This window comes from Anaerocolumna aminovalerica (assembly GCF_900115365.1).
Lineage (GTDB): Bacteria > Bacillota > Clostridia > Lachnospirales > Lachnospiraceae > Anaerocolumna > Anaerocolumna aminovalerica.
In genome coordinates, this window is the sequence record NZ_FOWD01000013.1 from 57,672 (window position 1) to 109,442 (window position 51,771).

General features: G+C 34.0%; 39 protein-coding genes, 1 tRNA gene and 1 riboswitch (1 of these 41 cut by a window edge). Of the genes, 8 read left to right on the forward strand and 32 right to left on the reverse strand.

What is annotated here, in order from left to right; translation table 11 throughout:
• Both bcp and BM183_RS09120 read right to left on the reverse strand, forming a co-directional pair.
• Positions 1-26: the 5' end (the start) of a thioredoxin-dependent thiol peroxidase gene (bcp, locus tag BM183_RS09115; RefSeq protein WP_091686299.1), read on the reverse strand. The gene continues 433 nt to the left of window position 1, outside the view; 26 of the gene's 459 nt are visible here — the first part of the coding sequence; its start codon is at positions 24-26; its stop codon lies off the left edge, out of view.
• Positions 27-65: 39 nt separating this feature from the next.
• Positions 66-1,067 carry an asparaginase gene (locus BM183_RS09120; protein ID WP_091686301.1) on the reverse strand — a complete coding sequence of 334 codons (1,002 nt, stop codon included), beginning with the start codon at positions 1,065-1,067 and terminating at the stop codon, positions 66-68.
• A gap of 245 nt (positions 1,068-1,312) precedes the next feature.
• Here BM183_RS09120 and BM183_RS09125 point away from each other — a divergent pair, with 245 nt between their 5' ends.
• Positions 1,313-2,839 (forward strand): putative polysaccharide biosynthesis protein, encoded by a 1,527-nt coding sequence (locus BM183_RS09125; RefSeq protein ID WP_170847942.1) that lies wholly within the window; start codon positions 1,313-1,315, stop codon positions 2,837-2,839.
• A gap of 170 nt (positions 2,840-3,009) precedes the next feature.
• On the opposite strand, the gene BM183_RS09130 is transcribed toward BM183_RS09125, so the two are convergent.
• From BM183_RS09130 to BM183_RS09140, 3 genes are all read right to left on the reverse strand, one after another.
• Positions 3,010-4,521, reverse strand: a complete 1,512-nt coding sequence (locus BM183_RS09130; RefSeq protein ID WP_170847943.1) for a sensor domain-containing diguanylate cyclase — start codon at positions 4,519-4,521, stop codon at positions 3,010-3,012.
• 441 nt (positions 4,522-4,962) lie between these two features.
• Entirely contained in the window at positions 4,963-6,288 is a 1,326-nt protein-coding gene (aspS, locus tag BM183_RS09135) for an aspartate--tRNA(Asn) ligase (RefSeq protein WP_091686307.1), read from the reverse strand.
• A gap of 727 nt (positions 6,289-7,015) precedes the next feature.
• Entirely contained in the window at positions 7,016-8,458 is a 1,443-nt protein-coding gene (locus BM183_RS09140; protein WP_091686308.1) for an aspartate ammonia-lyase, read from the reverse strand.
• 151 nt (positions 8,459-8,609) lie between these two features.
• Here BM183_RS09140 and BM183_RS09145 point away from each other — a divergent pair, with 151 nt between their 5' ends.
• The gene (locus BM183_RS09145) at positions 8,610-9,542 is read left to right on the forward strand and encodes a LysR family transcriptional regulator (protein WP_091686309.1); all 933 of its coding nucleotides are present in this window, start codon (positions 8,610-8,612) and stop codon (positions 9,540-9,542) included.
• Positions 9,543-9,601: 59 nt separating this feature from the next.
• Here BM183_RS09145 and cobT read toward each other — a convergent pair whose 3' ends face one another.
• The 10 genes from cobT to BM183_RS09195 form a co-directional block, all read right to left on the reverse strand.
• Positions 9,602-10,654, reverse strand: coding sequence for a nicotinate-nucleotide--dimethylbenzimidazole phosphoribosyltransferase (gene cobT, locus BM183_RS09150; RefSeq protein ID WP_091686311.1), 1,053 nt, complete (start codon positions 10,652-10,654; stop codon positions 9,602-9,604).
• 133 nt (positions 10,655-10,787) lie between these two features.
• Positions 10,788-11,606: an ABC transporter ATP-binding protein gene (locus BM183_RS09155; RefSeq protein ID WP_242960951.1), complete on the reverse strand. Its 819-nt coding sequence runs from the start codon at positions 11,604-11,606 to the stop codon at positions 10,788-10,790.
• Positions 11,603-12,691 carry a FecCD family ABC transporter permease gene (locus BM183_RS09160; RefSeq protein ID WP_091686312.1) on the reverse strand — a complete coding sequence of 363 codons (1,089 nt, stop codon included), beginning with the start codon at positions 12,689-12,691 and terminating at the stop codon, positions 11,603-11,605. Before BM183_RS09160 ends, BM183_RS09155 begins: the two co-directional genes overlap by 4 nt.
• A 98-nt stretch (positions 12,692-12,789) precedes the next feature.
• Complete coding sequence (locus tag BM183_RS09165) at positions 12,790-13,797, reverse strand: ABC transporter substrate-binding protein (RefSeq protein WP_091686314.1); 1,008 nt, start codon at positions 13,795-13,797, stop codon at positions 12,790-12,792.
• Between the two features lie 39 nt (positions 13,798-13,836).
• A riboswitch (cobalamin riboswitch) is annotated at positions 13,837-14,078 on the reverse strand.
• A gap of 430 nt (positions 14,079-14,508) precedes the next feature.
• Positions 14,509-15,366 carry an AAA family ATPase gene (locus tag BM183_RS09170; protein ID WP_091686316.1) on the reverse strand — a complete coding sequence of 286 codons (858 nt, stop codon included), beginning with the start codon at positions 15,364-15,366 and terminating at the stop codon, positions 14,509-14,511.
• Positions 15,367-15,400: 34 nt separating this feature from the next.
• Complete coding sequence (metA, locus tag BM183_RS09175; protein ID WP_091686318.1) at positions 15,401-16,306, reverse strand: homoserine O-acetyltransferase MetA; 906 nt, start codon at positions 16,304-16,306, stop codon at positions 15,401-15,403.
• 251 nt (positions 16,307-16,557) lie between these two features.
• A complete protein-coding gene (locus BM183_RS09180) occupies positions 16,558-17,862 on the reverse strand; it encodes a L,D-transpeptidase (RefSeq protein ID WP_170847944.1) in 1,305 nt (434 codons plus the stop codon).
• 752 nt (positions 17,863-18,614) lie between these two features.
• Complete coding sequence (ligA, locus tag BM183_RS09185) at positions 18,615-20,573, reverse strand: NAD-dependent DNA ligase LigA (protein WP_091686322.1); 1,959 nt, start codon at positions 20,571-20,573, stop codon at positions 18,615-18,617.
• An 87-nt stretch (positions 20,574-20,660) separates the two neighbouring features.
• Positions 20,661-22,001, reverse strand: a complete 1,341-nt coding sequence (gene rluF, locus BM183_RS09190; protein WP_091686324.1) for a 23S rRNA pseudouridine(2604) synthase RluF — start codon at positions 21,999-22,001, stop codon at positions 20,661-20,663.
• Positions 22,002-22,207: 206 nt separating this feature from the next.
• Positions 22,208-22,978: a hypothetical protein gene (locus tag BM183_RS09195; protein WP_091686326.1), complete on the reverse strand. Its 771-nt coding sequence runs from the start codon at positions 22,976-22,978 to the stop codon at positions 22,208-22,210.
• Between the two features lie 339 nt (positions 22,979-23,317).
• Between BM183_RS09195 and BM183_RS09200 the strand changes: the two genes are divergently transcribed.
• Positions 23,318-23,390 (forward strand) — tRNA-Arg (locus BM183_RS09200).
• A 184-nt stretch (positions 23,391-23,574) separates the two neighbouring features.
• Here the strand turns inward: BM183_RS09200 and BM183_RS09205 are convergent.
• The 9 genes from BM183_RS09205 to BM183_RS09245 form a co-directional block, all read right to left on the reverse strand.
• Positions 23,575-24,282: a DUF421 domain-containing protein gene (locus tag BM183_RS09205; RefSeq protein WP_091686327.1), complete on the reverse strand. Its 708-nt coding sequence runs from the start codon at positions 24,280-24,282 to the stop codon at positions 23,575-23,577.
• Positions 24,283-24,377: 95 nt separating this feature from the next.
• The gene (locus BM183_RS09210) at positions 24,378-25,349 is read right to left on the reverse strand and encodes a DUF5688 family protein (RefSeq protein WP_091686329.1); all 972 of its coding nucleotides are present in this window, start codon (positions 25,347-25,349) and stop codon (positions 24,378-24,380) included.
• Between the two features lie 667 nt (positions 25,350-26,016).
• Positions 26,017-26,781 (reverse strand): lysoplasmalogenase family protein, encoded by a 765-nt coding sequence (locus tag BM183_RS09215; protein ID WP_091686330.1) that lies wholly within the window; start codon positions 26,779-26,781, stop codon positions 26,017-26,019.
• Between the two features lie 84 nt (positions 26,782-26,865).
• The gene (locus BM183_RS09220) at positions 26,866-28,503 is read right to left on the reverse strand and encodes a putative bifunctional diguanylate cyclase/phosphodiesterase (RefSeq protein ID WP_091686332.1); all 1,638 of its coding nucleotides are present in this window, start codon (positions 28,501-28,503) and stop codon (positions 26,866-26,868) included.
• A 126-nt stretch (positions 28,504-28,629) separates the two neighbouring features.
• Positions 28,630-30,015: an NADPH-dependent glutamate synthase gene (gene gltA, locus BM183_RS09225; RefSeq protein ID WP_170847945.1), complete on the reverse strand. Its 1,386-nt coding sequence runs from the start codon at positions 30,013-30,015 to the stop codon at positions 28,630-28,632.
• A gap of 154 nt (positions 30,016-30,169) precedes the next feature.
• Positions 30,170-31,057 carry a sulfide/dihydroorotate dehydrogenase-like FAD/NAD-binding protein gene (locus BM183_RS09230; protein ID WP_091686335.1) on the reverse strand — a complete coding sequence of 296 codons (888 nt, stop codon included), beginning with the start codon at positions 31,055-31,057 and terminating at the stop codon, positions 30,170-30,172.
• A gap of 205 nt (positions 31,058-31,262) precedes the next feature.
• Positions 31,263-31,751, reverse strand: a complete 489-nt coding sequence (locus tag BM183_RS09235; protein WP_091686337.1) for a CYTH domain-containing protein — start codon at positions 31,749-31,751, stop codon at positions 31,263-31,265.
• A 30-nt stretch (positions 31,752-31,781) separates the two neighbouring features.
• On the reverse strand, positions 31,782-34,928 hold the full coding sequence (locus BM183_RS09240) for an AAA family ATPase (RefSeq protein ID WP_091686339.1): 3,147 nt from the start codon (positions 34,926-34,928) through the stop codon (positions 31,782-31,784).
• The gene (locus tag BM183_RS09245) at positions 34,925-36,076 is read right to left on the reverse strand and encodes an exonuclease SbcCD subunit D (protein WP_091686341.1); all 1,152 of its coding nucleotides are present in this window, start codon (positions 36,074-36,076) and stop codon (positions 34,925-34,927) included. Before BM183_RS09245 ends, BM183_RS09240 begins: the two co-directional genes overlap by 4 nt.
• A gap of 390 nt (positions 36,077-36,466) precedes the next feature.
• On the opposite strand from BM183_RS09245, the gene BM183_RS09250 reads away from it, so the two are divergent.
• Positions 36,467-37,372 (forward strand): ABC transporter ATP-binding protein, encoded by a 906-nt coding sequence (locus BM183_RS09250; protein WP_091686342.1) that lies wholly within the window; start codon positions 36,467-36,469, stop codon positions 37,370-37,372.
• On the forward strand, positions 37,372-38,583 hold the full coding sequence (locus tag BM183_RS09255; protein ID WP_091686344.1) for an ABC transporter permease subunit: 1,212 nt from the start codon (positions 37,372-37,374) through the stop codon (positions 38,581-38,583). Before BM183_RS09250 ends, BM183_RS09255 begins: the two co-directional genes overlap by 1 nt.
• A gap of 389 nt (positions 38,584-38,972) precedes the next feature.
• Here BM183_RS09255 and BM183_RS09260 read toward each other — a convergent pair whose 3' ends face one another.
• The 3 genes from BM183_RS09260 to msrA all read right to left on the reverse strand — a co-directional run bounded on the left by BM183_RS09260 (position 38,973) and on the right by msrA (position 41,158).
• Positions 38,973-39,731, reverse strand: coding sequence for a tRNA threonylcarbamoyladenosine dehydratase (locus tag BM183_RS09260; RefSeq protein ID WP_091686345.1), 759 nt, complete (start codon positions 39,729-39,731; stop codon positions 38,973-38,975).
• Positions 39,732-39,928: 197 nt separating this feature from the next.
• The gene (locus BM183_RS09265) at positions 39,929-40,516 is read right to left on the reverse strand and encodes a DUF3793 family protein (protein ID WP_091686347.1); all 588 of its coding nucleotides are present in this window, start codon (positions 40,514-40,516) and stop codon (positions 39,929-39,931) included.
• A 111-nt stretch (positions 40,517-40,627) separates the two neighbouring features.
• On the reverse strand, positions 40,628-41,158 hold the full coding sequence (msrA, locus tag BM183_RS09270) for a peptide-methionine (S)-S-oxide reductase MsrA (protein ID WP_091686349.1): 531 nt from the start codon (positions 41,156-41,158) through the stop codon (positions 40,628-40,630).
• Between the two features lie 293 nt (positions 41,159-41,451).
• Here msrA and BM183_RS09275 point away from each other — a divergent pair, with 293 nt between their 5' ends.
• The 3 genes from BM183_RS09275 to BM183_RS09285 are packed head-to-tail and all read left to right on the forward strand — an operon-like array spanning position 41,452 to position 44,008.
• Complete coding sequence (locus tag BM183_RS09275; RefSeq protein WP_091686351.1) at positions 41,452-41,931, forward strand: NADH-quinone oxidoreductase subunit NuoE family protein; 480 nt, start codon at positions 41,452-41,454, stop codon at positions 41,929-41,931.
• Between the two features lie 17 nt (positions 41,932-41,948).
• Positions 41,949-42,668 carry a sigma factor gene (locus tag BM183_RS09280; protein ID WP_091686353.1) on the forward strand — a complete coding sequence of 240 codons (720 nt, stop codon included), beginning with the start codon at positions 41,949-41,951 and terminating at the stop codon, positions 42,666-42,668.
• Positions 42,665-44,008, forward strand: a complete 1,344-nt coding sequence (locus BM183_RS09285) for an anti-sigma-I factor RsgI family protein (protein WP_091686354.1) — start codon at positions 42,665-42,667, stop codon at positions 44,006-44,008. Before BM183_RS09280 ends, BM183_RS09285 begins: the two co-directional genes overlap by 4 nt.
• 430 nt (positions 44,009-44,438) lie before the next feature.
• Here BM183_RS09285 and BM183_RS09290 read toward each other — a convergent pair whose 3' ends face one another.
• From BM183_RS09290 to BM183_RS09310, 5 genes are all read right to left on the reverse strand, one after another.
• Entirely contained in the window at positions 44,439-45,113 is a 675-nt protein-coding gene (locus BM183_RS09290; RefSeq protein WP_091686356.1) for a GntR family transcriptional regulator, read from the reverse strand.
• Between the two features lie 93 nt (positions 45,114-45,206).
• Positions 45,207-46,814, reverse strand: a complete 1,608-nt coding sequence (locus BM183_RS09295) for a mannitol dehydrogenase family protein (protein WP_091686359.1) — start codon at positions 46,812-46,814, stop codon at positions 45,207-45,209.
• Positions 46,815-46,976: 162 nt separating this feature from the next.
• Positions 46,977-48,050: a mannonate dehydratase gene (gene uxuA / locus BM183_RS09300; RefSeq protein ID WP_091686363.1), complete on the reverse strand. Its 1,074-nt coding sequence runs from the start codon at positions 48,048-48,050 to the stop codon at positions 46,977-46,979.
• Between the two features lie 56 nt (positions 48,051-48,106).
• Positions 48,107-49,507, reverse strand: coding sequence for a glucuronate isomerase (gene uxaC / locus BM183_RS09305; RefSeq protein ID WP_091686366.1), 1,401 nt, complete (start codon positions 49,505-49,507; stop codon positions 48,107-48,109).
• Positions 49,508-49,887: 380 nt separating this feature from the next.
• Positions 49,888-51,483 carry a hypothetical protein gene (locus BM183_RS09310; protein ID WP_091686369.1) on the reverse strand — a complete coding sequence of 532 codons (1,596 nt, stop codon included), beginning with the start codon at positions 51,481-51,483 and terminating at the stop codon, positions 49,888-49,890.
• Between the last annotated feature and the right edge of the window lie 288 nt (positions 51,484-51,771).

Consider the following 51,771-nt stretch of genomic DNA (forward strand, 5'->3'; position numbering starts at 1 on the left):
GGTGCTTTTGTATTTACTTCTAACATCTCTACTCTCCTTTTTAGACCTGATTGTTTTAGGTACTCTCAATAATAATTGTACAGAATATCATTGCTTACGGTTTTATAAAATAATTTCTTTATTTCTTCCTGTTCATTAGTTTGACCTAATATCCACATTAATTTACAAACCACAGCTTCTATAATCATATCATAGGACTCTAATAAACTTACCCTATTTTTTAATTCCTTTCCCACTTTATAGATTGTCATATCACTGCCCTCGTTTGGTACCTGAGTAGTCATAACAACGGTTTTTCCTTTTACAATCCACTCATGTATCAAGTCTAAGAAATGATGTTCCGGAAGATTGGGTATACCACCTACTCCATAGCTTTCAATGATAATAGCATCATACTTTTCAAACATAAAACCAAGAACATCTTCACTGGCACCGGGTGTTAGTTTAAAAAGTCCTACCTTTGAATTTAATTCATGGTAGAATACCGGTTTTTTATATTTTTCCTGCTTTATATATGGAATAATACGTCCGTCCTGTATCAAAGCAAGGTATGGATAATTAATGCTGGAAAAGGATTGCAGACTTTTAGAGTGGGTCTTTCTTGCTCTGGTTCCCAGTATTACTTTACCATTAAATACAATCTGAACTCCAGAGGCATCATCCGAAGCAGCATATAAAAAACTATCGTATAGATTGGTCTTGGAATCCGTTATTTCCATGGTTATAGGTTTTTGAGCACCAGTTAAAACAATAGGTTTTGGTGAGTTCTGTACCATATAGGAAACAGCTGCCGCAGTATATGCCATGGTGTCGGTACCATGACAAATAACAAATCCATCATATTTTTCATAATTTTCTTCAATGGTCTTAACTAATTTAATCCATATTTCAGGAGAAATATTAGTACTGTCAATATTACATATTTGAATAGTCTCCACCTGACAAATAGAAGAAATATCTGGAATGTACTTAATAATTTCATCAGAATTTAATTGAGGTACTAATCCATGGGAGGAAGGTCCTGATGCAATAGTTCCTCCTGTACCAATCATAAGAATTTTCTTCATAATCTTTACCCTCATTCCGTTATTTTGTAAAAACAAAGGATATATTGTTTTATTAGTATATCAAAGTTTACCGACAGCCTCAAGATTTTTATAAAATTATAGTGTATACAAAATCAATTAGTTTCATTCTTCTGTAATTGTTTCCTATTCTTCGAATATATTTAAATAAGTTCTTATTAGATTTATGGTGAAGGTTGAAAGAATTTTATTCTTTCAAAGATTTTGAAAGGAGCATGGTTATATATATGAGCAAAAGTAACTTAATAAAAGGTACTGCCATTTTGACCATAGCCGGTTTACTGACCCGATTAATCGGGTTCTTTTATCGCATCTATCTGTCCAATGCAATGGGTGCTGAATTAATTGGTGTTTATCAATTGGTATTTCCTGTGTATGGTATTTGTTTTACAATATATGCTTCCGGTATCCAAACTGCCATATCCACTATGGTTGCTACAGAACTTGGCAAGAAACACTACAAGAATATACCTAAGATTCTTAAAATAGGCATGGTTTTATCTGTTGGGATTGCCCTTCTATTATCTGTCCTGATTTATTTTAATTCAGAAACTATAGCTTCCAATATACTGATGGAACCCAGCAGTGCTTCTTCCTTAAAAATATTGGCATATGTGTTCCCTTTCTGCGGAATGACTGCTTGTATTAATGGTTATTATTATGGTTTAAAGAAAGCAGGTGTGCCTGCCACAACACAGCTATTGGAACAGACAGTACGTGTTATAACAGTCTATGTACTTGCAGGAGCTCTAGGTGGCGGAAATCCAAAGGTAACCTGTGAATTGGCTGTCCTTGGTATTGTAATAGGCGAAATTTTCTCTGATTTATATAATATTATCTCTCTATTTTGTACTTCTGCTTCCAGAGAAGTAAATAAGCTTTCAAAAATAAGTGGTTTTGTAGAAATTCGAAATAGAAGTTTGGCAAATGTTTTGGTTAAATTAGCCCTCCCCCTGACCGGCAACCGTTTACTGATCAGTATTTTACATAGTGTAGAAGCAATAATTATCCCAAGTATGCTAAAAAAACATGGCTTAAGTAATTCCGAAGCTCTTAGCGTATATGGTACATTGACCGGCATGTCCATACCTTTTATTATGTTTCCCTCTGCCATAACCAATTCCTTATCCGTTCTGTTATTACCAACTATATCAGAAGCACAGGCTTCCAGAAACTATGACACCATTCGAAAAACCTCTGCTCTGTCTATAAAGTACAGTATACTAATCGGTATATTAAGTATGGGAGTATTTTTAACCTTTGGTAAGGAATTAGGAAATGTAATTTTTAATAATGAACTTGCCGGAGATCTGCTGATGACTTTGGCCTGGATGTGTCCTTTTTTGTATATCACTACTACCTTAAGCAGTATTATAAACGGTTTGGGAAAGGCTCACTTAACCTTTGCCAACTCCATCGTTGGTCATGCAACCGGAATTCTCCTTATATTATGGCTGGTTCCCCGGGATGGTATAAGAGGCTACCTGATAAGCCTTTTAATAAGCCAGTTGGTTATAACCTCTTTTGACGGCTTTATCGTTATAAAGAATATAAAACCTTCTTTTCATTCCGTCAACTTGATTCTAAAACCTGGTATTATTATTGCCGGAAGCAGTTATCTCATATATCGGATCTATGAATATATAGCTCCCACCGGTATCTTAATGCTGCTGGCCTTTTGCGCATTGCTCTGTATGTTATATGTCATACTCCTGGGTATTACCAAAGCAATTTCCATAAAGGATTTTAAATAATATGGCCTGGTTAAAATAATAAAATATCATTCAATAGTATAAATTCAGATTCAGAAAAGCCGGATTTTAAGGGAAACATCTATTTTTTAGACTCTTCCCCTATAATCCGGCTATCTGAATATACATCCTGAATGACAGTTTTTTAACAATCCAATGCATTTTATCATTCATTAAGCAAATAACTTATACCCATCCTTGCCACCCTCTTTTACATCATATAGGGCATGATCTGCCCGCTCAAATAATTCCTCATAATTTTGTCCGTCCTTTGGATACGTTGATATTCCGATACTTCCAGAAAGTGAAATATCAAATCCATTATCATGATAAACTGTTTGTAACGCTTTATGTAAAATATCTGCTTTTGAAAAAATCATTTCCTCGTCGGTGGTATCTCCAATAAAAACAACAAATTCATCACCGCCAATTCGGCCTATAATTTCATCGGATGAAAAAATTAATTTTACTTGATTAATTGCAAAGGATAATACTTTATCACCTCTTTGATGCCCATATTGGTCATTAATATTCTTAAAGTCGTCAATATCAACAACCATAAAGGTATGCTGCTGCTCTTTATTCTTCTCAATATATTCATTAATTAAGTCCTCCACCACATTTCTGTTGTATACACCTGTAAGTGGATCTCTTTTAGCTTTATATTCAAGAACTTCAAAATCTTTTTTATACAAATCAATGTTAACTAATTTACCGATTACTTTAATTGGCTGCATTTTTTCATCATAAATAGTTTTCCCGCAAAGATGACACCAAACATAGTTATTATTTTTATCAAGCAATCGAAATTCAGCTTCAATCAGCGCTTTTCCACTGCCCAGAGACTTACAGTATTCTATAAATAAGCCAATATCCTCCGGATGGATAATCTTCTCGAAAAATTCATATTGACCCGTAAAGTCAGGAATACTTGGATCCATATTATATAAATCTCTATAACGCTCTGCATATTTCATGTAATCCTTTTTGATATCATATTCAAATAGAATATCGTTGGAGATTTCGGTAGCCACACGATAGCGCTGTTCTTCCACTAATAACCGCTCATGCATTTGCCTTGATTCCGTAACATCAACTAGAACTGCGGAAATAGTATGCCCGTCTTTTCCTTCTGAGTAATTACCGTTAAATAATATCCACCTTATCTCCTGACTTTTCGTCCGAATTCTGAATTCCTTTTGAATATAATCACCGATCCGAAACCCGTGTATAGGGAATTGAAACTTTTCTATATCTTCCTCATAAATAAATTTTAAAATACTGTTATTGTTTTTTTCTACTTCTTCTTTGCTGTAACCAATAATATCGTAAAATCCGTCACTGGCATAAGTGATTCCGTAATTCTTTTCCAGCAAAAAGTTAACCACTCCGGCATGAATGCTGTTGGTTATGTGTTTTAGTTCTAATGTGGCTACCAGTACTTTTTTATCGTTCACAGCTCTTATGTACTGACCAATAATCATAGAAATAATAAATATTATAATAAAAGCCACAGCAAACCCGAGAAAATGAGCTGTTTTTACATAGTCTTCATTTTCTGAAATCACTCCCATTGAAACTTCTAAAATAGAAAATGTTAAAATCGGAATAGAACTTAATAAAATTACAACTAAAATCATTTTTGGATTGAATCGATTTTGCATATCTTGATTTCCCTTTACCATAACTGTACCCTCATTGAATTTTATAAATCTTTCTATAATAAAAAAGACCATCGCAAAATAAACAGTCTGTCTTTTGTAAGCATCTAGCCTCTAAAAACACTAATTTTTATTTTGCAATAGCCTCAAAATGGATACGGCTTAAATTGCAGCATTTACCTATATAAGTTTAGTTTATGTTTAGTAAATTAATATATTTAGTTATAAATCCTTCGCTACCCTCATATAGGGCTATTGTACTATATTAGCAAGCATATGGCAACATTATTTCTAAAAAAATCTAAACTTTGTAAAGTGAAGATATTATTAAAAAGAATCTTGTTTTGACACTTTTCTAATCCCTATCATTCTATACATAAATTACATTATACTATTATACTATATACTCATATAAATTTCTACCAATAATTAACTTAAAAATTCATTAATTACATATTCTATCCCTTATGGTGTAACTCTATGAATATCTCTGGGAAACAAGGTTGCCAGTCTAACATTATCCTGATTCAACAATTTGATTGTAAACCTTTCTAAACCTAAGCCCAAACCTCCATGTGGCGGCATTCCATACTTATGCATCATTAGGTAACTTTCAAAGAGCTCTACTGTCATTTGGCGTTTTTTCATTTTCTCTACCTGTTCATTGTAATCATGAATTCTTTGTCCTCCCGTGGTTATTTCAAGTCCTCTGAATAACAGGTCAAAACTAAGTGTTTCCTCCTGATTATTCCTATCCTCCTTAGCATAAAAAGGTCTCTTTTTACTTGGATAATGGGTGACAAAAACAAAATGTGAACCAGTATTTTTCTCAATTATCTTACTAAGGAGTTTTTCTTCTTCCGGCTCAAAATCATCAAAGTCTTTTATCTCTCTCTTATATTCCTTAGAAATTAATTCTTTTGCTTCCTTAAATTTTATAGAAGGTATTTCAGCAACATCCGGAAGGGCTACCTTTAACAATTCCAATTCATAAGAGTAGGTCTCCTGTAAATAGTCCATTATAAATTGGAGCATCTTTGTCTCCATTTCCATGATATCTTCAAAACTTTCAATATACCCCATCTCAAAATCCACGCTGGTATATTCATTTAAGTGTCTGGAAGTATCATGTTTTTCTGCCCTGAAAACCGGTGCAATCTCAAAAACCCTTTCAAATACTCCAACCATCATTTGCTTATAAAACTGTGGGCTTTGGGCAAGATAAGCTTCTTTGCCAAAGTAATCTAATTTGAAAATATTAGCGCCCCCTTCTGCTCCTGCATATACAATTTTAGGTGTATGGATTTCAGTAAACTTCTGACCTAGCAAAAATGTACGAAAGCCATTACATATTCCTTCTTGCAGCTTAAAAATTGCTCTCTCTTTTTCATTTCTTAATGTGATGGGACGGAAATCCAATAAGTTTTCCATTGAGGTATCCACTATTTTATTATTTATAACAATGGGCAGTTCCTCTTGTGGCATTGATAACACTTTGGCTTCAAGTATTCTTAGTTCCCAGCCTGTTTTTGATCTTTCCTCTTTTACTACATTAGCTGTAACATATACACTGCTTTCTTCCTTTAACAAATTCAAGTCAAACTGGGAGAATTCCTCATTATAAACACACTGTACAATTTTACGTTTTGTACGCAGTAAAACAAAGGCAAAACCACTCATTTTTCTTATTTTATAAATACTCCCATGTATTTTAATCTTCTGCCCGATATAATTCTCTATTTCTTCCGCTTCGATGGTTTTATTTACTATATTTCCTTGTAACATCTTCATATTTACACCCTTTACATATCACATCCGCTTTACACATGTGATACCGCCACATAAGTCAGGTTAAGTTCTTTCATCCTTAAAAGATTTATATCATGGAATTCTTTTATTTGAATTCCTTTAATTTGAATCCCTTTATTGTTCTTCTCTCAAACTTTGAAAGAAATTGCCTTGTGGCAGCCTTTCTATTATTTTTTTCATCTTAATAATTTTTATCTTATAATTTCTCCTATAAAACAGTATGCCACATCCATACAGGCATCGTCTTTATGCCTCATAGCACCACCTCCTTAAAAATAATATATGAAAATTTTCATTCATATAAGTTATATGGAATTTTTTATATAGAAAAAGGGCCACACCAGTAAAAATACTTTACCAATGTGGCCCTTAACTAATATCTAATATCTCCACATAGGCACAACACTTTAAGCGCTTGTACCTATGGTTTCACACAGTTACAAGCGCTGCCTATCGTCGTCCCTATTCATTAGGAATATTTTTAAATCAGACATAACAGCTACCTACCCTTAATTTTTTATAATATTAACATATACTTATTAAAATATCAACTAAGTAATTCCGATATGTCCAATATACATAGCAGTCATGATTATTGTACAGAGAATATCTTTATACTTTACATATTATGAAGAAGGTACCACTCAATGAGTGGTACCCAAATTGTTGCATGTAATATTAAATAAATTTACCTTGTTTATTTTTATGGTTATGAAATATGAAGTAGCTTTTTCTCTGAGATTCCCGGCACAGTCATGTGTATCGGATCCAATATCTTATCAAGATCCTCTTCACCCAGTAAACCTTCGTTTAATACCAATTCCCTTACAGACTGCCCCGTAGTGATTGCTTCTTTGGCTAACTCAGAGGCCTTTTTATAGCCTACATGAGGGCATATTGCTGTTATGATACCTACACTGTTATTCACTAGATGCCTGCAATGTTCTTCATTAGCTGTAATGCCTATTACACAGTTGTCTACAAAGGTTTTTACAGCATAAGATAAAGTATCAATGGATTGGAATAGATTATAGAATATAACGGGTTCAAATGCATTTAGCTCAAGCTGTCCTGCTTCTACTGCCATAGTAATGGTAACATCATTTCCAATAATATTAAAGGCCACCTGGTTCATTACTTCCGGAATTACCGGGTTTACTTTACCTGGCATAATAGAAGAACCATTTTGCTTTGCTGGAAGGTTAATCTCTCCAAAACCGGTTCTTGGTCCCGATGACATTAAACGCAGGTCATTGGATATTTTTGAAAGAGACACTGCACAAGTTTTAATTACTCCTGAAACCACTGCAAAAGAATCCAGATTCTGAGTAGCATCAATTAAATCCTCTCCTTGTGTAAGTTTTACGCCGGAGATTTTGGCCAAATTCGGTACTATCCTTTGTAAATACTGGGTGTCTGCATTAAGGCCAGTACCAATAGCAGTTCCTCCCAGATTCACACTTCTCATTTCATCCATAACTTTATATATTCGTTCTAAATCCCGTTTTACAACTACTGCATAAGCATTAAACTCCTGTCCCAGACGAATAGGAACGGCATCCTGTAACTGCGTTCTGCCCATCTTAATTACCTCATTAAACTCTTCTCCTTTTATAAGAAATGCCTGATATAATCGGAGTAATTGCTTATGTACTTTCTCTAACAAACGTAATGTTGTTATTTTTCCGGCTGTAGGAATTACATCATTGGTTGATTGTCCGCAATTTACATCATCGTTAGGATTTACCAAGGTATAATCTCCTTTATTTCCTCCCAGGATTTCAATTGCTCTATTAGCTATTACTTCATTGGCATTCATATTAATTGAAGTACCGGCACCCCCTTGAATGGGATCAACAATAAAGTATTCATGAAGTTTGCCATTGAGTATTTCATCACAAGCCTGTATGATTGCCACCGTTTTCTTCTTGCCTAATAAGCCTGCTTCACAATTGGTGAAGGCACAGGCCTTTTTTATATATGCTAAACTATTAATTATCTCAGGATGCAGGGATAATCCGGTAATATGAAAGTTCTCGGCTGCTCTTTGGGACTGCACTCCATAATAAGCACTTTGGGGAATATTCTTTGAACCGATTGAATCTGATTCACTGCGATAATTACTAAGAGTGATCTTTGTTTTAATCTCCATAATCCTATACTCCTTTTTATAAAATGCATAATTTATAATTATATGAATATAAAAAACTATCTCTTGTAATTATTATATGAATAGAATATATTATAATCAAATACAAATACTTTTATATTCATTATAATTTCAAAGTTATAGGAGGAGAATCATGTTTGAAGGTAAAGAATATGTTTATGAAGTGTATAAAGAAAAGAGTTTTTCAAAAGCAGCGAAAAATCTATATATATCACAGCCTTCCTTAAGTGCTACAATCAAACGAATTGAAAAGAAAATCGGCTTTCCCATATTTGATAGAAGTATTTCTCCCATCGGCTTAACAGAATACGGACAAAGATATATTCATGCAATAGAATCCATCATGTCTACAGAGCATGATTTTGAAAGATATATTTCAGAGCTGAAAGAATTAAAAATCGGTACACTATCCATTGGCGGAAGTAATTTATTTACTTCCTATGTCCTGCCTCCCCTTCTTTCTGAGTTTACAAAAAAATACCCTTTGATTCAGATAAATATCGTGGAGGATAATACCTCTAATTTAGAATCCCATCTTCTATCCGGTAATTTAGATTTTATTGTAGATAACATTGCTTTAGACGAAACTCTTTTCCAGCAGTATGTTTATCAGGAAGAGCATCTCTTAATAGCGGTTCCAAAAGAATATCCAATAAATGAAAAACTCCTTGATTATCAATTATCTTTGGAACAAATTCTTTCAAAAGATTATCTTGCAGAGTCTGTTCCTATTATTCCTTTGAAGAATTTTAAAGATTATCCGTTTATCTTTCTAAAGCCTAACAACGATACAATGAAAAGAGGTGTAAAACTATGTAAATTACATGGTTTCACACCTAGAGTATTATTTGAACTGGATCAGCAGTCCACTGCTTATAATATTGCCTGTTCCGGTATGGGAATATGTTTTGTAAGCGATACTTTGGTATCCAAATCTTCCTATAGCCATAATGTTGTTTATTACAAGCTTAATGTGGATGTAAGTAAACGTAATATCAGTTTTTACAGTAAAAGGAATAAATATATTACTTATGCTATGGGGGAATTTCTGAAAATAATATCTTAAATATGGTGTTACTTTTAATTCTCACAGCTTCGTTTTATTTATCTCTTAATTTAATATCATTACTTTAAGGGCTGGTATGCATCTATTTTTATCTGGTCAAAGGTACTCATCTGCTTGTACACTGCAAGACTCATATCTAATAATGGGAATAATGTTATAGCACCAGTGCCTTCTCCAAGGCACATATCACAGGTGATATATGGCTGCATACCAATAGCATTCAGAAGAATTTTGCCCCCATTTTCCTTAGATACATGGGATGGCATAATAAAATCATATACCTTAGGCTCTATCCCTATAGCTATTAATGCTGCTGCCAATGTAATAAAGCCATCGATAACTACGGGTATTCTTGCAGCGGCACCACCAATAAATACCCCTGCCAGTCCTGCAATATCATAGCCACCTAACTTAGAAAGTACATCAATCGGATCATCCTTGTGAGGCTTGTTTCTTTCGATTGCCTTTCTGATTACCTCTATTTTTCTTTCTAATCCTGCATTGGATAATCCGGCACCTTTACCGGTGACCATTTCCACCGGCAGATCCAGCAATACTGAAGTAACAGCACTGCTTGTGGTGGTGTTTCCAATGCCCATTTCTCCGGTAGCAATGATATTGTAACCCTTTTCTTTTAACTCAAATACGGTATCTATTCCTACTTCTATGGCTTGAATTGCCTGTTGCCTCGTCATTGCCGGTCCATACAGTATATTATTAGTTCCGTATGCAATTTTTTTATTATTAGGTAATTTTGTATCCCTATTTATTCCCATATCAATTGGGAAAACAGCTGCACCGATTTGTTTTGCCATTATACATGCACAGGAATTCATATCTATGAAATTCTCTGAAACAATGGCGGTAACCTGGCTGCTGGATTGTGTAACTCCTTCTTCAACGACTCCATTATCTGCACACATAATAACAAGTGCTTTTTTATCCAGATCTATTTGTTCCTTACCTGCTATGCCTGCAATTTGTATAATACCATCCTCCAGTTTTCCAAGACTATGTAATGGCTTTGCAATGCTATCCCAACGTTTTTTACATAATGCTATAGCCTCTTTGTCCGGAGGTTCAATTATTTTTAACGCATCTTTATAATTCATTTATAAAACATCCTCCAATGTTACCATTATTTTTAATGTAATAATGGATCAATATAAATCCATACCTTCCACCTTTACTTAAATATATGGCTTCATTATTTAATTTACTTACTCATTGTTTAATTTATAGCTTTCACCTATCATTGGCATATGGTACATAATATTTCTTTCCGGTCCGGGTATTTTCTAAAATTTCAAAATCCACTTCATAGACGTTATTTAAATTCTCTTTTGTGAGAACCTCTTCCGTCTTACCGTTACTGTGGATTTGTCCATTCTTCATCATAATAATCCGATTACAATATGCAGCTGCAATATTAATATCATGTAGTACGGCAATAATTGTTTTTCCTTTCTTTTCATTGAGCTTTTTAAGGGAATCCATAAGCTCTAGCTGATGCTTTATGTCCAAACTTGAAGTTGGTTCATCCAAAATCAGCCATTGCGTATCCTGAGCTATGGCTCTGGCTGTTACAACCCGCTGGGATTCACCACCGCTTAATGTAGCAACACTTTTATCCTGTAATTGATAGCAATCCGTTAACAGCATAGCTTTCTGTACCATATCACTGTCAGTCTCACTTGCATTGGCAAATCTCTTTTGATGAGGTATTCTCCCCATCATTACAATATCATAGGTGCGAAAAGAACTATCTAATACCGTGTTTTGCGGAACCAGTGCTATCTTTTTTGCAAGGTCTCTTCTTTTATAATGCTTAAGATTAATCTCATCCAGTGTGATATTACCGTCCTCTGGTTCTATGAATCTAAGGATATTTTTCACCAGGGAAGTTTTTCCTGAACCATTTGGTCCAATAATGCCATAAATATTTCCTTTTTCAATCAAACAGTTTAAATTATTCAGAACAGGTTTTTCATTTTTGGGAGGATGCCAGGAAAGTGACTCTACAACAATTCCCTTTCCTTCTGTTTTATTTAAATTCTTATTCAATGCAGCATCTCCCTTCTCTTATTGCGTTGCAGCAAATAGATAAAATATGGTGTGCCTAACATTGCAGTAATAACTCCTACAGGTATCTCAGAAGGTGCCACTGCATTACGGGCAATGGTATCGCAAATAATCAAAAAAATTGCTCCCCCTAATCCGGATAAGGGCAATAATACTTTGTGTTTTGATCCACTTATTATACGGATACAATGTGGAATAACAAGTCCCACAAATCCGATAATTCCACTGACCGATACACAGGCTCCAACCTGAAGGGATGCCGCTATAATAAGTATTTTCTTTATCCTGGCTGTATTAATGCCTAAACTTTCTGCCGTATCATTTCCAGTAGTTAGTACATCTAATTCCCGTGAGAATACAGTTATTACACCACAACAAGCAACAGTAAATACTGCCAAAAAAAGCACCTTATCCCAAGTTGCCGCTGAGAAACTGCCCATAGTCCACAAATATACTTTTTCTATCTTATCATGATTGAATGTCATTAATAAGGATATTATAGAGGAAAGCATAGTGCTGACCACAGTCCCTGTTAACAATATATTTACTACAGGAAGTTTATTACCTACACAAGATAACCGGTACACGATAAAAGCAGTTAGGATGGCTCCAATAAATGCAAAGGTTCCAATTACTCCAAGGCCCAGGAAACCAAATCCGATTCCGCTTAACATGGCAATGGTAGCTCCAACTGCTGCTCCTGAAGAAACTCCTAAAATATGTGGATCTGCAAGGGGATTGCGAAACAGTCCCTGAAATGCAGCCCCAACCACTGACAAACCGCAACCTGCAAAACCAGCTAATAAAATTCTCGGCATTCTGATCTGCCATACAATCTTAGGATAATTAGGATTGGCTTCTGTAATCACTGACAAATTAATATATTTTCCCAAATACGGTATCCTGGAAGCGATTATCTTTAGGCTGTCAGTTACAGATAAATCAGCGGAGCCAAAAGAAGCTGAAATAGCAATGCATAAAATTAATATAAATATAAGAACAATTAGTTGCCATAGATTATTTTTATTTCTATGTTTTCCTAACTTTTTTACTTTACTTGTTTTCATATCGTATTCTGCCTCTATATCTTTTTCTTAAATCTGGGTACAACAAAAGGGCTTGGAACAGGATATCTGCCGACTATCCTGTTCAAAACCCGATTATACTATTTAAACGCTTCCGGATGCATAATTTCTGCTAAGGTTCTCAGTCCTTCTGCATTACGGTATCCCTGACGTTCAATTATATTTTTATCTATTCCATATACGCGGCCATTCTTTACAGCCGTTAAATCTTTATAATTCTCTGCTGTTTCAAAGTCTGACTTCATATCTTCCGATATTATGATAATATCCGGATCAGCTTCCACCAAACTTTCTAATGTATAGGACCATCCCGATACAGCCTGGGCGATATTATTACCACCAGCTTCTGTTAGCATCTGGCTTATGAATGTATCTCCTCCTGCTGTATAATCGCCATATTCTCCAAATCCTACAACATAATATACACTTGGTTTATCCAGACCTTTTATTAATGCTTTTGTCTCTTCAATCGACATCTGCATATCTTTAACAGCCGTTGCAGCCGCTTCATTTACATTAAATATGGTGCCCATCGTTTCAATAATAGAATAAGCACCCTCTACATCATTTGCTGCGTATAGAACAATAACCTTAACACCTAAATCAGTTAATTTTTTATTTGATTCTTCACTAAAATGGGTTGATGCAATCACGATATCCGGCTCTAAACTGATAATCTTCTCAATATCAGGATTAGTTAAGGTACCTACTGATTCTACACTAAGTGCCTCTTTTGGAAAGTCGCAATAATCGGTACGCCCAACCAGTTTACTTTCCAATTCAAGCTGATACACGGTTTCTGTAATGTTTGGAGCCATTGAAACAACCTTAATAGGTCCTGAATCAAAAGTTACCTCTGTACCTTCTGAATCAGTAATTGTAACCGGATATTTCGTTGCCTCAGGTAATGATCCCGGTACTTCCGGAACTGGTGTTGTTGTTAATTCTGAACTTTTCTCCTCTGATGTCCCTGCCGGGTTGACATCTGAATTCTTGGAAACATTGTCCGCCTTGCTATTACATGCTACAAGACCAAACACTAAAGTCATACAGCATAATATAGCCAAAATTTTACGCAAATATTTCATTATATTCTCCTTCTGCTCTCTTTTCCCCACCGAAAATGAGCGGTTAAATTATATATGGCAGGTTTCCTGACTTATGGTTATCTTACTTACTGCAGTCTTCTCAGATAAATGCATCTATCTCAATCGAAGCAATACTTCCGGCAGGTGATTGAGTGTTCATACATTTCTCCAATGACTATTACATACAGCTTTCAAACCAATTACAGTAGCGGGGGCTGTTGTGGACTTAAACCACATTCCCTTTTGACTTTTTACAAAGCACCATATACTATTGATACTTTAATATTATATATGTTATACCATTATAATACAAGTTAGAAAAAATTTACGTTTTACATTATTATACTATTTGAGCATAGCCGTTTTTACCTCTTTATGATTTCCCATCCACTGTTTCTCAAAGACTTTTAAGCACAATATGAAAGCCTTGACAAGCAAGGCTTTTTTAGATTCCTGGAATAAAACACCTTATGTTCATAAAAACTTTACAGCGTTATGGGATTTTTCAACCTTGAGGTTTACGTCGTAAAAACTTGTAATCAATTATACAAAAAAGACGTCGGTAAATTATACACAACGTCTAAAATAATAACTAAAGGTTATCAATATTCATCCTAACCATCTTTCTTATTTGATCTTCTCACTTAAATAAGCATATTTTATAATAAGCCTGAACTTAATTATCTATTGAGCCTGTAAGGAAACCCACTCCTATTGAAATTCCTTTTCATGTGTTTTAAAAAAGTCATAATAATCACGTACATTCTCCAGCTCCGTCCAACGCTGAATGGTAACAGGATTTTCATCAAGGTTATAAATTCTTGCTCCTCTCATGGAAAGCAGGAAGGGTGAATGTGTTGATATAATAAATTGACACCCAAAAAACCTGGCTGAATCCTCAATGAAGCTCAGTAATTCCATTTGTCGCTTTGGGGAAAGGCTATTTTCCGGCTCGTCCAATAAATAAAGGCCATTTTCACCGATTTTTTCAGTGAAATAGAGAAATGCACTTTCCCCATTGGAATACTCACGAACATTATCCATTAATTCACCTCGAACATAGCGGGACTGGGTTTTCCGCCTGGAGTTATTTACTTTTTTCAGCCGCTCATAATCTGCTAATGATTTCATCTGAAATTGAGAATATTTCGCATCCAGGTATTCATCAAACAGCTTTTCCCGCTTCAGGTCAATTCCTTCGTTCAGATTACGGATGTTCAGCATATAATCAAATACATCATCACTTGTAATAATTCTGCTGTTGTCTGAAATATCCTCCTCCACATTCATACCGCACATATTCACGTAATCAGAGAAAAAATTGGATTTATTATAAATGGAATCACGGTAAATGCCTGTCTTTTCTGCAATAACATTTAGTGCAGTAGATTTTCCTGAGCCATTCCCTCCATATAATATGGTAACCGTATCAAAATCCAGTCTGTCAAGGTCATGTTTCGATAGTATCTTAAAGGGATAATAGGAATCATAGCAGGTTCTTTGTATATTCATAAAAAAGTTAAATTCTATGTCAGCATTTGGGAAGGTAAAGCTCTTTAAATAAATCATCTAATTCTCCAATCTCACTTTAGATATTAACTAATTATAATTCATAAGGAGTCACCTGATATACATAATAATTCAACCAATTAGTATACATGGCATTGGCATGTGCTCTCCATACCAGGTATGGTTTTTCATCATCATTATCTTCCGGATAATAATTCTTAGGAAGTTCAATGTCCAATCCTTTATCTTTATCCCTTTTATATTCTTTGCCCAGAGTAACACGGTCATATTCCGGATGACCGGTGACAAATATTTGTCTGCCCTCATCTGCCATAGCAATGAATACACCAGCTTCATCAGATTCCGCTAATATTGTTAAGTTTGGATTATTCACAATAGCTTCTCTTGAAACGGTAGTATGTCTGGAATGAGGGGCATAGAATATATCGTCAAACCCTCTCACCAATGGTACTTTTCTATTCAGTACCTTATGTTTAAATACCCCAAACATTTTATTATCCAACGGCAACTTTGGAATACCAAAATGATAATAAAGTCCAGCCTGTGCACCCCAGCATATATGTAAAGTTGAAGTTACATTTTTCTTGGACCATTCCATAATCTTGACTAGCTCATCCCAATAATCAACTTCTTCAAATTCCATCTGCTCAACTGGAGCACCCGTTATAATCAGACCATCGAATTTAATATTCTTTACATCTTCATAGGATAAGTAAAACTTTTCTAAATGACTTGCTGCTGTATTCTTACCTACATAAGAACTGGTAGTTAAAAATGTAATATCAATCTGCAGCGGTGTATTGGATAAACTTCTAAGTAACTGAACTTCTGTGTCTTCTTTTAAAGGCATCAGGTTTAATATTGCAATTCTAAGAGGACGAATATCCTGGGTTAAGGCTCTTGTCTCATCCATTATAAATATATTCTCATCCTCAAGTATTTTTTTTGCCGGCAAATTGCTCTGTACTTTAATCGGCATCTCATCACCATCTTTACTATTATTATGTTTTTTTATTATTCTAGCATGTTTTACAATTCAATACCATAATATCTGCAAATATAATACTTATTGTTTTATTAGATTGGTCTAAAATGAACACTAAACCAAATCTTATATATTTGTTTAAGTTTATCATATAGTAGTGCTTTACACAACAAAAGAGTTATACCGAAGTACAACTCTTTTGGCTTTAACCTATTCTATTTTTATGGAACTTTCATATAGCTGTATTATTTAAACTTACCATTTTCAATATTAAGTTTATTATTATCTATCTTATAGCTTTCTGTTCCTTTTAATTCATAAACTATAACAGGTATTCCTTTGCTAATATTCTCAAACAATTTCTTAGCTACAGCCGGAGGCATGTTAATACATCCGTGGGATCCTTGCTTCATATAAATATCTTTTCCGAAATCTTTTCTCCAGGGTGCATCGTGAAAACCTATATTACCATTAAATGGCATCCAGTAGTCTACTGGTGTTGCATAATTTTCTCCCTTTAAAGTAGCATCGGTTTCCTTATAAGTAATAGAATAAGTACCTGTAGGTGTCCCATAATTCTTGCTTAGATTTCCTGATACAAAATCAGTTTCTAAAATTAACTTTCCTTCCATGTAGAAAAACAAATGTTGTGCTGTTAGATTTACTTCCACATAAGTGTCTCCCACATCATCTTTTCCATATTGCCTGGCAGTCTGAAAATATGCCGGTTCTCTGACTAATTGTTTACCTTCAAGTAATAGCTCTCTTAATTCTGATGTTTCCTTACCTCTATTTAACCACCAGCCATAATCGCCACCACGAACTTCAATTACATCACCGTATGAAGTGGTAAAAGTTCGGGTCTTACCGAATGAATTATATGCCCAACCTATGTAATCTACAAATTCTTTAATCTTTTCTATGTCTAATTTTACCTCGTATTTTTTATTAACTGATAACCATTCGCTGATCTTATTACCATCTAAAACTTCAGTATCTTCCCCAAAATTATATGTTATTTTACTACCTGCTATTTTATTCATTTCATTTAAAGCTGCTATTAATTTTGGGTTTTGAGAAGTAATTTTGGGTTCTTCATAAGCTTTTACTTCTTCAATAGATAAAGATGGTTCTAGTGTTACAAATGCCTTTTTAACTGCTTCATATAATACATCCTTTTTTACCTTTGCACCATGCTCTTCCGGCAATATTTCATAACCATTTTCACCGTATTCTGAAATATGTGCATTTTGGGGTTCTATTATATTTTTATCTGAAAAACACTTTAGTTTATCAAACTTCTTTTGAAGCAATGCATCATCAAACTCAATTAAAGCATTTACTTCTATTTCATGTGCCTTAAAAAAATAAAGGGGCCAATCAAAACCATTTTGTTCTTCCAATGCTGAACTTAAACTACCATCGAAAACGGCATGTAAGTTAATATCATCTCCAAAAATAACATCCTTCACATCATTTCTCCCGTTTATGGGTAATAAATAAGATCTCACTTCTTTATTTATAGCTTTTTCAGCTTGCTCAACGGTCATATTGGAGACTCTTACACCATTGATAATTATTTTATTATAAAAATGTTCTTTATAATAAAAGGAAATAATTAAATATGCAAGAAGTAATAATAATAATAATCCAGTAAATCCAAGGAAGAATAATTTCTTTTTGTAATTTTTTTTGATATTTTTTTTGTTATTTTGTTCTAAAATTTGTTTTACCATTATACACCTATATTTTTCTTTATATTTTATTTATGTCACTTGTACATTATATTAAGTTTAACATAGATATAATATATTTTTTAGACAATTTATTTACAATTTTATTAAATTGTTGTTATATTTCATTAAATTTCTATGTTCTACGCACTATTATCCAATAAATAGCAAAATAAGTAGACTTTTCATCTACATCACAATTGAACTTTTTAAGGAAATGTATAATGTTCTTTATAGATGTTCCATAAAACACCTTTAATAGGATTCACAATGTTTATTATTAATGGACCGAATTAATTTAAATAAACAAAGTAGCAGGTTGTTTATGTAAAAAACCTGCTACTTTGTCTACCATCTTGGTTATACATGCTATAATTAAAATTATTTATATAGATCTATTGTTTGAATTCTTTCGTACAATCTTGTTTGAATTCTTCCGTATAACGATTCCCTTCTTGGACAGTATTTAACGCACACTAAAACCATTTTATGGTGTTAAACTTTTCGTGTCCATACTTATATACTAACATCAACAATTCCTTATAATTTATATGGTTTTAAATCAACACCTATGAAATCATTTTTACAAATTCTTCTTCTGTAATAATGGGAATACCAAGTTCTTTTGCCTTTTTGTTCTTAGAGGAATTAGAAAGGATATCATTATTGATTAAATAATCTGTTTTGGTAGTTACTGATCCTGTAACTTTACCACCATTTTGTTCAATTACTTCTTTGACTTCATTTCTATTTGTAAAATGCTCAACAGAACCGGTAATTACAAATGTTTTACCTGCAAGTGTCAGATTTTCACTGTTTGTTTCTTGTTTTTCAAATAGTATGACTTTTAATAAATCATCGACTATATTCTGATTTCTTTCCTCCCTAAAGAATTCTATAAAGGAATCCGCAATTACGTCTCCTATACCGGGAATAGACATAAGTTCTTCTTTGCTAGCATTTCTGATTTTATCAAAGTCATGATTAAACTCTTTGCTAATAAGTTTTGCATTGGATAAACCAATATTTAATATTCCAAGGCTGTATAAGAATTTGGCCGGAGATACATGGCGGGCTTTTTCAATGGATTTCACCAAGTTTTGATATGACTTTTCACCAAAGCCTTCCATCTTTGTAATAACGTCCTTGTATTTTTCCACGTAAAATAGGTCTGCTAATTCATGTATGAGGCCTTTTGCTATCAATTTTTCAATAGTAGCTTCCGAAAGCCCTTCTATATTCATTGCATCCCGGCTGACAAAGTGAGTTAAGGATTTGATCTTTTTAGCCAGACACTCAGAATTCTCACAATATAAAGCTTTCACATCATTTTCATTATGAATTTTAGTGGGCTCACCACACACAGGACATTTCTCCGGTATATCCATATTTCCGCTTCTGGTTAGATTTTCTGATATTTGGGGAATGATCATGTTGGCTTTGTAAACCTGAATGGTATCTCCCACCCCCAGTTCCAATGACTCCATAATGCTGATATTGTGAATACTAGCTCGGCTGACTGTAGTTCCTTCCAGCTCTACCGGTTCAAATACTGCAATGGGATTGATAAGACCAGTTCTTGAGGCACTCCATTCAATTTCCTTTAAAGTCGTCTCCCGTATCTCATCCATCCATTTAAATGCAATAGAATCTCTTGGGAACTTAGCTGTTCTTCCCAAAGACCTGCCATAATTAATATCATCATAAATCAGAACCAATCCATCTGATGGGAAGTCATTCTTTGTGATCTCCCCCGAGAACCACTCTACAGTTTCTTCAATGTTGCCTTCTGTAACTAATTTACTTTCAACAGTATCAAATCCTAAGTTTGTCAACCATTGTAATTGTCCCTGTCTGGAATTATTAAAATCAATATCTCCGTTAGTATTGACCAGGCCAAATGCAAAGAAATGTACATTTCGCTTGGCAGTAATTTCATTATTAAGCTGGCGGACACTTCCGCTGCATAGATTTCTTGGATTCTTGTATTTGGCATCTACGTCTTCTATTTCCTTATTAATCTTCTCAAAGTCAGAATACTTAATAACCGCTTCTCCTCTTAGAACCAGTTCGCCAGTATAAGATATTGTAATAGGAAGATTTTTAAATACTTTTGCATTGTTGGTAATTACTTCACCAATTTCTCCATTACCTCTGGTTACAGCTTTTTCCAACTTACCATTTTGATATGTTAGAACTACGGTAAGACCATCCAGTTTCCAGGATAATAATCCTTTTTGGTTTCCTAACCAGCTTTTTAATGCTAATACATCTTTGGTCTTATCTAAGGATAGCATGGGTACATCATGCCTGACCTTTGGTAATACGCTAAGAATTTCGTATCCCACCGTTCTGGTTGGGCTATTGGACAAAACTATTCCTGTTTCTTTCTCCAATTCAACCAGTTGATCATAAAGAGCATCATATTCATAATTAGACATTATTTCTTTATCTTCTTGATAATAAGCTTTGCTGGCTAGGTTTAGCTTATTCACTAATTCTTTTATTTGATGTAATTTATCTTCCATGATATTACCTCATTCATATTATTTTACCTTAAGGGACTTCATTGCAACCAAATTATATGGGGCAATAAAATTAATTCCTATTCTATTTTATCTGCCGCTCTTTCTATGGCTTTTTCTATTTTCAAATGTTCTTTTTAGCCCAGTTGCATCCTTCAGGCTATTTCTATTTTTGATTTCAGTTGTGTTTTTCATTTCATATGGCTTTTTATCTTTATGATAACTCTTTATTTTATCTGATTTTTTTGCTTCATATGAATTCTTTTCACGTGAACCATTTCCATGTGAATTTTTCGTTTCATATGAATTCTTTTCACGTGGACTATTTATTCCACGTGAGTTTCTCGATTCATATGAATCCTTCCTTTCACGTGAACTATTTATTCCATGTGAATTTCTCGTTTCATATGAATTCCTCTTTTCAATAGACTTTTTATTATCAGAGGAATCATTGCCATATGAATTTTTTTGTTTACTCCTATCTTCCCATAAGCTTTTGTTTTCACTACGTCGATGGCTTACAAGGGTTTTATTCCTTATATCTCCACCCTTACGGGTATCCTTCTTTACTCTGCTGTATTTAGATTTTTTATCTTTCTGTATTTGACTTCTTTCCAGATATATATCATCATTAGAGTCTTCACCCCAGAAATTTATTAACTCTTCTTTTGACAGAGGCTGATTTACGGAATTACTTAACAATTCTTTTAAGCCCTCTATTTCTTTTTCTGTCACGTTGCGATAATCTCCAATATGAAGATGACCAAGATTGATATTCATAATTCGAATTCTTTTTAAAGTTAATACCTTATAATCAAAATATTCACACATTCTTCTAATCTGTCTGTTTAAGCCTTGAGTTAATATAATATGAAAAGTAAATTTATCTACCCCTTTTAGCTTACAAGGTTTGGTTATTGTATCAAGAATGGGAACGCCTTCCGACATTTCTTTTAAAAATTCTGAGGTTATTGGCTTATTAACTGTAACTATATATTCCTTTTCGTGGTTATTTCCGGCACGTAATATTTTATTTACAATATCTCCGTCGTTAGTTAGTAAAATTAAGCCTTCTGAATCTTTATCCAGTCTTCCAATGGGATAGATTCTTTTTTTATAATTAATATAATCTACAATATTATCTTTTTCGGAACGGTCCGTGGTACAAACAATGCCTCTCGGCTTATTAAAAGCAATAAGAACTAATTGTTCATCCTTGGTTATAATCTTATCTTGAAATGTAACTTTCTGACCTTTACTTACTTTTGTTCCCATAGCAGCAGTTATGCCATCTACCGTTACATGACCTGCAGCTATATGCTCATCTGCTTCTCTCCTTGAACAAATTCCTGCATCACTTAAAAATTTATTTAATCGAACAGGTACTTCTGTTTGATTGATTTCCATTAATTTTTTGGTTCTTTTTGCCATAGATGACTCCCATTCTGTGCTATTCGCTTGTATTTCAATGATTAATAAACATTAATATTTTGTATTATATCAGTACAAAATAAAAAGTACAAGTGTAATCCTATCAATTCAAACAGCTCTAATCTAGATAAAAATTAGGTGTCTTAGCACATAAATATGTTAGACACCTAATTATAGTATACCTTATTCATTTAATACTATTATTTTTATTCATTCTTTGTGACTTTCTGTGTGGTTTCTTCCAGTTTTAAATAAAACTCAGACAAACTACTGTCATTATTCACTGCCTGTTGTAATTTATCATTTACGTCATAAATTAAATCCATAACTTCCTCTGAATTACGAACTTCGTCTAAATACTCATCCGTCTCAGTATCAACTACTCCCAAATATATATAGGGTTCACCATTTTCATTGGTCTTTACATAAAATTCATTCATGGCAGGTGCAAGTGTATCTATACTCTTAAATTTAACTTCATGGTATGCATACACAACATAACTGCCTTCTTCCAGACCCTTTTGAGTGTAACAGGTAATATTATCATAATTCTCAATATATTTAGTTTGTCTTTTAATATCGTCTAGCTTTAATAGGGATGCATCATTTACTAAAGGTTCGAATGCTTCCATATCATTTTTTAATTTTCCATTCAAGTAACTTTTAATCAGCTTATTTACTTTTTTATTAGAATCTTTTTTTAACGGTTCTAATTTTACTTCTGCTGTTTCAGTTTCAGGAGCTTCTAATGTTACAAGGGCAGCATCCTGAGCTTGCATATTGACTTCTGTTTCGTCTTCATTACTGGCAGTACTATCATTAGAAGCCAGTAAAGTTTTTGATGCCACTTTTGATTTTTTTCCATCTGCAGATGTATTTTGGTTTGCTGTTGGTTTCATAATTGAGAATGTTATCATACCAATACCCATAACGCACATACTTACCATAATCATCATTTTTTTATATTTAAGTCTCATTATAATCTCCTTTTAAGTTACTAACAGATTGTTAAATTCTATTATTTATATTACCAAATTTTTAATAGAATTGCAATACTTTTATTATGCAATCTTGTAACAATTTTAACAATTCTGTAATATATTATAGGAAATTATTGTAATTTTCCTTGTGGATATACCGAATTTCTTATTTTTTACAGTAAAAGTGAAAACTATTTTCTTTTGCTTTTTGTTTTCCACTATATTACTATTTATTTTTATAATACTATCTTTTATTTTTATTTATTAATTTTATCTTCATACTACACTTTACATTATAGCTTTCTTATTATATAATAGTGTAGTTGAAATAGTTATGCATCTATAGCTCAGTGGATAGAGCGTTCGCCTCCGAAGTGAAAGGTCGCTGGTTCGAATCCAGTTAGGTGCATTTTTTTTTATAAGGATGGGCTGTTCTTTACTGGTGTTAAGTACCTTTATCAGAAATGAAGGGACGAAAAAAATATAATAAAAAATGCCGCAAACTCGTATAATATGGTATTTATACGGGTTTACAGCATTTAACAAGTCGATATCCTGCTTGAAATCACGCTTGTTGAGAAGAGATTCTGTTTTTATATAAAAACATCTCCATCCATTTTATCATTTAATTTTACATATATATCCAATCTGTCATTCTCATTATCATAAATTCCAAGATAAACATCTTTTACCGACTTTACTTTTTGATTGCTTAGTTGTTTTTCTATCCATTTATCATTTTTACCAGTTGCCTTTAGATTATCTTTCATAATATGACCATCTATTATAACATTAGCCAATATGTTATCCTGTGTAGGTGATAAATTTAAATCTTCCGGAGTAACCGGCCTGTTTTTTACAGCTGGTAAAACACTTAGTTTTCCATTTGATTCTAATATTGCTGTATGAATATCTTTCAAATCAAAATATCCGCTGACTCTGCATAAAGATAAAAACTCATTAACATCTAATTTTGCTTTTAATAGGTTTTTTTTGTATAATCTTCCTTCATGATATAAAATAACAGGATGCCCAACGAAAATTCTTCTTAATAGGATTGATTTACAGGTACTATAGGAAATTAATAATGTTGCCAAGCCATATACAATTAATGCAATCAAAGGTTTTAAATAATCTCCCTCCAGAGCAGTTGCCATTTCTGCTGCAATAGAACCTATAGTTATACTATTAACATAGTCAAACATACTTAATTGAGACATCTCACGGTCACCCATTAATTTTGTTAATATAAATAAAACAGCTACTGAGCCTAAAGACGTTAATATTATTTCAATTACCATATTATTTCCTCCAAAATGCAATTTATGTTCTTATATTCTTAGTTCCATTCAAAATAGTATTACCACTTTGCAAGAAAATAATAATAATTGTAATATTATAATAAAGTTAAGGCATCTCTTTTCCTGGAATAAAAGTAAATATTATTTGATAATATTTCGTCTTCTGCTACTTGTGTGTAGTTTACATCTATAACCATTTCACGCAGAACATTTTTATCAATTTTATCCTTATTTTTTACTAAGATAATTTCATGTATACTGCTTGGCAGTATATAAAAATCTGTATTAAGCTGATCCGATAGTTCTTTTACCACGTCAGGATAAAGAAGGCAACTGGCTCCATTTATACCTTTTGCATTAGATAAGACATACATATCTGTCATTGTATCTTGTTTCATTTGATCAAACACTTCTTTTATCTCATTTTCGACATCAATATTTTCTGAATTATGTTCCATTTCTTTATTCAGTATATCTATAATTACCTCATTCATACTTCTGACACTTGCCGGCAATAAAACAGGAGTATTAATTGTGGCTAATTCCGTTATATCTTCTAACGTTGTATTCCAATTTTTTATATGTTCGTTTGTAATACGAATGGTTCCTATGCCATTTTCATTGTCTTTTACCAGACAATGAAAAGTAATTGCCAAATCCAAGAAACGTATATGTGGAATTTCATTTAATAATTTGATATTTTTATCATAATTAACTAAACGAAATATAATACTGGATTTCATCTCATTCAATTCAAATTGAATACATAATGCTTCCCGTTCTCCCTCCTCCATTGTATCTTCATAAATGTTTATGATTTTAGCTGCTATATCCTCTATGGATTCCCCTTCTTGATAGCTTTCAAAATAGCTGTTTAAATAAATATTAGGTGTAATTCTTTCACCGTTTTTTAAAATGATTAATCCATCCAATTGAATAGAATTATTCTTAATAACATGATTTATATCAACCAGAAAGCCACCTCCCATTCTTTTTTTCACTATAGCCTTGATTCTTGCTAAAAATTGTTCATAGGTCATAATTTCTTTTGTGTTTTTGGTTTCCATACATTTCTTATATAATCCAATTATCCTGTCTTAATAAATAATTAATTTATAAATGGTTGGATTACTTCTCCTTTCGTCTCTTTATAAATTATGTTTTAGAAAAGCCTTTATATATAAGTACTTTAATAAATAATCTTTTAAAAGGATTGCATTTTATTACCTTACATAGCTTTCTAATATTACTAAATAATTCACATACCACTTTATGCAGACATTATGCTAAATCATTTATGAGAATATATACTTATGGATACTGCACAGGCGTTATAGATGGTACTGATTTAAAAATATTCAAAAATTTATAATAATTTTTAATAAGATTTGGGCTTTTTAAAAAGATATTAATGAACTACAGTCAAGAGCCTTCATCAAGATTATATCTTAGATATTTAAGAAAAATTTATGTGAGATTTATTTAACAGTATTTCTAGGAAATATATTATACTTAGATTTTATTTGATTTTAAGAAAGATTTATAATAAGATTTATAGATTCCTTAATATTATTTGGAATAAAGATTTAATAAATCAATTAATAGTATTTACAAAGAGAATTTATATATATCATGTATCAATGGTAACAAAATATAACCATTTTGACAAGTTTATTTTAGGGGAAAATATAGAGATATTTTATTGCTTTCTTTGTTTGTTTTTACATATAAAACTCATTTTGATTCGCCGCTTAAAGCTATTGCTACCTGACCGGGCAGATAAAACATCCACATGGCTATAGCGGAAAAGTTGTAGATCTGACTGTAGATAGTCTCATTTATAGTTAAATAATCTTTCAGATTAAAGATGGCTACATTGATATCACATAAAAAATAAGCCAATAGACCACATGCAAATAAAATCCTGTGCTTTCTCTTGGAACGAAATAGGATTCCGATTGCATCTATGGCGTTTGATAGGAATAATATAAAATAATATATACCAAAGATGAGTTCTGATTTTACTTCTGGTTCTTGAAAACGGTATAGAATAACAATAAGTACAGTTATTAATCCAGTTCCTATTACTCTCATTAAGATGGTTTTTATCGGTTTTCCTGAGGAAATCCAACTACTGATAAGAATTAAATATAGTAATTGCACAATAATGAAGGTAAGGATTCCTGCAGTGTAATACTCTAATACCAATATGAATAAATCAGAAAGCAATGTAAAAAACATAGCAATTCTAAGTATATGGATTCCCAGATAACTATTATTAGTGTTATCATATTTTTCTACTTTAGTTTGCTTAGATGTCCTATAGTATAGCAGAACAAATAAAAAGCATAGAAATATGCTAAAGAATTTTATATACATAGATAAATTAGCTTTTTGATCAAAGATATCTAAATACATGAAAGTCCCATAAAGAATGAGTTCTATGAGAACAAATACTGTTATTAAAACTGCTTTCTTTATATTCTTAATATTTTTCACTGTTAACTCCTAACTAAAAACTAAAGAAAACCACTGAATACCCTCCGTTTATTATTCAGATGTTTTCAGTGGCCTTTTTAACAGTTACATCAAATTAATATTTCTTAATATACTTCCTGCTTCTTCTTTTGGTACTGGTTCACTATAGAAATAACCTTGTGCTTTATTACAATTAACACTTTTCAAGAAAATTTCTTGTTTATGTTGCTCAACACCTTCCGCTATTACAACTAAGTTTAATGAATGAGCCAAAGATATAATAGTCTCTACGATTTTTTGTTCAGGTATATTATCAACAACTGTATCCAAGAAACTTTTATCAATCTTTATATTATGAACCGGTAAACTTTTTAAATAATTCATAGAGGAGTAGCCGGTTCCAAAATCATCCAATGAGAAAGATACTCCCATCTTCTCTAATTTGTCTATGGTTTTAACCGTATATTCTAAATCACTTAGAGCTATAGTTTCCGTTATCTCTAAATCAAGATGATTTGGTTGCATATTGGTTTCTTCAAGGATTGCCCCAATGGTATTCACGAACTCCAGATCCTTGAATTGACGGGCAGATATATTTACCGCTATGGATAGTTTATGGAACCCTTCTTCTTCCCAAAATTTTAACTGCTTACAGGCTTCTTTTAAAACCCTTGTTCCAATCTGAACAATCAGACCTGTTTCTTCTGCAATTGGAATAAATTCATTTGGCATTATTAATCCTTTTGCAGGATGCATCCAGCGAAGTAAGGCTTCAAAACCTACTATTTTATCCGTTTTCAGATCCACCTGAGGCTGGTAATATACAACAAATTCTTCATTCTCAATTGCTTTTCTTAGTTCAGATTGAAGTTGGATTTTCTCCATTAATTTCGCCTTCATGGAATCATTAAAATAACTATATGTATTCTTTCCACTATCTTTAGCGGCATACATTGCAGAATCCATATTTTTTATTAATGCCTGTGTTGTTTTTCCATCTTTAGGAGCAAAAGTAATGCCTATACTTACCGTAACAAAAAATTCTTTCATAGCCAATACAAAGGGATAAGAAAATACTTTTTGTATTTTCTTTATCTTCTCTTCATAAAGGCCAACGTCTTCAAAATTTTGTGTTAATACACAAAACTCATCCCCACCCATGCGGGCAAGAAAATCATTTTCATCCATAGCTTGTTTTAGGCGGTGGGTAACATCAATTAATAATTCATCGCCATAGGAATGACCAAGAGTATCATTTATAATTTTAAAATTATCCAAATCAATAACCATTAATGCAATGACTTCTTCGTTTCTTAAAGTCAGCATTACCCCGTCCAGGACATCTGAAAAAGCCAGACGGTTCGGCAGCCCTGTCAGCTGGTCCGTATAGGCTAATTTCTTGATTAACTCTTGATTTTTCTTTAATTCTTCATATTTTGAGGTCAATTGTTGATTGGATACGGTTATATCTTCAAATGCCTGTTCTAATTCATTATAATTTTCTATTAATTCTTGATTCTTTTCCAATGCCTTTCTTTCGGAACGCATACGTTTATTCGCATATAGAAATAAACCCACTAATAGAAGTATTAAAACTAATAGTACAAGAACTATAACATTGCCAATGGTACGATTTACCATATATACCGGATCATTCTCAAGTATTTCTATATTAACCATATCTTTGGTTGTATTAAAAATTAAAAAATCCATATTAAATATAAAATTGCTTATTACTTGCATCTTGATGCACCCCAAATATTCTGTCTTTCCCTTAAAATCAAGGGAAAGACTTATTTAATATGTTCTAATTATACCACAATTAGGGATTAAGGCAATCTTTTTTAAACCATTGGATTTATCAGCTATTTATTTGTTACTTAAATATTCATGTATGCCTTTTGCCGCAGCTTTGCCTGCACCCATAGCAAGAATTACGGTTGCTGCTCCGGTTACTGCATCTCCGCCTGCAAAAACACCTTCTTTAGAAGTCTGTCCATTTTTTTCATCGGCAACAATACATCTTCTCTTATCTGTTTCAAGACCGGTTGTTGTAGAAGAAATTAAAGGATTTGGACTAGTACCCAGTGACATAATAACTGTGTCTAATTCAATTTCAAATTCAGAATCTGGCTTTTCTACCGGTTTTCTTCTGCCTGATGCATCCGGCTCACCAAGTTCCATTTCCACACATTTCATTCCTTTTACCCAGCCCTTTTCATCTACAAGGATTTCTTTTGGATTCGTCAATAATTTAAAGATAACCCCTTCTTCTTTTGCGTGATGAACTTCTTCTACTCTTGCCGGTAATTCAGATTCACTTCTTCTATATATAATATACACTTGTGCACCAAGTCTTAAGGCTGTTCTGGCCGCATCCATTGCTACATTTCCGCCGCCTACTACAGCAACCTTTTTACCTTTTGCAATAGGAGTGTCATAATTTTCATCAAATGCTTTCATTAAATTGTTTCTTGTTAAATATTCGTTGGCAGAGAATACTCCATTGGCATTTTCTCCCGGGATTCCCATGAATTTAGGAAGTCCAGCACCGGAACCGATAAATACTGCCTGAAAGCCTTCTTCTTCCATTAATTCATCTATGGTAGTTGATTTTCCTATTACTACATTGGTTTCAATCTTTACACCAAGAGCTTTTACATTATCAATTTCTGTTTTTACAACGGTTTCCTTTGGTAAACGGAATTCCGGAATACCATAAACCAATACACCACCCGGTTCATGAAGTGCTTCAAATATAGTAACTTCATAACCAAGCTTTGCCAAATCTCCGGCACAAGTAAGACCTGCCGGTCCGGAACCGATAACTGCTACCTTCTTGCCGTTGGTTTCTTTGGGTGGTTCAGGCTTTATATTATTTTCCCTTGACCAGTCCGCAACAAAACGTTCCAATTTACCAATAGATACGGCTTCTCCTTTAATTCCTCTGATACATCTTTGTTCGCACTGAGTTTCTTGTGGACATACACGTCCGCAAACAGCAGGAAGTGCGGAATATTGACCGATTACCTTTGCTGCTTCTTCAATGTTACCAGCTTCTACTTCTTTTATAAAGCCTGGTATATCAATAGATACCGGACAACCATCTACACATTTTGGATTTTTACATTTTAAACATCTGCTGGCTTCTTCTTTTGCTTCTTCTATATTATAACCTAAACATACTTCATCAAAGTTAGTAGCTCTAACTTTAGGATCCTGTTCTCTTACCGGAACTTTCTTTAATACATCCATAATCTTCCTCTTTTCTAGTTTTTACAAATTGTGGTTTCCACATTATGTTAACAGATATCCCCTATCCTTTGGCTCTACTATATTTATTTCTTATCCTTTTCTATATAAAATCGTCTTAAGATTTATCTTAACCAACTACGAATTCAAATCAAACCTACTTATCACTGCATCCGCATCCGCCATTCTTGTGAGTATCTCCCTCTTTTTCTTTAAGGGCAGCCCTTCCTTCTTCTGTTTTATACATTTGCTGTCTCTTCATAGATTCATCAAAATCAACTAAATGTCCGTCGAATTCAGGTCCGTCTACACAGGCGAATTTTACTTCGTTTCCAACAGTCAAACGACATGCCCCACACATGCCTGTTCCATCTACCATAATCGGATTCATACTTACAATGGTTTTGATTCCTAATTCTTTTGTTAAAATGCATACAAATTTCATCATAATAACCGGCCCAATAGCAATTACAAGATCATATTGTTTGCCTTGATTTTGTACCAAATCCTTAATGCAATCATTCACATTTCCTTTCATTCCGTAGGAACCATCATCAGTAGCAACATAGACATTCTTTGCTACTTTTTTCATTTCATCTTCCAGAATGATTAAATCTTTGTTTCTTGCACCTATAACGCAATCCACATCAATTCCACGTTCTTTCATCATTTTAACCTGTGGATATACCGGCGCAGTTCCAACTCCACCTGCCACAAATAAAATATGTTTCTTTCTTAATTCTTCATCCGATTCATCTACCAATTCGGATTTACATCCAAGAGGGCCGGAGAAATCCCGATAGCTATCCCCTACTTCATATTCTGCCATTCTCTTTGTTGATGTTCCCAAAGTTTGAAATACGATTGTAACCGTTCCTAAATCTCTGTTATAATCACATATGGTTAACGGAATTCTTTCGCCTTTTTCATCCATTTTTACAATAACAAATTGTCCTGGATAACAGGACTTAGCAACTCTAGGTGCTTCAATATCCATAAGATAAATATTAGGAGCTAAAGTCTCTTTTTTCACGATTTTATACATTCAGTTTCCTCCATTTAGTGCTTTTATACTTTTAACAGTTATCTTAATAACTTTTATTATTATAGAACACAATAAATAAAAAATCTAGTGCATAAACCAAGAATACCTTACAATTTTCTATGAAATTCTATGAAAAATGAACAATATCCAGTAGACAGCACATAAATTATAAATGAATAAGTATTTACTTTTTCTTGTTATTTACTTATATTTCTTCATAATTGTTTATAAACGCCAAATAATTATTCTTGTATCTTTTATCAAAAGATACGTCTTTACCAAACCAGTCCGGCAATTCAAATCTTCCTGCTTCATCTTCACCAGGGAATTCCACTTCTACAAATTGAAGTCCTTCCAACTGCTTATGAAACACATCAAGTTCCGCCGTTAACCCTTCTTCTAACGGTATCAGGTAGCGAGTTTTACAGATCAAATTTCCGTCAGTCTTTTCTTTCAAATGTTCATAAGACTCTTTGGTCAGTGCTAATTCAACTTCCTGGCAGGTAAGGGCTACTTCTTCCGGTTTTTCTATCATACCCATTCGTGATTTATAAGTTAAAATATAATTATCATTACTTTTGCGAATCCGTATAACCGGATCTATACATAGATATCCCTGCTCAATTTCTTTCTTTTTATATTGTTCCAGATTTTCCGGCATTCTGGCAATTTGAAATTTTCTTTCGATTTCCATAATTCCTCCCATAGTTTTTGATAAGTCTATTTAACATATTATCTTTTCAATATAGCTTCCCTTAATATCTTTCTTTACAATAATCTGTTTATCAATCCTTTCTTTCACCTCATTTACATGAGAGATAATACCTACCAATCGATTACCATCTGTTAAGGTGTTTAATATAGAAATGGATTGCTCCAGGGCTTCGCTGTCTAAAGAACCAAAGCCTTCATCTACAAACATAGTATCAATTTGGATAGCCCCGGAATAGCTCTGTATAATATCAGAAAATCCTAATGCTAAAGATAGAGCAGCCATAAAGGATTCTCCTCCTGATAAGGATTTTACGCTGCGTATTTTACCGGTCCAGGTATCATATACATTAAGTTCAAGTCCTGTAAAGCTTTGAATATTGCCTTCTTCCTTACGCAATAACTTATACCGTTTTCCAGACATTTCATAGAATCTTTTATTTGCTTCTTCTACTATTTTTATAAAATATGCAGCCTGTACATAGGTTTCAAAAGTGATCTTTTGTTTCCCTTCCAACCTTCCATTGGCTGTTTTTGACATGGCGCTGACATCCAGAAATGCTTTGCTTTTTTCTTCTCTTATTTTTTCCACTTCTTTGATATTAGAAAGGATACTTTTATTTACCATAATACGGTTTTGTACTTCTTTTAAAGATTTATCCAATACACTCTTCTTAGATTTTAATTCTTGGATACTTCTTTGAATGGCTTCCACATCCACAGGCTCTTTCCCATAAGTTTTATCTTTCAACTTATCAAGTTGAGCCTTGATTTCCCTCTTAGTCAGCTCATATTTTCTGCATTGGAGGGTAATCTCGTCAATCTTCTCTTGGGTAAGAAAGTTTTCTTTATAAAAAGCTTCATTTTTTAATCCTGCTTCTTTGATTTTCTGCAAATATTCTTTTGTAAATTCTTTTAATGTATTTTGTGTACTTTCTTTTTGACTTTCAAACTCTCTGATTAAACCTATGGTTGTCTTTAATTTAGCTTCTGTATCATGATAGTTCTTTTCGGCAGTTATAAATTTTTCTCTTAATTCCTGCAACAAGGATTGTTTCATGGCTATTACTTCATTAGCTTTTTCTAAAGAATCAAATTCTAGATCTTTTGAAATATAGTCTATATCTTTTTTACAGGAACTAATAGACATGGATAAGGTATTTTTTTCTTCTTTTACTTTTTCCAAGTGGGTACCGTTATCTTTCATTTTCCCCTGAATTTCTTCCAATTCTTTTTCACATAATTCTTTTCTTTCATATTGTTTCTTTAATAGAAGCACTTTCTTTTCAACATGTGAAATACATTCTTCTTTCTCATGATTTAACTTTTGAATCAGGGTTTCTATATGGATAATCTGAGGTTCTTTATTAAAATGATGAAATTCCTCTATCCCTTCTCTTATTAATCGGAAGCTGGTTTCCAGTTCCTTTTTAGACTCCCGTGCTTCGATAGCTGCTTGCTGAAGCTCCTCATTACATTGTTCTCTTTTTTCCTTTAACTTCTTAAGCTCGGCTTCAGAAGGTGCTTCCGCTTCACATTTTGCAATATTGGGATGATGAAGTGAACCACATACAGGGCAGGGATCTCCCTCTTCTAAATCTTTTCCCAGAATTCCGGCTTGTTCCCTTAAGAAGGCTTTTTGCTTTGTTTCATATTCCTGATTCCAATACTCAAATTGCCTTTCATAATTTAAGAAGATTTCCTGATTCTTTGTAACTGTTTTCTCCATCTGAATCAAACGGTATATATCCTTTAATATTCCATCTAACCGTTTTTTATCAGCCCTTTCCCTTTCCAGAGTATTAAGAGCATGCATATATTGAACAGGACTTTCCTTTAACTGAACCAGTTCTTCTTCTAAATCTTTACTTTTCCGCTCTAAATCTTCTGCCTTTTTAATAAATAGGAGCAATTTTTCATCTGTGTCTTGTTCCTTCTGTAACAGTTCCTTTAAGTTTGCGGATAATTCTTTTAGCTTATCATACCTTGGCAGTTTGTCCAGTAATTCATTAATATAAATATTTAATTTTTCCCGTATTTGTTCTTTACTTCTTTCTTCCTCATATGCTTTCTTATTTAAAGCCAGCTGTTCCTCCTGCTGCTCTTTTTCTAACATACTTTTGGATACTTTAGCTTCCAACTGGAACAGATAATTTTCTTCCCTTAATTTTGCTTCTTCGGCAGGTTTAACATGAGAAAGGGCTTTTTGACCTAACACCGCTTTTCCTTCCAGTATCTTCATTTCCTCTTTTTTATTATCAAGTTCTAGTTTCTTTCTCTGAAGCTTTTCTTTTTCCTCTAAATCCCTATTTAATTCCTTGCCTTTCATTTCACTTTTGATTAACTTATCTTTTTCATTTTCTAATTTATTAATGTTTGCATTAAGCTCACCCTGAATCCATGTATCCTCTTCAATAAGACTCTCCAAGACTTCTAAAATATTATTAACCATGTTCATATTTTTAGCCTTTTTCAATTCTATGATTGTAGAATATTTCCCGGATTCCTCACTGCACTTTATGCCTTCTATATACTGCAGAATGCTTTTTTCTAGATCCTCACATTCTCCTTTTAATTTATTCTCTTTCTCTCTAAGTCTCGTACCTACTCTTTTAAAAAACTCGGTATTGAATACTTTCTGCAAGATATCATTTCTTTTATCACTGTCTGCCAGCAGTAACTCTAAGAATTCGCCTTGGGCAATTAAAGCAATTTGCTTAAATTGATCGTATCCCAATCCTCCAAGTAAATCAGTAATAATAGACTTCACTTGTGTTCTGTTATCAATTTTGGTACCATCGGGCATAAGAATAGAAACACCTTTTTTCTGTTCTGCATATCCTTTTCCCCGTTCGCTTTTTCTTAACTGGTCCGGGTACCGGTTAATGGTATATACCTGACCTTTATGAGAGAACTCTAATGTAACCTCTGTAAACACCTCCAAGGAAGCAAAGTCACTTCGAATGGAATTGATATCACGGGTCTGACCGCTGGTCTTCTCAAATAGTGCATAAGCAATAGCGTCAAATATAGTAGTTTTACCGGCACCGGTATCTCCGGATATTAAAAACAATCCGGAACTTCCTAAGTTATTAAAATCTATTATGGTAGTACCGGAATAGGGTCCAAATGCGCTCATGGTTAACTTAAGTGGTTTCAATCCATTTCACCTCCCAGTTCTTCCAATATCTCATATATAATCATTTTTTGACTGTCTGTTAAATCTACGTTATTCTGATTCTTGTAGAATTCTTCAAATAAATCCATAGGGCTTTTATTCTCCACATCAGAAGCAGAGCTTTTTGAATTCTCATTAATACCGGTCTTGGTATTTTCAACCTCCAATAGTAGAATATTAGGGTACACCGTACGTAATTTACCAATAGGGTCATAAATATCTTCTTCATCAGTAATAATGGCATAAATATAATCTTCGCAATTTTTCCCTGTGTATTTGGAATCATGAAGAAGGTTATCCAGTTTGTCCTTGATGACTCTCATATCTCTTATGGGATGAAGTGGAATCTGGGAAATAGTTATATTACCTTTTTCTTTTATCTCAATACAAGTTACTGACTTTTTATGATTGCATTCTGAAAAGGAATATTTTAACGGGGTTCCACAATAACGAACCGTATCACGGCCAACCTTCTGCGGCCCGTGAATATGTCCCAAGGCAACGTAATCAAACGGTTCAAAAACAGATACATCAATATTATCTAACCCACCAATGGTTAGTACTTCTGAATCCGATTTTTCTGGCTCTGCCCCAGCGTTAGTAACAAATTGATGGGCTGTAAGAATATTTCTTTCTGAAGTATCAATATTAGCCCTGTCTATGACAAACCTTGCCGCTCCTTCATAGGTATCTATAAAGACATCACTATGAAAATTACTCACCAAGGAAGGTTTAATGTAGGGCAGCAAATACATATTCAAAATTCCGTATTCGTCTTCCAGCACTACCTTATCCGGTTCCCCTTTAAAGGTTCCGGCTATATATATTCTGTTTTTACCTAGAATTTCTTTTCCGTAATTTAATCTTTCCGGAGAGTCATGATTACCGCTTATAATAAATACATTAATACCCCTCATTTCCAATTTAGTTAAAAAGTCATCGAATATATTAACTGCTCCGGCTGGTGGCACGCTTCTATCATAAACATCCCCGGCAATAATAATCCCTTCCGGTTTCTCTGTGTCTGCTATTTCAACAATTTCATTTAATATATGAATCTGATCCGGAGTAAAATCCGTTTCTCGAAACTTTTTACCGATATGTAAATCCGATATGTGAAGTAATTTCAATAATTTTTCCTCCCTCTTAACAATAACTTTAAAAAACCTGCTTCTTTTATGATATATCACTCCCAAAAGATGTACAAGTATATTTTACTGGGCATATCCTTTCTTGGTTTTATTTAAGTTTTTATAACAATTACTTTCTGTACCGTAATTTTTATTAAAATAATTAATATTAACTTACAAATGCTTAAGATTTACCGATTGTGTTGATATTTACTTATGAAATGGTTAGAATATAAAAATGAGTTCCTTAATATGCCAATTAAGTGAATAGAAGTAAGGTATCTTCATCCATTATTTAAGATGTAGTGGCATTATATTTGAAGGCAATTTACAGCAAGCCTAATTGCTGTGGTTATTAAAAAGCGCTAAGGCGCTGGAATCGAGGTAAAAATGGAAACTGTATTAGAAGTGAAAAATCTAAAAAAGAGGATTGGTAAAGCAGAAATTATAAAAGACATATCCTTTACCATTCATCCCGGTGAAATCTTTGGTTTTCTAGGGCCAAATGGCTCCGGTAAAACAACTACTATAAAGATGTTGGTAGATCTTATATCTATGGATAATGGAACCATTAAGATTCTGGGTTTTGATATTAAAAAAAATCGAGAAGCAGCATTAGAACAAATAGGTGCCGTTGTTGAAAATCCGGAGCTATACAGCTATCTGTCCGGTTATGAAAATCTAATGCAAATCGCAAGAATTCGGGGAATATCAAAAGATAGAATTCAAGAAGTAATCCAATTAGTAGGATTAGAAGGCAGAATCAAAGACAAGATGAAAAAATATTCCCTTGGTATGAAACAAAGACTTGGTTTAGCTGCTGCTCTTTTGTCTGATCCCAAACTATTGATTTTGGACGAACCTACCAATGGACTTGATCCAAATGGAATTATTGAACTACGTAATATTCTAAAAAAACTGGCAAAAGAAAAAGGAATGGCTGTATTTGTATCCTCTCATATACTGGGCGAAATTCAAAACCTATGTGATACCGTTGCATTTATAGAGGGCGGAGTCATTACCTCTGTGGAATCCATGGCAATGGTACACAATTCTCTTTATTTTATTGTGGAAACAAAGAAAGAAGAAAAGACATTAAAGCTGTTACAGTCTATGAATGGTATTGTATCCGTAAAAGAAAACGACGCCGGATATCTTATTGAGCTTACCGGCGAAAAACCAAGTAAGATTTTAAAAGAAATGATTGATAAAGGTATTGAAATTAATTCCTTCTCCAGACATCTAAAGGAATTAGAAGAACGATATCTAGAGGTCATTAAAGGAGGAATACGCTAATGTTCATGGGACTAATTAAAAATGAATTCATAAAACTATATTCAAAGAAAAAAACATATATAATCCTTTTCCTATTCATTGCCCTATCCGGTGTTTTTGTTGCAGTGAATCAAGTTTCAGAAAACAACTATTTAAAATATAATTCTCCCAAATATCGTGTATCAAATATGGAGGAAAATATTAAATACCAAAAAGAATACTTAAACAATATTGCAAAAGATGAAGCTCTTTCTGAAGAAGATAAAGCAAAAGAAATTGCTGCTGCAGAAGAAGCCCTTAGTTACATGGAAGATGAATTAGCCCGATTGAAAGAATCCATGATTAACGAAGAAGAAATAGACTGGAAAAAAAGTGCTCAGGCACAATTGGATTCACTAAGAAAAGATTATGAAACAGCAAATGAAGAAAATAAAGCCTATATGAAAAATGACATTGAGAAAATCCAAACTCATATTAAACATAATATACCATTGGATGAAGAATCCTTAAACAAAGGATTTAACTATTTACTGTTAAATATAATGGTAGTTGCTTCCGGTTTTCTTGCCTTTGGACTTATCTTATTTAATGCGGATTCAGTATCCACAGAGTACAATCCCGGAACCTTAAAATTCTTACTGATACAGCCTGTTACCAGGATAAAAGTATTACTAAGTAAATTTATTGTTATGCTTACCAGTTCATTGATACTTATTATTATAACACAGTTAGTCTTTTGCTTAGGTGTGGGACTTATAAAAGGATTTGGCAGTCTGAACAGACCAATATTAGTAGGACACCAGTATGAGTTCGTAGTTGAATTTGGCAACAAAATTTTAAAAGAGATTCCAAATACAACTCACTATATTCCACTATCAGAATTTTTGTTGAAAGCTCTTTTATTAGAAAGTATTTTTATTATTGTAATGGTTTCCTTTATTTTTATGATTTCCACCATTTCAAAATCCAGCGTTATTGCAATGACCGTTACTATCGGTGCCTTACTTGGTTCTAATATTGTATATATGCTTTCAACTACCTACAGAAGACTTTCATCCTATATATTCCTTCATTTTACGAATATTGAATCAATTATTACCGGCACTATTGTACGGGAAACAAGATCATTACAATTTACCTATAATAATGTAATTATTGTATCAATCATAACTTCTATTGTATTTTTGATCATTTCTTTAGTGATATTTAAGAAGAGAGATATACAGATTTAATGTAAACTTCCAGTGAAAGCTATCCGGACTATAAAGAAATAAGATGTAGTGTGGTTCTTGTTGTTCCAGAGGAAACCAAGAACCACACTCAGATATTTCAGGAAATTATTTCAACTGAATTGTTATATAAGTATTTTTTCTGAACACCCCTGTTTCCCACATCATCTCAAAGTCACCGTTGCTAATAATTCGATTATAATGCTGGTTTTCAGCGTTTGTCTTGTATTGCAGCGACTCAGCTTACTGATCTCATGCTTCAACTGTAATATAGTACCGCTGCAAAGATTCACCGAGTAACCTTTTTCCGAAAGAAATCCAACTAAATTCTTGGGTGCAACTGTTCCATCCTGAATTCAACTATACTTACCTCATAAGTTCTGTTATAAAGCTTAACGTACTCCCGTTATGTCTTTTATCACTTCTCCTGCAATCACTAGTCCAGCCACAGAAGGTACAAAGGCCGTACTTCCGGGAATGGCTCTTCTGTCTGTGCATTTTCTTTCTGCACCTGGTGGGCAGATGCAATTGTTTCTACAGCTTATAGACATATCTTCTATGGGCTTTCTCGGTAATTCTTTTGAATATACCACTTTTAATTTTTTTATGCCTCTCACACGTAATTCTTTTCTCATTACTTTAGCCAGCGGACAAACGGAAGTTTTATATATATCCGTTACTTCAAACATGGTAGGGTCTAATTTATTTCCCGCACCCATGCAACTAATAATGGGGACATTACATTTGTTTGCCCTCATTACCAATTCTATTTTGGCAGTAACTGTGTCAATGGCATCAACAATGTAGGTGTAATCTGAAAAATCATACTGGTCTGCAACTTCAGGAGTATAAAAAGTCTGATGGGTATTTACAACAGCTTTAGGATTTATTTCAAGAATTCTTTCTTTCATAACATCTACTTTATATTTACCGATAGACTTTCTGGTTGCGATAATTTGCCTGTTTACATTGGTAAGACATACTTTATCATCATCAAATAAATCAAAAAGGCCCACCCCGCTTCTGGCTAAGGCCTCTACAGTAAATCCGCCTACTCCCCCTATTCCAAAAATTGCAACTCTTGATTTACTTAGCTTTTCCATGGCTTCATTACCAAACAAAAGCTCTGTTCTTGAAAACTGATTTAACATAGGTTTCCTCCTGGATACTTACTATTTGAACGATTAACAGCGGCTATTATTCTACTGTTAAACTTAAATTTTGCAACAATTCATATATTTTCTATAACCTTAATCTGAAATATGATAGCATTATATCCTGGCTGTGTCAACCGAGTTATCTTGTATCTTTACACTAATACATCAGTTTATTAACATACAGTAATACTTCAAATCAAAATCTCCGAAAGTCCCTTACCGGATAATATCAACTCCACAGCTTTATTTCTATAACATTGATAATTTTGAAAAATTTTTACTGCATCTGCAGCTTTATCATATACTTTCCAATATCCATTTAATAAATAATTCTCTCCATTATTGTTAATATATCCTTCCACATCATGGATAGGATAGCCTAAAAAAATACCTAATTCATGAGGAAAGGTCACTTTATGAATGGCATAATCCATATACCGATGTTTAAATATCTTAATATAGTTATCTATAGTAGGCTCCACAGAACTATAACCGTTATTTAAAAGAATAGGATGATCACATAACTCTCCAATCACTGCTTTCAAAGGTTCTGAATTATATATGAATACATAAATGTATTTTTCATCTTCATAAATAAATTCATATTGGCAATGAAAGATTTCCAGCTCTTCTTTTAACAACCACATAAAAATTTGCCTATCGGTTATATAGGCCTTTTTAAAATTAATAAAACCTGCTGTTTTAATCTTCATTAACACAGGAATGCAATTATTTGCAAGTGTAGAATGTATATAGTATTGTAAATTTTCTTTTCCCATAATTTAAGTTAGGTAAGCCTTTGTATGTGATAATACAATGATAAAGTTACACTACTATTCTTTGCAATTTCTTATATCTTACTCTCCTTTTAGAGTACCTGCTTCATTCTTTTAAACAGAGGGATCTATTGCTAACTTTGCTTTTTCAAATTTATCAGATCCAATATGGCAATATCCATTTGGATTCTTATCCAAATACTTCTGATGGTATTCTTCTGCTAAGTAATAATTTCTAAGGGGCAATACTTCAATGGCAATTGGTTTAACATATTTCTTTTGAAGTTCTTTTATAGAATTATCAATAATTTCTTTGTCCTCCTCACAGATGTAATAAATACCGGTACGGTATTGGCTGCCTATATCTCCTCCCTGACGATTTACAGAAGTAGGATTTATTACATCATAATATAGATCCAATATAAAGGATAAGCGAATTATACCGGGATCGTATACTACTCTCACCGTTTCTGCATGTCCTGTATTATTACGGCAAACTTCTTCATAAGATGGATTCTCCGTATTTCCGTTGGCATATCCAACATCTGTATTCACAATACCTTTAATACCGGATAAATATTTTTCGGTGCCCCAGAAACATCCTCCAGCCAAATAGATTTCTTTATATTGATTTGAAGTACTCATATTAAACATTCCTTTCTCATTTTATTTTTCCTTTAAAGCTTTAACTTTAAAATATAACGGGAATATGAATAATTTTCCGTTACTAAGAAACATAAATACTTATACCGAAAATGTCAAGGTTATATTTTAGTTTTATATTTTACATTAGATATAATAAACATAAATAATCATAAATAACAAAGATATAAATAGGTAAATCCTGGTATATCATATAAAAACTAACATTCTTTGTTGAACAAATAAAGTAAAACGGTTATACTTTAGAAAAAAATAGGAAGGTGACATAACAATTTATGAAAGAACAGTATGAAAAATTAGAAGAACTATTAGATTATTATTCTGATAATTATAATAATATAAATTCAGATCAGGAAGCAATAAAGCAATTGCTGCATGAAACTCAGGAAATATTTGATTACTTACCGGCAGATGCTTTGCAAAAAATTTCGGATAAGCTTGATATTAAATTGTCTGCTTTATCTGCTTTCATTAAATTAATACCCCAGTTAAAGGGTGAAAATTTCAAACATAAATTAACAGTATGTTCCGGACCCCGTTGTGGTGCCAAAGGCGGTGCAACAATTTTAAATGCAGTAGAAAAGGAGCTTAATGTAAAACCCGGTAAGGTTACAAAGGACGGTACTTTTCTTTTGGTAACACAAAATTGTTTAAAAAAGTGCAAAACATCACCAAATATAAAAATTGATGAAGATATTTACCACAATGTTACCGTCCAAAATATACCTGACATAATTAAAAAGTACAAAAAATAATACTGGAGGTGTGCCAATTGCGGGAATTGGATTACTTTGTACTGGAGGCAGCTAAGGATGAGGCTAAATTAAACGAATTAATCAGTCAAAATGAATTTCACATCCTAAAATGTGCCTCCACAGTAACCCATCACTATGTAACCAAAAGTGATGATGAATGGTCTGTAGCTCTCTTGGCATTCGTGCAAGCTGTAAAAAGTTATGAGTTAAACAAAGGCAGTTTCATAAAGTTTTCAGAATTGGTTATTAAAAGAAGATTAATTGATTACATCCGATCTCAAGGAAAATATAACTCTGAAGTATCCGTAAATCCCATTATACTTGATGGAGAGCAGGATGAATCAGAGGACGATGTATCTATTCGGCTTGCTGTAACCAATGAAATTGCCCAAGAAGCAAAAACAGATATCAAATATGAAATTGAAGCTGCCAATGCAATATTTTTGCAATATGGTTTTTCTTTCTTTGACTTAACCACCTGTTCTCCCCGGGCAAGAAAAACAAAAGCAGCTTGTAGTAAGGCCGTTTCATTTTTATTACATAATCCGATCATTATCAATGAAATACGAAGTACTAAAATGCTTCCAATAAAAATAATTGAAAAAAATGTAGAAGTACCCCGAAAAATTTTAGAGCGTCACCGAAAGTATATAATAGCAGCAGTAGAAATACTTTCCGGAGAGTTTCCTAATCTCGCTGAATATTTGCGGTACATCAGAGAGGAGACTAATAAATGAAAGCAATTATCGTAGAAATTAAAAATGGCCTTGCAGCTGTCCTGTCTGATGACGGCAATATAATAAAAGTTAAAAACAGAAATTATGAAATTGGACAGGTTATTACTATGAAGAAGCAAAAGATACATATCACTGGGAAATTAGCTGTTACTGCTGCATCGGCAGCTGTATTATTTCTGGCAAGTGGTATAGGCATATGGGCATATACAAGTCCTTATTCCTATGTTAGCCTTGATGTTAACCCTTCTATCGAATATACAGTAAATTGTTTTGATCTGGTAATTGATGTAAAAGCAGTCAATGATGACGGTGAAGAACTTCTTGGCCAGATTAATTTAAATAATTTAAATAATAAAACAATCCATGCTGCTATAGCAGCTACCATTAATGAAATTGCTGACAGCGGTTACTTTGACGAAACTGCTTATGGACCGACAACCGACTTATCTGATAGTAAAAAAACCGTTAATAGTGATAACAGCACCGCTGATGAAAATCCCCATATTACGGGCGGAATTATCATTACCGCTTCCAGTAAAAATGAGAAAAAATCCGAGAAATTGATTCACAAACTGGAAGGAACTGCAAAGGATACCGTTGAAGGAACCGGTGATGAAGTAGAAATTGAAGCTATAAGTGTTGGTTATGACCGTGTTAAAAGAGCCAAAGAATTTGGAGTGACCCCCGGAAAACTTAACTTGGTTGAAAAACTACAGGCAAGTGCTGAGGATCCGGAAAGTATTGATATAGAGGAATGGTTGAATAAGCCGGTTAAAGATATTATGAAAGCTATTAAGGCCAACAGAAAAGGACAGAGTTCAGACAGCACTGGAAATGCCGTAGGCAAAGCAGCCGGAACCTCAGAACCGGCTACAGCAATCTCAGAATCAAAAGTTCAAAAGGCGGAAGCAAAAGCAGAAAAAACTAAACAAAAAGCTGCTGATAAAGCTCAGAAAGAAGATGCTAAAACTCAAAAGGCTGAACAAAAAGCTGCTGATAAAGGGAAAAAAGCTGATACAAAAGCACGAAAGGCCAAGGAAAAAGCCGCTGATAAAATCCGGAAAGTTGCAAAAATTCAAAAAGCTAAACAAAAAGCTGCTGATAAAGCCCGGAAAGAAGATGCTAAAGCACTAAAGGCTAAACAAAAGGCCGCTGATAAAGCCCGAAAAGAAGGCGCTAAAGCACTAAAGGCTAAGCAAAAAATCGCTGATAAAGCCCGAAAAGAAGATGCTAAAGCACTAAAGGATAAGCAAAAAACCGCTGATAAATCGCAAAAGCAAAAATACAAAGAGCTAATCAAAAAGCAAATGGTAAATCAAAAAAACAAAAATTTATTATAAAGCCTGTTCCTGTAGAGAACAAAAAAGTAAAAAAAAGTAAAAGCTTTGGAAGCTAACAAATCCGCTAAAAGGAATGATAACAGGACAGCTGCTAAAAACTTAACAATAGTCAAAGTTCTAAAGGCAAAATCAGGCCTATACTTTAAAATAAATGTTTTAACAACTACTAACCTCGTTAAAAAGTTGTTGCAAATTATTAAGCAATAAAATGTGTAAGAACCCTACCCTACCCCTACTCCCCCCAGGGTTCTCCATTTTATTAATCTTGATAAGATGCAACACTTTTTTTAACCATCAAAACCTTATCTAAACTAGTTTTTATTATATTATAAAACAAAAAAGGCTGTTGCAAAACTGTCAATCCTGAGAATGACTTATTTACAACAGCCTTTTACTATTTTTCTTTTTACACTTTATTCATATGTTTTTATTACTTAAAATAACTAGGATATCGCTCTTTTAGCTCTTTTTCATCTACTTTATATCTGCACAAGTGCTTTGTAACAATATCCTGTGCGGTTTCACTATCTTTCGCTTTAATTGCTTCTAATAAAGACCTGTGATCTGATATAATTTTTGAATCTTTTATAACATTCAAACTTAATCTTCTGGCACGGTCAAAATGCGTCAATATACCGCCTAATAAATCATATGTGATTGTTTTATTACCAATGCCAAAAATCAGCTCATGAAATTCATTGTCCAACTGTAATTGTTTATCTTGTGCAGGGTTTCCTAAATAAAATTCCTGTAATCTAAGATTCTCTTCTAATTTAAACAAGTCTTCCTCAGTTGCTACATCACAAGCTGTTTCTACCATTGCTCGCTCCAATACCAAACGAACAAATCTTGCCTCTTCAACCAAATCACTATCAATGAGAGAGATGTAGCTTCCTTTTTGCGGATAAATTTCAATTACTTTTAATTTACTCAACTCAATAAAGGCTTCCCTGACAGGTGTTCTGCTAACCCCCATCTCTTCCGCCAAAACATTTTCACTTACCATACTTCCTGGGACAAGATCTAATGATATTATATTTTCTTTTATAACACGAAATGCATATTCTCGCGCTGTCTCTTTCCCTTTACGCTCTAAAATTCTCATAACATACCCTCCCAATACATGATAGTATAAAAACATATCCTAGTCAAGATGCTTTTTTAGTGTCTTGTAAACAGCGCTTATACAAAAACCAATTTAATTTAAATATTTTTTTAATGTTTTTCTTACCGCGCCTTTTCCTGAGATTAATTCAGCAAATAATCCTTCCACTTTTTCACCTAAGCCTACCTGATATAAATTTACACCAAAGATTCTTTCATCAGCTAAAAGATCTGCTAATATCTCATGAACATTATTGTTATCACCTAATTTAATATTAGCGAATTTTGGTGTTAATGTAGTTAGCATTGGGTCAGGGCTTAATTCAAATGCATTGCCTTCATCATTGATTCCTGTCAGATAACGGCACCATCCAGCTAAAACAAGAGGTATATAAGTTAACGCCTGAGGATCTAATTCAGGATCTGCTTCATAAGCTTTGATTGTTTCACCAAAACGAATACTTAATTTTTGTGAAGTATCTGTTGCAATTCTTTGAGGGGTATCCGGCATAAATGGATTTGGTATACGAACACGGATAACTTCATCAATGAAATCTTTTGGTTTAATGATACCAGGATCTACAACTACAGGAAGTCCTTCTACATATCCTACTTTTTCAACCAATTTAACCAGTTCTGCATCCTTCATTTCATCAGATATTTTTGTATAATTTAATAGGCATCCATATACAGCTAAAGCAGTATGTAGTGGATTCAGACAAGTACATACCTTCATCTTCTCAACTTTATCAACAGTTTCTTTATCTGTATAAATAATTCCTCCTTGATCTAAAGGAAGACGTCCATTCATAAATTTATCTTCAATAACTAAATATTGTGGTTCTTCCGCATTTACAAATGAAGCAACATAAGTATTCTTAGATGTTACAACGGAATCAGTATCTTCAAATCCAACGGATTTTAACATTTCAATAACAGAATCTGCCGGTCTTGGAGTAATTTTATCGATCATGGACCAAGGATAAGAAATATTTTCTGTAACGTAAGTTAAAAACTCCGGTTCCACTATTTTATTTTCAACCCAAGTCTTAGCAAATGTTGTAACAGCGGCCTCTAACTTGGTTCCGTTATGAGAGCAATTATCCATACTTACTAATGTTACTGGAAGCTTGCCATTAGAGAATCTTTCATAGCATAAAGCTGCTAATTTACCGATATAGCTTGTGGCTTCAGAAGGCTTCTGAGTGAAATCTTTAGCAACATCCGGCAATAATTCTTGTCTTCCGTTAACCAGACTGTATCCCTTTTCCGTAATAGTAAAGGATACCATTTTAAGACTAGGATTTCTAAAAACTTCACAGAGACGTGACCAGTCCTTTGAATTATTTGTATCAACGCAATGGGATTCTGCTATACTTGCAATTACTTTCTTTTCTAATTTGCCATCAGGTTTTAATGTTACTAATACACTTAGATCATCAAACTTCTTATAGCTTTTTTCTATAATTTCGTAGTCGTAACCTTCCGCTACTACGATACCTGTTTTCATTATGCCTTTATTTAAAAGTTCCTGACATACTGCAGCCGGAAAAGCGCGGAATATATTACCTGCACCGAAATGAACCCATTCCGGATTCTTCTTTGTTTCTTCAATCATTTGTTCACGGTCAAATGCAGGAAGTTCAAATCCGGCATCTTCCCAAATCTTTTTATTTTTTAACTCTTCTTGATTCAGTTTCATATTAGGCTCCTATCTCACATATTTTGTGCATGATATTTGCAATCCGCATGTCCTATTATAAGTACATGCGGATTACTAATTCCTATCATTCGTTTTTGCGAATTGATTGATATATGTTAATTAAGGGCAAAATGGGTATTTATTGACCTTTAATTACCTAAATTATTTATTTTTATCAGCTTTCTCAATTGCTTCAGCTAAACCGTTAAGATAAGTTGCACCTAAAGCACGGTCGTATAAACCATAACCTGGCATGGCTACTTCTCCCCAGATTGCACGTCCATGATCCGGTCTGACCGGACCGTTAAAGCCTGTTTCATATAAAGCTTTCATGATTTCATACATATCTAAGGAACCATCGCTGGATAAATGAGCTGCTTCATCAAATTTACCAGGTCCTAGATATATAACATTTCTAACATGTGCAAAATGAATTCTGCCTGCTGTGGAATGAATAATATCAATAATATCATTCTTTGGATTAGAGCCATAAGAACCTGTACATAATGTAATACCATTGAAGTCAGCATCTACTGTATTTAATAATTTTAACACATTTTCTTTGTTGTTAATGATTCTCGGCAGATTAAATACCGGCCAAGCAGGATCATCCGGATGAATTGCCATCTTAATATCATATTTCTCACAAACCGGACGAATTTTATTTAAGAAATACACAAGATTATCAAATAGCTTATTCTCATCTACATCTTTATATTTTTCAAATAATTCTTTTACATGAGCAAGTCTTTCTGGCTCCCAGCCTGGCATAACAAATCCATTACTATTAGAATCCAATTCTTTAAACATAGTCTCCGGATCAATTTTATCAATTAACTCCTGATCATAAGATAAAACAGTTGAACCATCCGGTCTTACTTTTGCCAAATCAGATCTTGTCCAATCAAATACAGGCATGAAATTGTAACATACCATATGAATATCAGCTTTACCTAAATTCTCTAAAGTTGTAATGTAATTTTCAATATATTGTTCTCTATCCGGTGTACCGATCTTAATAGAGTCATGTATGTTTACACTTTCAATACCGGCTACTTTAAGTCCTGCTGCTTCTACTTCTTCCTTCATTTTAAGTATTTCATCCATAGGCCAGGTTTCACCGGCTAATCTATCGTATAAAGTAGTGATCACTCCTGTAACTCCGGGTATTTGTCTGATTTGTTCTAATGTCACAGAATCATGTTTTTTACCAAACCAGCGTAATGTCATTTCCATAACTTGTATCCTCCTAATGTCTTTCCATCGTTTATATTTATTAATTTAATTTAAAACTACAATTTGATATTAAAATATCTTTCAGCATTATTGAAACAAATATCTTCTACGATCTTTCCTACTAATTCCAAATCATCAGGATATTCACCGTTCTCTATAAGTCCGGCTAATTTATTACATAGAATTCTTCTAAAGTATTCATGACGTGGGAATGATAGAAAACTTCTGGAATCTGTTAACATACCAATGAACTTTGAAATTAAACCTAACTGGCTTAAAGCTTCCATCTGGTTCTCCATACCTGATTTTTGATCTAAGAACCACCATCCGGAACCAAATTGCATCTTTCCGGCTTGTGAACCATCCTGGAAATTACCGATCATAGTTGCCAATAGTTCATTGTCTCTTGGATTTAAATTATATAATACTGTCTTAGGCAGTTTTCCCTGATAGTCTAAGGCATTCAAGAAAGCGCTTAAGTCTTTGGCAAAGTTACTGTCATTAATGGAATCAAATCCAACGTCTGGACCTAATTTTTCAAACATACGGGTAGAATTATTTCTTATAGCGCCGATGTGAATCTGCATTACCCAGCCTAAATCATGATAAGCCTTTCCTAATTGGGTTAAAATATAACCTTCATATTTACTAATTTCATCCTCTGTAATTGTTTCCTGATTCAGACCCTTTTTAAATATTATGTCTGCTTCTTCGTCGGTACATGGAGAGAATCTAAATACATCTATACCGTGGTCACTTACTTTAGATCCAATTTCATCAAAATAATGTAACCTTTCAATTAAAGCTTTTACAAGATGGGAAACAGATGTTAATTCATAACCGACTACTTGTCCCAAATCTTTAACATAAGAAGCAAAAGCAGGTTTATAAACTCGAATTGCGTTATCCGGTCTAAATGAAGGCAGCACTTTTACCTCAAAATCATCTTTTAATTTTTTGTGATATTCCAAGGAATCTTTTGGATCATCTGTAGTACATAATACTTTAACGTTCATTTTACGTAATAAATTACGTACACTGAATTCCGGTGTGCTTAATTTTGCATTACACTGTTCCCATATGCTTTCACATGTTTTGGGAGACAAGATTTCTTTAATTCCAAAATATCTTTGTAATTCTAAATGAGTCCAATGAAATAATGGATTTCCTATTAAATATGGAACTACTTCTGCCCATTTCTTAAACTTTTCGTATTCCGGCTGTTCACCTGTAATATACCCTTCATCGATTCCGAAAGTTCGCATAGCACGCCATTTGTAATGATCACCACCCAGCCATACCTGGGTAATATTATCAAATTTAATATCTTCGTAAATTTCTTTAGCTGATAAATGATTATGGAAATCATATATTGGCATTTTTTCTGCATAGTCATGGTATAATTTTTGTGCAGTCTTAGTTTGTAATAGAAAATCTTCATTCATGAATTTACTCATAATGATACCTGCCTTTCTGGAAATCCTCTTTACTGCAGAAACAATATAAAATATCTCATATTATTCCTTACTTTTATGTAAAATAAAATATATTATAATTTTATTTCTTGTATCTCTTGTATACTAGTATGTTAAGAATATATTACCTGTATTTTCGTATAATGTCAATATACTTTATTATGAATTTTCAACAGACTTTTTATGCAAAATGTACATATATGCATTTTTTAGATTCTTTTTTTACTTATAGATGCCCTTTTATACCGGACATAGAATCTGCCCCTATCACCAAGACAGGGGCAGAATACAGAATAGTTTATTATTTATGAATTTACTTCCTGTTTATTACAAATTTCTCATTAGTAAATTTTATTCTTACTTTAAGATAATTTAACAATTGTTAATGCAGAAACTATACTTCCCGGAGCAAGCACAGGGAAACTAATCGTAGCAAATGAATTATTAGATATAGTTATTGTTCCAGGCAAATTAGCTTCTGTAACTTCTACCAGAGCAGAGATTTCAACTTCATTAGAAGCTGCCAATGTTCCTACTGTTCCTCCCGGAACAGGAACTCCGTTCAAATTTATAGATACATTAGGAAGAACCCCTGCCACATAAGCAATAAAGTTTATAAGATATACTCCTGCATCTTCTAATACGGTTTGTGCTGCATTTGGTAAAAGAACTCTGTTTGGTACTATAGGCACATTTCCCGATGGGAATTCAAAATTGCCGCCGCCTGCAATGGTAATTCTTGGGTTTGTACTAAACCTATAAACAAAACTTGTTGAGGTTCCCGTACCCGGTGGTCCCTGTGGACCTGGCGGGCCTTGTGGACCCGTTGCTCCTGTGGCTCCCGGTGGACCTTGGGGACCCGTGGCTCCCGTGGCTCCCGGCGGACCTTGTGGACCCGTTGCTCCTGTGGCTCCCGGTGGACCTTGGGGACCCGTGGCTCCTGTGGCTCCCGGTGGACCTTGTTCTCCCTGTTCTCCTTGTTCTCCTGGGGGGCCAGGTGGTCCCTGTGGGCCAGGTGGGCCTTGGGGACCTGTTGCTCCCGTGGCTCCCGGCGGACCTTGTTCTCCTTGAGGACCTGCTGGGCCTTGGGGACCTGTTGCTCCTGTGGCTCCTGGCAGTCCTTGTTCTCCTTGGGGACCTGCCGGGCCCGGCGGACCTGTTGCTCCCGTGGCTCCCGTTGCTCCCTGAGGACCTTGTTCACCCTGTGGACCTGGAGGCCCCGGCGGACCTGGAGGACCTGCCGGTCCCGTCGCTCCGGTGGCTCCCGTTGCTCCCTGAGGACCTTGTTCTCCCTGTGGACCTGGAGGCCCCGGCGGACCTGGAGGACCTGCCGGCCCCGTTGCTCCGGTGGCTCCCGTTGCTCCTTGGGGGCCTTGTTCACCCTGTGGACCTACCGGGCCTATAGCACCTGGCGGGCCTTGGGGACCTGTTGCTCCGGTAGCTCCTGTAGCTCCCGGTGGACCTTGTTCTCCTTGGGGGCCTGCTGGGCCTGCCGGACCGGGTAAACCTGATGCCCCCGGAGGACCTGCCGGGCCCATAGGGCCTTGTGCCCCTGTTGCCCCGGGCGGACCTTGTTCTCCTTGGGGACCTGCCGGACCTATAGCACCTGGTGGCCCCTGAGGACCTGTGGCTCCTGTGGCCCCAGTTGCTCCCATCGGACCTTGTTCTCCTTGGGGGCCTGCCGGACCTGTTGCTCCGGGTGGCCCCTGAGGACCTGCCGGACCTCTTGGACCTACCGGACCCTGTGGGCCGGGTGGGCCTGGCGGGCCTGGAGGTCCTGGGCAGTCTGGCGTATCCGAATAGCATGGATCACATCCGGAATTATCCATTCTATTATGTCGACCTGAATTCCATGAATTATAGTTTTGTGCCTTTATAATTCCATCTTCATTATTTGCACTAACTTCTTTCCTAGAGTTAGAAGATTTGCTATTTGAAGAATAATTGCCAAAATTCATATACTACTCCTTATATAATATATTTAGGTTGATAAAGGTAACCTATAACCCTTTATTAACTGTATCATTATACAGAATGTTTCTGTATAATGTTTGTATTAGATAGAGTGACATCGATTTCTCCTTGAGGCATTTTTATGACCTCGTTATCGAAAGACTGATGCCTCTGTCTGATAAACAGTTTACGAATAAGTTGGATGTTGACCCTTTCAGGGTACTTCGTATATGCAATAAGGCGGTAACGTTTATCAGTTCAGAGGAAAACTATCTAAAATACTTTTTCAGGTG

What these genes read in the sequence shown, in the direction of transcription:
- aspS (WP_091686307.1), bottom strand. Translation starts at nt 6,288, where the DNA reads ATGAAGATGTTACAAGGAAATATAGTAAATAAAACCATCGAAGCGGAA.
- BM183_RS09220 (WP_091686332.1), bottom strand. Translation starts at nt 28,503, where the DNA reads ATGCAAGTAATAAGCAATTTTATATTTAATATGGATTTTTTAATTTTT.
- BM183_RS09310 (WP_091686369.1), bottom strand. Translation starts at nt 51,483, where the DNA reads ATGAATTTTGGCAATTATTCTTCAAATAGCAAATCTTCTAACTCTAGG.
- BM183_RS09255 (WP_091686344.1), top strand. Translation starts at nt 37,372, where the DNA reads ATGTTCATGGGACTAATTAAAAATGAATTCATAAAACTATATTCAAAG.
- BM183_RS09205 (WP_091686327.1), bottom strand. Translation starts at nt 24,282, where the DNA reads ATGGTAATTGAAATAATATTAACGTCTTTAGGCTCAGTAGCTGTTTTA.
- BM183_RS09260 (WP_091686345.1), bottom strand. Translation starts at nt 39,731, where the DNA reads ATGTTAAATCAGTTTTCAAGAACAGAGCTTTTGTTTGGTAATGAAGCC.
- BM183_RS09265 (WP_091686347.1), bottom strand. Translation starts at nt 40,516, where the DNA reads ATGGGAAAAGAAAATTTACAATACTATATACATTCTACACTTGCAAAT.
- uxaC (WP_091686366.1), bottom strand. Translation starts at nt 49,507, where the DNA reads ATGAGTAAATTCATGAATGAAGATTTTCTATTACAAACTAAGACTGCA.
- BM183_RS09165 (WP_091686314.1), bottom strand. Translation starts at nt 13,797, where the DNA reads ATGAAATATTTGCGTAAAATTTTGGCTATATTATGCTGTATGACTTTA.
- BM183_RS09125 (WP_170847942.1), top strand. Translation starts at nt 1,313, where the DNA reads ATGAGCAAAAGTAACTTAATAAAAGGTACTGCCATTTTGACCATAGCC.
- BM183_RS09285 (WP_091686354.1), top strand. Translation starts at nt 42,665, where the DNA reads ATGAAAGCAATTATCGTAGAAATTAAAAATGGCCTTGCAGCTGTCCTG.
- BM183_RS09275 (WP_091686351.1), top strand. Translation starts at nt 41,452, where the DNA reads ATGAAAGAACAGTATGAAAAATTAGAAGAACTATTAGATTATTATTCT.
- ligA (WP_091686322.1), bottom strand. Translation starts at nt 20,573, where the DNA reads ATGGAAGATAAATTACATCAAATAAAAGAATTAGTGAATAAGCTAAAC.
- rluF (WP_091686324.1), bottom strand. Translation starts at nt 22,001, where the DNA reads ATGGCAAAAAGAACCAAAAAATTAATGGAAATCAATCAAACAGAAGTA.
- BM183_RS09230 (WP_091686335.1), bottom strand. Translation starts at nt 31,057, where the DNA reads ATGTATAAAATCGTGAAAAAAGAGACTTTAGCTCCTAATATTTATCTT.
- BM183_RS09210 (WP_091686329.1), bottom strand. Translation starts at nt 25,349, where the DNA reads ATGGAAACCAAAAACACAAAAGAAATTATGACCTATGAACAATTTTTA.
- msrA (WP_091686349.1), bottom strand. Translation starts at nt 41,158, where the DNA reads ATGAGTACTTCAAATCAATATAAAGAAATCTATTTGGCTGGAGGATGT.
- BM183_RS09120 (WP_091686301.1), bottom strand. Translation starts at nt 1,067, where the DNA reads ATGAAGAAAATTCTTATGATTGGTACAGGAGGAACTATTGCATCAGGA.
- BM183_RS09145 (WP_091686309.1), top strand. Translation starts at nt 8,610, where the DNA reads ATGTTTGAAGGTAAAGAATATGTTTATGAAGTGTATAAAGAAAAGAGT.
- BM183_RS09295 (WP_091686359.1), bottom strand. Translation starts at nt 46,814, where the DNA reads ATGAAACTGAATCAAGAAGAGTTAAAAAATAAAAAGATTTGGGAAGAT.
- BM183_RS09160 (WP_091686312.1), bottom strand. Translation starts at nt 12,691, where the DNA reads ATGAAAACAAGTAAAGTAAAAAAGTTAGGAAAACATAGAAATAAAAAT.
- BM183_RS09170 (WP_091686316.1), bottom strand. Translation starts at nt 15,366, where the DNA reads ATGATTTATTTAAAGAGCTTTACCTTCCCAAATGCTGACATAGAATTT.
- BM183_RS09140 (WP_091686308.1), bottom strand. Translation starts at nt 8,458, where the DNA reads ATGGAGATTAAAACAAAGATCACTCTTAGTAATTATCGCAGTGAATCA.
- BM183_RS09250 (WP_091686342.1), top strand. Translation starts at nt 36,467, where the DNA reads ATGGAAACTGTATTAGAAGTGAAAAATCTAAAAAAGAGGATTGGTAAA.
- BM183_RS09195 (WP_091686326.1), bottom strand. Translation starts at nt 22,978, where the DNA reads ATGAGACTTAAATATAAAAAAATGATGATTATGGTAAGTATGTGCGTT.
- BM183_RS09130 (WP_170847943.1), bottom strand. Translation starts at nt 4,521, where the DNA reads ATGGTAAAGGGAAATCAAGATATGCAAAATCGATTCAATCCAAAAATG.
- cobT (WP_091686311.1), bottom strand. Translation starts at nt 10,654, where the DNA reads ATGAATTATAAAGATGCGTTAAAAATAATTGAACCTCCGGACAAAGAG.
- metA (WP_091686318.1), bottom strand. Translation starts at nt 16,306, where the DNA reads ATGCCGATTAAAGTACAGAGCAATTTGCCGGCAAAAAAAATACTTGAG.
- uxuA (WP_091686363.1), bottom strand. Translation starts at nt 48,050, where the DNA reads ATGGAAATGACATTACGCTGGTTTGGTAAAAAACATGATTCTGTGACA.
- BM183_RS09180 (WP_170847944.1), bottom strand. Translation starts at nt 17,862, where the DNA reads ATGACCGTTGAGCAAGCTGAAAAAGCTATAAATAAAGAAGTGAGATCT.
- BM183_RS09290 (WP_091686356.1), bottom strand. Translation starts at nt 45,113, where the DNA reads ATGAGAATTTTAGAGCGTAAAGGGAAAGAGACAGCGCGAGAATATGCA.
- gltA (WP_170847945.1), bottom strand. Translation starts at nt 30,015, where the DNA reads ATGGATGTATTAAAGAAAGTTCCGGTAAGAGAACAGGATCCTAAAGTT.
- BM183_RS09235 (WP_091686337.1), bottom strand. Translation starts at nt 31,751, where the DNA reads ATGGAAATCGAAAGAAAATTTCAAATTGCCAGAATGCCGGAAAATCTG.